Below are 57,671 nucleotides of genomic sequence, written 5' to 3'. Positions count from 1 at the left end.
TGTTTTCTATCCTGATAGTGCTTTTGGTACTACTCCACATCGTGTTACAACTAATAATCCTGATGGAATTCAAAGTCATTGTGCGCAATGTAGAGGTGGTAATGTGGACCTTAATGGAATAGACTGTAATCAAATTCCTTAAGAACTGCGCTATTTCTAATGAAAATCGGTAATATTCATAGGTTTTTTACTTTTTTGTAATTTTTACACTGATTTTAATTGTCCTAACTCTGCATAGTCTCCAAAGATGACTACAGCATGTTTTTGATAATTTAGACTTGAGTCACTTTTAAGCAGTTCGATCAAATAATAAATGAGCTACATGATTTCTAATTCAATTAACCTCTCTTATGAAAGAAAGTGACCAAACATTCTACATATGAGAGGACGAAAAGGATGATTGAAATGTCTCAATTTCATAATATTAAATTTCTAAAATAGGTTGAGGGTTTATCGCAAAGACAAATAGCCACAAAACTTGGAATCTCCCGTAACACAGTAAGTAAATACCTTAAAAACAGTCATTAGAAAAAATGTTTATGGAACAAAGGAAAATTCTCTAGAAACAAAACGGGATATTCCGATCATCGATCAATGGTTAGAAGACGATCAAAAAAACTGGAGGAAACAAAAGCATACAGCTTTAAAATCTTTAGGAGATTACAAGATAAATATGATTTTAAAGGCTCTGTTTCTAACATCCGTATAACTGTAACCAAACGTAGACAACAAATTCAGGAAACCTCCATTCCTCTGGATTTTCAGCTCTGCCACCAATTCCAATTCGACCGGGGAGAGGCGGATATTATTCTTCAGGGTCGAATACAACGCATTATCCTCTTCTGCGTTCAGCTCTCTGCAAGTCGTATGAGATTTGTCAGAGTGTAACTTCATGAAAAACAAGAAGCATTCATGGATAGCTTTGTCCATGCGTTTGAATTCTTAGGGGGCCTCCAAACAGAGGGACTCCTGGATAATTTAAAAACAGCTGTACAAAAAACACTTCAAGGTATAGATTTTTGCTATATGATATATTAATATTTTGTTATTAGTTCATACTGTAAAATTCTTTTATTTATTGGATTTAATACCTAATACCGCAAAACATTCCAATTCATTCAATTCCATTAAAAAAAGTACTGGTGTGGCAGTCAAGTAGAATTATACAGTTTTTCACATATAATTGTGGTTCATACGTCATTTTGGGGATTCCTATCAACCCTGAGTTATAGTGTCATCTTCGATAAAAAAATTTTAAATTAATATTCTTTTAGGTACTGACACGTAATAGGTTTAATAATACTGTTATACCTGCACGCTCATACATCATTCTTTTGATATTTTTTAACCTATTAATAGTTGCTTCCGTAATTCCGTTTGACAAAGTTAATGTTATCTCATTATATACAGCCTTAATATCACTTCTAATGCCTTTAATAAACGTTTGAAAGTGAATAAAAGATGACTTTCGATGCTCGATTAGCCATTTTCTAAGACCAGAGGAATATTTTTCTTCAAATAAGCTCCTGAAAGATTGAATGAATCCGCTAATTTCCATTAACAATGGAAAAGCCTCAAAAAGGTTAGGATTCAAGGATTTGAATGCTTTCTTATGGTTGTGTATGCCCTTATCCCAAAGATTCCGAATTGATGCTTTGAAGATTCAATGTATGAGGATTCTTATTTCGAATATTGTGACGATCGTTTGCAATCATGTAATTTAGTGTGTTGCGGAGTCCATTAAACCCTGCCTTTCTATAGGCAACTTCTATCTCATGACCCTTTGATCCATCTGCTATCATGCTTCGGATGAGGGGGAGATATCGGTCAAACAAAGAATTTCGTTTTAAGGACGGTTTTGATGTCGCAACTAAATTAGTATAGACTTTGTTAAGGGAAATGCCTAGCTGCTTTGCGATCGCCGTGATGTTCTTGCCTTCTTTTCGAAGGCGCTGAACATTTTGAATTCTCTTCCAAACTTTGTCTTCGTGTTTCTCAAGAGACTGGAGTCGCTTAGGTAAAGGACGTGAGGTACTTACCTGTTGGACGGATTGACCAGGAGGTTTCCATTTTGGCGGAATAATAGACTTAATTGTCTTCTTAACTGCATCAAGTGCTGGAAGATATGCCATCGGTCTCCAACTTGTTTGATTTTTAGCGATGTTTCTTCAACCGCACTTTTATAGACTTGCGCACGATCTCTAGTAATTAGTTGAATTTCGGGGTTTCCGATAAGCCAGTTTTTTACAGACTCTTTATTTCGGTTAGGCAGAAAATCAAGGATTTCACCTGTAAAAAGGTCAATAAAAATTGTGCCATACCGCTTTCTTTTCTTGAAAGCAAAATCATCAATACCGACGAAGGGGTCAATAACTTGATGGAGCTGATTCTTCTCTATTAATTCGGTATAAAATAGCATTATGACTAATTGAAATGTGCATTTCCCGGCAGATTTTTTCTGCGACTAGACAATTATTTGAGAATCCAACGTGACGAATCAGTTTTTCCAGTCTGACTGTTTTCTGCCAGAAGGATTTAACCAATTCAAATGTTCTGCAAAAATTTTTATCTTACATTTTGCATCCACACAGAACCATTTGTGCAGAAGAATGGTTAGGTGAACCGAACGGTCTGAAACCGGAAGGTCATCAGCTTTTCTTGCAAATCGGCTGTGGCGCCGAGAGGATTAACACTTACATCCTGGACATTGAGCGTGTGTTGAACAAACTTTTAACACAACATATATTTCCTCGGACTCCATCAAAGTGTGAATGACTTCAACATTTTTATCGAACTTGAAAAGCTGTTCAGTGCTTGTATTATTCATAGTACACACCGCCTTGAGAGTATTATAATGCTATACCCGAAAAGCAGTTATAAACGCTTTCACCATTTTTGCGTAAGAACTATTGCTACTTGTGGAAAACTGTTGATTCTAGTTTAGCGTTTACAAACGGTCATGAGGGAGTTGAAACATCTTTGAAATAAGGTTATACAAGTGTGAAAAATATCTACATCATTTGAAGAAAATACGATATGCGAAAAGGCCTTGATGGGCTTGCCACACTGATTAAAAATTCTTTTGAGCTTGATCCATATTGCGATTCAACGTAGCATCGCAATCCCTTGCATGAGGCAGAAACTGTCAATAGTAACGGTGTGGATTTTTACGAATACATAAAGAAACTTTTGACGGACCTACCAATATTGGCATCCATCAAAACCCAAAAATTTCAAATCAATAAATGCCCTGGATAAAAATGATCCAGTCAGCATGTAACAAAAAATTAAATAAGCCGTATATTCGATTGAATAATCGAGATATACAGCTTATTATCATGCGTACCGGTAGGTACGCTTTTTTTATAAATCGGGATTAATCAATATTCACTAATCATTATCTCACCCTTAAATTTGGTAATTCTTTAATCCATCTCACCCATCCACGAATTGTTGATGCTCTACGATTGAAAGTTTCGTCTGAACCAATATTATATAATCTATTGGCTTTCATTCGACTGACAATATAAGCGTTGCTTAATTGTTCTTCATGAAATGTTCTATCATAAATTTCTTTAAACACTCGATGTTCAAGGATTCTTTCAGCTAAGGTTAAATACTTTTGTCTGAAAGGAAGATTCATTATTCTTCTGCCTTCTGCATTTAAAGTAGCAAATGTTCCATCATCATTTGTGTATTTATTAGCCAATCCTAAGTATAAGCAACAATTATAATAATAATCTGATTGGCGTTTATTAAAGTCTAGTTGCTCAGCAATATCGGCAGCTGTCATATCATCTTCATACAAATACCCTAATAAATCCACTACTTTTGTAAAATCGTCTGCTTGTGGGAATGGAACTTGTGGCTCTGCTACAAACCGCACTGCTCTATTTACAATAGTATCCACATCATGTTGAGTAATTCTTTCATGATTTACTGAATAAGTTTTTTGTCTTATTAATTCCAATGAATTATAAATATTATCATCAGTAAAAGCGTACTCAAAGAAATAAAAAATATCGTTTGATATGGTAAAAAAAATTGGTCTGATATTTTTATGGGTTCTGTTTTTCCAAACACGATAAGGATAATATAATTGCCTAATATTAAAATTACTTGCTTTTGTTTTCTTTGCCTCTACCAGCATAAAATCATTGTATGTTTCATATCCACCATCAATTTCAATCTGTGCGCCTTTTACATTAATTTGTCTGGTTGTTCCTACACTACTTAAAACATTATAATCGAACTCACCAGTACCCATTCTTCCAGATACGGTAAATAAAGCATCTTCCCCAAGAAAATCATTTATCATACCGCTTATGTATGCACAGTGAAGAGCAGATGCCTCACTGTAAAGGTCAGTCGGTTTAACCGTGTCAACAAAGTTAGGAACCGTCATTTGTTGTGGTACTATAGAATTATCATAATTGATGGTTTTAAATAATGAGTAATCACCAATGATATAACCTTTAGTAGATAACGGTAAAACAGATAATTTATTTTGTTTAAAAATATCTGGTAAGTTATTTACATGGTCAAACTTACACATTAATCTTGGTTCTCTGTATTGACGAATATCGTCCGCAGGTATTTCATAAAATCCATTGCTATTAATGGCATTTAAAATATCATACCTATCAAATAGGGATTCCCAAGCCTCATCGTTTAATGTTTTTCCTACCATCTGCAATCACCAACACTTCTGTAATTTTGCCCCGTCCTTCTGCTTTGGAATTAACATTTCTACTTGCCTCAACTTTTTTAATCTGGATACCAGGATAATTGTATAGTTTATTAATAAAAAGTGTATCTGAATTACTTACGATGACAAAGCATCCTTTTTCATAAAGTTTAATCACTAAATTTCTTAACCTTACTTGGTCCCAATCTGGGAATGAATCCTTCGTATAAGATGTAAAGGAGCTGGTTTCATTTAAGGGGTCGTATGGTGGGTCGAAGTAAATTAAATCACCAGCTTTTGCACCCTTTACTGCCAATTCAAAATCTTTGTTAGTGATTTTTATATTATTCTCATTTAAATATCTATGACAACTCCTAAGAACTTCTTCATTGACATAGTTAGGATTTGTGTACTTTCCAAAAGGAACATTATTATAACCAGAACTATTTACTCGGTATAATCCATTAAAGCCTGTCCGATTTAAAAAGATAAAACGAGATGCTTTCTCTACATCGCTTTTCTTTGTATAATCCTCTGCTCTGTCTTGTTCCCTTACGTCGTAATAATACTTTTCATCGTTTTTATGTTTTTTTAGTTTTTTAATTAACTGTTCAAGTTTTCTCTTGCTCTTAATAACTTTATAAAGATTTATTAATTCAGGGTTTGAATCGTTTATTACGGCTTTTGGGTGTGCTAAATGGAATAGCAAAGCTCCACCACCAACAAAAGGCTCACGGTAAGTGCCAAATTCCGACGGGACATACTTACTTATTTCGTGGAGAAGTTGCCTTTTTCCTCCTACCCACTTAATAAAGGGTTGTAATTTATTGTCCATTTCGTGTCCCTCCTCTACATAAAAAAAGCTGGTAAATCTAGTGATTACCAACTGGTAAAACCTTTTTTATTATACAGGAAGATTGTCCAATCCGTAAAGGAAATGGAACGATTGTTCGACAAAATACTACTAAAAGTGACTTATATGGTAAATATCGTGTCATGGATCTTGCATTTTAATAAGTTGCGATTCACCACCATATTAATCAGCGAGTTCTTTTCGCGGTAATTGGGTAGTATTTTGGATAGATTGTAGTAAATAACTAACTGTTGTTTAATACAATTTAATCATTTATATGTGTTTCATAAATCTAAAACATTTTTAAAAAATGTTGAGATAAGATGTATAATTTTCCTTAAAGTCATTAATATTCTTAACTGTGTTATCTAATAAAAATATTTTCTTTCTTCTTCCTCTAAATAAACAATTTTATTTTTGAATTAATATAATCATAATTTATTTTAATAATTTTCCGAGTATTCTAATTGATTCTTTCCTATCTTTTTTTTTCGCAAATCCTAAAATGTTTGGTATATTATTTATTTTTTCTTTCTTGTGCTGACATGGAGTTATACTTAGTTACGTTTTCCTTTGAACATTCCTTGATATACTATAACCAAAGTTATTCTCAAAAAAGTTAGGGTTGAGGCTGGCTTTAAGTGTTGCCTTTCCAGGACTTGCACTTCTACCAGCCTCTTTTTAGTTGTTTACTCTAAGAAATTAAACCTAATAACCTTTAATATAATATGAAATTCTTTTTTTACTTAAGTCAATAAATGCTTGGTTATTTTCAATACCAATAAATTTCCTACCATATTTTAAGGCAGCAATTAAAGTGGTTCCACTTCCACTAAAAGGGTCAAGAATTAGATCATTTTCTCTCGTACTACTTAATATTATCCTCTCCATTAATCTAAAAGGTTTCTGAGTTGGATGATAGCCAAACTTTTTTTCAGCTTGAGATACATGCGGTAGAACCCATACATCAGTCATTGGATTCCCATTATTCATTTTTGCCATTAAATTTTTATTGAAGAACTGTTTGCTAGAGGGGGTTTTCTTTGCCCAGATAATAAATTCCGAGGAGTGTGTAAACATCCTGCCTGATAAGTTTGGAGGTGGATCTGTTTTTACCCATGTAACCATATTCAAGATTTTAAAATTCAGTTCCTTTATGGTACTACCAATATTATAAATATTATGAAAAGTCCCTGTTATCCAAATTGTTCCATTTCCATCCAGAATTCTTTTACATTCACTAATCCACGACATTGTAAAATCTTTTATTTTTTGAATATCTCTCTCCTTGTCCCAATCTCCTTTATCTACACATACCTTTTCACCAGACTTACAAGATATTCCACCATTTGATAGAAAATATGGTGGGTCTGCAAACACCATTTTAACTGATTCCGATTTAATTTTTTTCATTTCTATCAAGCAATCACCAAAAATAAGTTTACCACTAGGAAAATTAATGTTATCTGTTTTTAGAGTCATACATTTACCTACCTTTTCGACTACTTATTTTTATATAACAAAGAAAAACTTTATGATAAAAAATCTTGAGAAACAATTAGGAACAAATCTAATGTTTTTAAAAATATTGTGTGAATCTAAGAATCAATGGTAGGGTTTGATAGAATAGAAGTTATGACATGAAGATGTTTAAGAAGATTAAAATAATAAAGAAGAATTAAATATAAGGTTAAATTTATTATATCATTTATACTTAAATATGGAATTTTAAAATATTTATTTTATTATTTTATATATTAGCTGGTAAATCAAATGTCTTTATAAAGTTCTGCAAAGATCTCGAATACGAAAATGCTTGGTAAGCTTGATGAACCGTTTCCCGTTCCCTTCCACCTAAAAAGGTTTGAACAATACCATCTCCTTCAGCCACTTTTGCTTTCTGCCATTGTTTTAGCTCAATAATGACAGCATTTTTTGTACCCTGTTCATCTTGGCCAGCCACGAGAAAGTCGATTCTTTTTTCAGATGAAGGCAGCTTATATTCTAATAAGACATGCGTATCCTCTTTTAAATCTGCATCCCTAAGAACCTTTGCCATTTGTGGTAGTGAGTTTTCCCAGGATCTCAATTCACTGTTTGAAACGACTTTGTTCATTTTTGCAAGGACGTTTTTCTTGAGAACGTACCCAATTTTATTTTCATAGATATGGTTTAAAAAGTTTGATGAGGTCTCATTACAAATAATCATTTCACTTTTTCCTCACTTTTGTTCACTGGGTATTTAATCGCGTTTTTAACCAGTTTGTTTAAGACTTCCTCTTCAATATTAATCTCCATCTTATCAGCAAGCTGCACAAGATAAATTAAAATATCTGCCATTTCTTCTTTAATATTTTGTTTGGATTCAGCGATTGCTTCTTCACTTGTTCGCCATTGGAAGTTTTCAAGCAATTCATTCGCCTCGAGGGAAATTGAAATGGCTAGATCCTTTTCATTATGATATTTTTTCCAATCTCGTTCATCACGAAATGCTAACACTTTTTGCTGGATTTCCTTCTTAATCATTCTCCTATATTACAAGTAAGGGTATTATACTTTTGTAAAATATTTTAAAATAATACCCTTATTTTAACACTAGAGATAAAAATAAACATTTAATTTAAGTTTAATGGTTTGGAATTGATTTGGAATCAGTACATATTGGATTTATGCCCGCTTGTGATAATGCCCCCATCAGAACCGAGAAGCCTTTCGATAGAAAGTTACAGGCAACTTATAGATAAAACAAAACAAAAGAGGTTCCAAAACTATAAGAACCTCTTCTTCCTAATGACCCTATTTGATTAAAACTATGTTTACCTTCTCCAATTCCCACATCTTCATCACTAGCACATACCCCTGCTCAACTAAGTCGTAACTGGTTATTTTTTTAGCATAACTATCTAACTCATCTTTTACTCCCGAATCGACCTCATATTTCCACTTAAGCCCATCTAGCCCAAATATAGACCCATTTGTCGTTCTTATTACGCTTCGTTCTGAAAGTCTCTTCTTGCAATCTTATATTCTACAAATTGATCTATTACCTATCGCTTCTACAACTGACTCATATATAGGGTTAATGTGTGCAGCCTGTAGATTAACACCAGACAGTCGCTCAATTGCAAAGGAATCTGCACTGAAAATGTAAATGTTTGATACCGCTCCTTGAACACCGTGTCGTACTTAATAAAGTAATATTGCCAATCGGAAGATGTCCATTTATTAGCATTAATAAGCGAGGTAACTTTCTCTTCCATAGTCCGCCCCTTCGCATTTAACACAGCAGATATAAACTTGGTGAACAATGGCTTTAATGAATCATCATTGTTTGTCCATAAAAATTCCCTGTTGCGGATATGTCCACCAAATAAATAACGTGAACCTAAATTACTTGAACCAATTCTTACTCGGTAATTCAAAGTTGATAGCATGGCTCGAGATATAAGCGCAGAGCTTAAGTAGTCAATTTTAATGAGGGTTTCCTTTAGTTGATCCTTATATATTGTTAACGCATCGAGCCACTGATGGACGGCACCTTTAAGTCTCGGCACATCTTCAAGCTCTTGTAACGCTTTCTTCAACTGAGACTGCTCAAGAATAAGCTTTTCCTTTTCCTTTTCCTGAGATATGCTACGATCTGAAAACCCTGACAGATGATTTATTTCAAAGAGTACCTCGTAAATTGGCTTATTCAACTTAACTAGAAAAATGGGGTCAGTCCCCCGGTACGTTATAGATTTAGTTCACCAGGGGACTGACCCCAAAGTTGTGACCAAGTCGCAATCAAAGGTTTGATTTGCTTTCATTAATGTAACTATACAAGTCATTGAGGAGATTTATAAGAAATTCCTCAATGACTTGTCTTTTAAAATTATTTTGCATATATTTCTGGCTTTAGATCCCGAAGGAATGGATTTCTTTTTCGATATTCCTTAACTAAATCCAAATCAATTTCTTGAATTTGCATCTCTTCACAACTCATTTTTCCTTCTACAAGAACATCCGCATTCGGATTTATAAGTTTATTATTACCGAAGAGATGCAATGTATTCTGTTTATCGACACAATTAACAGATGCAACAAAACAGCCATTTTCCAAAGCTCTTGATTTAAAATAAATATCCCACATATGCTTATCTGCAATAGGAAATGCGGAGGGGCAAAGAATGAGTTCCGCACCTTTTAGTGAAAGTGTTCGAGAAACCTCAGGAAACCCGCCATCGTAACAAATCATGATGCCAATTTTCCCAAAATCTAGTTCAAATATAGGAAAGTCAGTCCCCTCTTTAAAATAAGATTTCTCACCAGCCCATAAATGGGTTTTATGATATACTCCATTAATTTCACCATTTCTATTTATAACAATAGCACTGTTAAAAATGACTCCCGTTACTTCACCTTGGAATGCAATTGGGGCTACGATGTTAATATTGTGATGACGTGCATGTTCTTGAAAAACTGTAACAGTTGCCCCATTCAATCCTTCTGCCAATTCAAAATATTGATTCCCTATCAAATCTAAATCATATCCTGTAGAGAACAATTCTGGAAACAGAATCAGGTCAGCCTTTTGTTCGGCAGCTTGATTTATGAAACGAAGAGCCTTAGAAAGGTTATACTCGACATCTAAAATTTTACTCTCAAATTGTACTAACGCTACTTTTACCTTTCTCATCAAAACTTATTCCCCTTTCACTCAAAGTAAAACAGTGAAAATACTATTTTCTTATACCATTAAACTTGGATAACCATAACAATTTAATCTTCTTGATCTTTCTGATTATTTTTTAAAAAGAAGATTCCACCTAGATAATAGATGATACCAGAGACAACCAGTGAATTAAGTGAAGTAATACCCCAAGTAATAAATTGCCCAGCTAAAATACCACCAACCCACGCGACAATACAAACAGGATTCCACCGTTCAGTTACACTTGGCAGCAGTCCCTTCTCACGCGATTCGTCTAGTAGGCTACGTTGACGGCGTAGTATAAAATAGTCAACTATCATAATGCTGGCAATAGGAGGAATGAACACACTTAGTAAACTTAAAAATCCAATAAAGTGATCCAAAATACCTAGCGCTGAAAAAAGAACGCCTAGACCTCCTATGATTAAGGTTATTTGTTTTCTGCTTGGTTTTCGTCCAGTAATGATCTCAACTGAGTTGATGACACCCAATGTACTATTATATAAATTCCAATCATTAATTTTCACAGTAGACGCTATTAATATAATGGTGCCTATGATTCCACTTGTGGATAGGACAATGCTAATCACGTCAGCGGTTTTTATCGCGTGTGCTAAAAGTACCCCAATTAATCCTACTGCGTATTCACCTAAAGTGATGCCAATGACTGTTTGTCTAATAACATCTCCCACAGAACGATTAAATCGAGTCATATCTGGAGTAACGGCCCCACCCACAATAAACGCTCCGGCAACCAGGGTTGCACCAGCCGCAATACTTAAATGAGGACCTGGGGCTGGACTCGCAATTAACTGACCTAATGAATGTCCTGACAAAGCGTGCCCAATAGAATAAAAACAGACAATCAGGAATAAAGGCACCGTGATATACGCAACGAGTCCCATCGAAGAAACACCGTAGTAAACAATTGCTATTACAAGGGCCCCAGAAACAATTGCCCATGCCCAAAACGGCAGAACACCAATCATTTGCTCAAGACCTGAAGCAAATACTGCATTTTGAACCCCAAACCAGCCAACATTCGAAATCCCAATTATTAACCCTAGAAGTCCCGAACCGAAATAACCAAACCCAGTCCATCGAGCCAATAGTGAAGTTTGCAATCCTTCTTTCATTCCTATAATTCCAACCAAAATCATCACTACTTCAAGCACAACTGCACCTAATGTAAGTGCCCAAAATGCATCCCAAAAGGTCATTCCAAACCCTAAAGTAGCACCCAGAAGGAATTGAGATAACGCCGACATCTGTCCAAACCTAATAACAGTAATCGTTAACCAGTGATACCGTTTTTCATTAGGCACCCTTTCTGATGCAAAGTCGTCCCCTTTATCAACCTTTGATCTATCCAAAATTTCCGCCATGTTATTATCCCTCCGTAATTTTTTTATAGATTACGAGCTGACGACTATTTAGAAGTTTTTGATTATCGATTTAAATGTCAGGCTGTTTTAAGACTAAATTAATATGAACATTAGTATCTACAGGATTTGCACTGATTTCAACCAATCTGCTATTTTCTAATCAAACCTCCCTTCGATTTAAGTGATAATTTCGGAAACAATTTTGGCCATAATAGCATTAGAAAGAATAACAGGAGTTTTAGTGATTTCTTGCAATGAATTCCGCATTTCCTCATCATAACCCATACAATCCATCAAGATTATCTCTACTTGCTCTTTTTCCATTTTTTCTGCCGCTTTTCGCAAACGGCTACAATCAAATTGATAGGGAGAAACTGAAGCACAAATCGGTTTGAGAGCAACATTTGTCCATTTGTCAGCCAAGTCTTCTTTCTGCTGTTCCAAAGGAACAATTAATCCAAACTTTCGATCCCTAACTAATGCGCTAACAGCTGGTGGAATCACGTGATCCGGTTCAATTAAAAGTGCCTTTTTCGTATATAGGCCTGGAAAAACACCAGTGCAAAGTAAAAGAATCTGTCTGTACCCTTGGTCTTCTAAATCGTTTATTTTTTGCTGTAAAAGTGAGGCTATTTTCTCCCTCGACAAAACAACTGAGTCATCAGATAATAAACGTGTTGTTAAGACGTAATCATCTTTTTCTGGGTAAAGGGAACTTTCGATGTATTCTTTCGTCATCCCGTCCAACACACCAACTTGCTCAATTTCCACACTATCCCCAATATATTTTTTCAAAATCGGACTGACGTCCTTTCTTGGTGCCTGGCCAATGGTAACTACACCGAGTTTTTTCAAGTGATGCTCACTCCTGACGTTTGGAGATGTTTCAGTGAACCATACAATGATAACAAGTGATTATACTCTATATGATTGAAGAACTGCGTTTTTCCTTTCCCGAATAACTTCGCAACCTCCACGGAAAACCGTGCTGCGGCTTCAACATCATGTAGCCTCGACGAACCGGTAGCACTTCCCGCAACCACGGTTTTAGCTGTTATTGCAACTCCAACAACAGGAGCAGAGGTCGCAATACACGGTTGTAATATACTGTTTAGATGGTAAACATCATTCCCGTAAGGTGTAATGTCTTGTGTTGTAATTGGCAAGACAACAGGTAAATCACCTGTTACATTTTGTAATATATTGAGAAGATCTTCACTGACGCGTAAAATATAGCCTTCTTTTACCGTTGGCGTAATTGCAACACCGGTATGATTAATAATCCGATTTCCTTTAGTAGTATCAATAGAAAGAATGGCATCCATTTCTTCCATAACTTCGTGCTGATTCATCACGTTAATATCAACAACTGAGTCCATAAACGGAACCGGCTCATGCGGAAGCGTCGGGGCATCAGGATCTATATGAGTGCAAACAATTACATCCCCATGGAGCCTATCTCCTTTTTTGTTCATATCCACAATTTTCAATCCGGTAGATAGCGCAGCTAATGCTCCATCACCATCCGAAACAAAACTGATCATCTCAGGTCTCGCTCCAAGTCCTCCTAAACGTCCTATAATACCTAGTGTAGGAGCGGTTCCCCCCTTTCTTTTTCCGTTTAAACCAGGTATAACCAATTTAATGAAATCAGTGCTTCCTCGATCTCCTTTAACAGATTCTATTTCAACTTCAGCGATACCGTAACTTTCAAACAACGCTTTCACATCTTTCCCATTTGCATTTGGACTATCCAATAGTTCAAACAGTTCTAACACTTGTTTATTTAACATAATTAACCTCCAACCTAAATCTATTTTGATAGATAATTATTTTCTTAAGAAACTAAGCGGTCGCCCTATTCCTTCCATACCAATAAGATATTTTTCTATGTTTTGTTGTATTTCCTTACCACTTTTTTGAACTTTCTCAAGAACAGCGACCACTTTACTTTTAGGTAACCTATACTCTGGCGCTCCCAAAGTCAAAGAAGCGGTAATCTGTCCTTTATAATCAAAAATTGGAACTGCAATTCCTACCACATTTTCGCTATACTCTCCTACAGAAAAGGACCATCCCTGCTTTTTTATTTGTTGTAGATCTACCAAGAGAGTTTCAGCATCAGTAATAGTTTTTTTTGTCCATGCCTTTAAACCTCCTTGTATAATAGTTTGTTGCTCCTGTTCAGATAAAAACGCCATTATAACCTTTGCAGATGCGCCTGCATACAGAGGAGTTCTGCTTCCTAAAGCCACCTCACATTTAATATTTTGAGGGCTTTCAAAAATTGACACACAAATCCCCTCAAGGTGGTCCAACCATGTTAAATAAATAGATTCCCCTGTTTCATCTTTTAACTTTTCCATTTCGGGTTTGATAATTTCTGAGATTCGAAATTTGTCTTGAACGATCAAACCATATTCAAGGCATTTAAGTCCTAATTCATACTTATTGGTTTGTTTATCTTTCTTTAAAAAACCATGCTGCTCAAAAGTACATAATATCCGGTAAACAATGGAATGGTTTATTCCCATTTCTTTTGCTAATTCACGAACCCCCCATTCAGGTCTTTCCTTTGTGAAATATATAAGTATTTTTAAAGAATTATCCAACGTTTTTAGAGTCATTTGAATTACCCTTTCCATATTGTTTCTATTATAGAACCACTGATTCTATATATGAATTTACTAATTATTATTCAATGAAAGCACGAAAAATTCGTTGAATTTATAAAAACAGCCACTACCTGCTTTTAACTCATTGATATGAGGGCAATACCCAACGGTACAAAAAAATACAGTATGATTCATCACGCTACATTAATTGCACGCCCTTCTATAATTATTTTTTTATGAAGATGTATGTTTGGAAAACGTTTGTTAAATACAATGCGATAAAAATTAATAAAACATGGGGATATTCGAAGCGGACCCAAAATCTAAGTATCAAAGTAATAAGATTCTCCTCGATGCGCATAATATAGCTACCCACTTCTGGATTGTTTGATGAATATTACCTAGTTGCTTAATAATATCTCTATATGATAACTTTCCTTTTTCATATTCTTTCACTACCCTTTACTTATCTTCAAACGTATATTTAGCCATACAAAAACTGCACCGAATTGTTAGATTTGTGTCTAACAATTCGGTGCAGTTCATAGTGCTTGGCACTTTTTTCTTTTTTATTAGTTTCAGAAGCCTCGCTTCATCGGAGGCATGAGGAGTTTGGTGCTTTATTACATCATAAAGTGTTTTACGATTAAGATAAAAAATTCTTACTCATTTATTCCTATGATCTTTCTTATTATATAGGTAATTGATCTAGTTCCTGAAAAATCTTCGTCCGAATTGACTCAGGAGTTGTGATTTCTATTAGCGGGATATCCCGTGAAACTGCTTTTTGTATTCCCCAATAGCGCTTTTTGGCTTTGTCTAACGGCTCGCTTGTCCAAAGACCGGCTTCTTCATAAATATTAAAAAAGTTATCGTATCTAAATGGTCCGAAGAAAATCCAGTGATCTGATGTTGACGGCAATCTTGTCCAATTTGAATAATCAAATGTGTACTTTATAAGAGAAATAACAGGATATTCATTTGTTAGTAAATCAACCTCTACTCCAAATAATGAACCAGATTTCAAGCCTAGGTCATTTGGAAAAACTGGATCTTTTTCTAATTGATACAGCTTAATAAAATTGCTTGTCAACCATCCACTTGGATCAGTATCTGATTTCCACCGCATAAATTTGGGGGTAAGTGTTAAAAAGCCTTCTTCTTCCCCAATTCGATCCAACTCTACAAATAAGCTGTCTAGGTTTTTATATGTTTCTATTAAAACCTCAACCGCAGTAGAGATATTTTGACCAAGATTACTCTTTACTAAAGACATAAAAATCATCCTCCGTTAATAGTTTAGTAGGCCAATTCAAGGCTTTTGTTGTTTTTTGACCATTTTGAAAAATATAGGCCTCATTCGTTACTGCTTTTTCTAAAATAACTTTTGAAATCCCCTTGTATCTCATGAGTCCCTTTTTCATAAGAAGGGATTGTAAGTCTTGAACAACCATTTTTTGTCCTGACTCAAGTTGGGATAAATCAATTTCGCCGATTGAATCAAGAATATCCTCCCAGCATAAAAAACCTAGTTTTACATCAGGAGTAATAATAGAACGATTTCGAAGCGTTTTCTCAACTTCTTTCATCATTTTATACGGAGTAAGAAAAATTAAATAAGGTGTTTTACCATTAGCAATATCTTTCATCATTCTAGAATAACGAGCTAACTGATTACAGCTTTCCTGGTAATCTATGCTGTTATCAATTGTGTCATCTTCTGAAGAAATACCACTTAAATATTTGACTTCTATGCCAATAACTACATTGGATAATGGAAGCAATAAATCAATTTCCCCTTCAGTATGCCGATACCAAAACTCCATATCTTGCATATAGCCCTTTTCAACCTGAATTTTGCCATTCCATTTTTGGGTGACCTTGTCATTTTCAAATTTAACTGAAGAAAGAACTGATTTCATACCAATTTCAAATGGCAAGTATCGCAAAGTGCCAAAGAAGTCTCCAGTTAATTTATCCTCCAACCGCTCAGTCAAATTACTGCCATTTGCGGCAATTTTATTATGTATTTCTGCTAACAATTGTTGCACCAACTTTCTGTTTAAGTGGATACACTGATATTAAAAATTATTTTATCGTTTATTTTTCGAACACAATATATTCTCCTAATACCACATGTTCAACTCTCCAATTTGCATCCATCCAAGAACTTGCATGACTATGACCGCCATTTGACCAAAATTCTCTATATTTGGATGCTGATGGCGGCAATTTATCCGAAATAATTGTTTCAAGTTGGTTAAATGTTAATTTAATACGATTTCCATCATGACTACTTAAATAATTTAATAATGGAGAATACTTGCCCATGGTTTCAACTCCTAAAAGTATTTTACTAAAGTAAATATTCTCATTCTTGCAGCTGATCTCCTTCCAAGTAAATACATTTTATTTTGGGAAGTCAACATTTCCTATCAACTCCCCAAAACTATTTATTTAATTGGAGTTAATTGTACTGACTCGTGAGTTTCAATGATGTTTCCATCATCGCAGAAGAATGTATAGTCACCAGAACCACTACATCAATCATATACGAAGATAAGTATTCTCCAATTATCCAAAACCTGCTGCTAAAGCGTTATCATTTAATCATTCCTTTTCCTTTTATTTATTTGAATCAATATTGATTAATGAATCAATATTACTGAACTAGTTTTTCGCTTTCATGATCAAGCACAATTATTGCTTCGTCTAGAGAAATCAATGATGAATCCTTTTAAAACACAGGGGATTTCCGTTATACATTTCCTATTTCTTTAATCAACAAAAGCTGTGGTGATATTAAAAGGAGCTTGTAATCACTACTTATATTAAAATAAGGTATAATTATAAAAAATACTTGAGGTGAATATAAAATTGGATTTTAATTCTGAGTCAGAACAACATATTGAAAAAGGCAATGACCAAGAATATAACACAAGCGATTACACTTCTAGATTAGATGCTGATAAGGAACTAGATGATAGCGGATTTCAAAAGTGGTTTAAGTCTAGGAAAAATATAGAGCATGAGAGCAAAGGGAGAGGAAGCTCACCATCAAGGTTCCGATCGTCAAAAAAGAAAAAGAAATTGGAGCTGTCTTGGGTAAAACTTCTTTTTAAAATCATTGTAATAGGAGTTGTCTGTTACAACTTCAAATATATTTTGGACTTTGCGAAAAATCCTATAAGTGATTTTACTCAGATATTATATGTAGCTGGAATTTGTGCAGGAATAAATTTTATTGCCGTTTGTATTCTCTTTTATAAGAATGCGGTCATACGATTTTATCTTTCCTTAGTTGCCATTATAGGGTCCTTTGGCTATTACTTCTATGTCAATTATATGAATCATTCCTTTTTGGGTGATAATCTCATCCCTTCGATTCTAGTTGCTATTTCAGTATTGATGGCCATAAACCCTAAAGGAAATTATTATTTAAAAAGTATCGTATTACTGTTAATCCCTGTAGTAGGAATCTATTTTAGCGGTAATACATTTGCACTCGTGTGGACTCTAATGTTTACTGCAGGATTGATCCTATTCTTTAGAGTGTCAAAATCAAAAAAAGCGAAATCAAACAAAAAAGAAGAACAAACAAGAAGAAATAGAAAGCAATCTGCTTAAAAGGAGCAATTTGTTAGAGAAATTAACGATTTTTTTATTAAAAGTTTGAGGATGATCCCATCTTCCTCAAACTTTATTGTCTAAATGACAAATTGGGAACCGCCTTAAACCCTCGTTGTAATGTGATTTTTGTTAACTTTATCAAACATATCTAAGCCAAAAACGCTTCCTGCACTTGCTCATTGGTCATAATAAAATAAAAAAATAAGGCAGCTGATCCGTTGTGATAGATTCCCCGTTTGTTAGAAGTCTCATTTTAAACCGAGAAGATGTCCCTGCATTTTCTAAATATCCATTTAATCTCCCAAGTATAAAGACTCTTAATCAGCTTCCCTTTCATCCCAAGGTTACCTATTTGGTCGGTGAGAACGGAATGGGAAAATCTACTTTATTAGAGGCCATTGCGGTTTCCTTAGGTTTTAATCCAGAGGGTGGATCTTTTAACTTTAACTTTTCAACCTTTGATACCCACTCTGAATTAACAAACTATATTAAACTGATCAAGGGGATTGATAAGCCGAGGGACGGTTTCTTCTTACGTGCTGAAAGCTTTTATAATGTGGCTTCCAATATTGAGGAATTGGACCAGGGTGGAGGGGGTCCGAAAATTATAAACTCTTTTGGCGGGCAGTCCCTTCATGAACAATCACATGGAGAGGCCTTCTTCTCCACCTTTATTCACCGTTTTGGAGGAAATGGAATTTATATACTTGATGAACCTGAAGCTGCTCTTTCTCCCTTACGGCAAATGTCAATGGTTGCGAGAATACATGACTTAGTGAATCAACACTCCCAACTAATTATTGCTACCCATTCACCCATCATTATGTCGTATCCAAATTCTTTCATATATGAATTAAGTGAAGATGGAATACAAGAGAAAAAGCTTGAAGAAACGAATCATTTTCAGATTATGAAACGGTTCTTAAATGACCCAAAAAGAATGCTTCATCATCTTCTAGAATCATAAGTAGAGGTTTAAGGGCGTATAAACAAAGGGAAGCACACGTTCCATGTGCTTCCCTTTGTACCTTGGTTGAAATTTCTATGTTGCAAGTCCATCCTAACTAAATACAACTCCCGTCTACTACCTGTCCAGATACCGACATAAGTTCATTTATGTTCACCCACCCACCAATATTTTGAGATTGGTCAACACCTTCTATGGTAAAAGTTAGACTAATATTGTTGGGAAGTGACAATGTGGACCTTTTGCCCATGCAATTCTGTGCTTTTTGAAGAGAATCCACCCTTTCACCGTCACAAGAAATTGCATTCTTTTGCATAGAAACGTAAATTAATACTCCCCTTAAAGGATCATAGGTCCTGATAAAACCCTCGGCAGTGGCTCCATCTCGGAAAGATAATCTGATCCACCGCTTTTGCTGATAACAAGCAAGAATTTTTTGAAATAGTCCTTGTCTGTAGTCATAGTAATTTGGATAGAAAGGCTGATAAGAATCATTTGGGTACAATGCCGCCTCCCCCTTTCTGTTATCAATGAATCTTTTCATGTATATGAGGAAAAAAAGGGTTGGTGCTTGTCATCACCTGGTGTGTATAAAAAAAGCGAATAGTGCAGGCTATTCGCTTTTCCTATCTGAAATAATTTATGAAGGAAGGCAATTCGTTATTTATTTAAAGGATTCATATTAGATAATCTTTTTTTTAGAAGGAAGTTTCTAAGCATTAGGCTTATTTTCAGGAAAACCAAACCCGAGTATAGCTAATACGCGCCGGTCGTTAGGGATTAGGTTCTCGGCTATAAAATGTTTATTCCTTTTTCTATTAGGGTAATTATAAATTAATTCATTTAAATGGAGTGATTTAATGAAGAAAGAAGAATTATTAAGTCACATCAACGACAGTAATGGGAACGTAAGGATATCGGATTTATCATCCAAAGAAGAAGCAGAAGACCTAATATATAAGGCACAGCATCTAGAACAAGAAGGAAAAATCGTATTGCTTGAATTTTGTTTGGAAAATGACCCACTTGCTGTCACCTTGAAGACAAGGCAATTAAAGTGATATTCTCTTCCCACTAAAACCTATTTTAGTGGGTTTTTTTCATACAACTGAACTAATGTTGATCCATCTACCTATCTCTCGGTTACAACCGTTAGTTATTTCATCATTTAAACAAAATGGAACCCCCATCACCCTTTACGTGATGAGGGTAGTTTAATTTGAGGGAATCTAATTTAAAGAGAGCATATCAAATTTTTCACGATTTATGTATTTTCTCTTGAATATATATATGCCCGCTTTTGCTTTCTTTAACCTTGGTATTTTTATTCTTGAACGCATTAAAAACTAAATTAATCAGCCATACAATACTAAGAGAACCCAAGATGTATATGCTAAGCAAGCTTAAAATCGCCATTGAGATTTCCTCCATGATTTCTTCCATTCCGTAACTAATTACAGAAAATAGAGCTTAAATATAAATGTTGATCATATACACAAGACTTTTCTTTTTACCTTTTAAAACTAGAAATAATTTTTGTAAATAGTTTTCATCCTTTCCCTTTGTTTGATGTCATTATAGACTAGCAAACCTCAAAAATATGTCGATTTGTCTGGAATTTAACAACTCTTAAATTAATTGTTAACTTTCTATTCAAAACGAAAAAAATGCAATTTATTATTAATGTAATTGTAATAGCGATGGCATGTTTTGCCATCCTCCAGGATCACATCCAATAAAACCCCTATTTGTCACATCGCCCTTCCTGCTCCATATCCTCAATCTGCTCATCTTTGCTAGATTCTCATTTGTCCTAAATAGCTTGAGGTTCTTATATGGTGGATCCATGATATAGGCAACCCGTGCATAGCCTTCTTTTAGCAGCGATTCTTGAACGGACTTTCCATTTACATATACATAAGCAAGTAGTCTTCCGTATGCATCCCTGGTATTCCCCTCCTCCATCTCCAGCGATAGACTTCCACCCGTTACTAACTCCTTGTTCCTTTGGAAAGCATCTTTTGCAAATGGCTGGACACACATGCCAGGCTTTTTAGATTCGGGGGTGTCGATTAATAAATAACGAACTGTTTCAATTTTGTTCTTTACTCTTACCTTAATCGTATCTCCATCAATCGTTTCTACTAATGTGATGGGGATTTGATTTGTTGGCATTCCATATGGTTTTTCCACTCGTGATTCACTTTTTTGAACTTCTTCTTGCTGTATATTATTGTTCACTTGATTTTCCCCATCCAACCGTTCTAGCGGATGAAACATAAATATTGTAGCTGCTGCCATTAAACAAACACCCATGATTCTTTTTCGCATCTACACTCCCTCTTTTCCTTCAATCTTTCCTTATACACTCTCCATGATAAACCACCCAGCTAAAGCTGGAAAACTCATAAATTCTTTCCTCATGTCCCGAAACGAAATTACACCTTTGCCTCTGGAAAACTCGAAATCTAGTGAATATTCGTGACAGTTCAGTGGGGGTTGCTGAAAGGTTTTGAAATAGAATTGGATGGCATCATGCTCGTTGGCAGCAAAGATAAAGGCAAAATTTTTCTGGTCCATCTTCAGTGAATAGATGCAAATCTTATGAAAACCTAACAGATTGGTTTGGATCAATTCCGCCACTTTTTGATGATCGGCTTGATCAAAGTCTATTTTGGAAATGTGGTCATCTAATGAAATTTTCCGTTCAGCTAGTAAATGGTAGAGGTAATGGGCCAATGGGGAATCTTCATAGAATAAACTATCCTGGTAAAGTTCTTTCACCATCATGTGATTGCACCTCGTAATTCTAATTTTTTCATCCGTAGACTTCCTTATTAAAGGCCAGCTTGTCATTTATTCAAGTTCTAAATTCAGATCCTTTAGGTCCTCAATCCTTCCTGTATACTGGTTGTAATCCACCGCGATGGTTCCAACTTGACCATTTCGGTTCTTCGAAACAATAATTTCAAGGGAATTATCCTCCGATTCCTTGTCATAATATGCTTCACGATACAAGAACCAAATGACATCAGCATCCTGTTCCACACTGCCCGATTCTCGAATATCAGACATCATCGGTCGTTTATTGGCCCTTGATTCCACCGATCGATTGAGCTGCGCCAAACAAACGACAGGGCAATCAAAATCCTTCGCCATTGTTTTGAGAGATTTCGATATTTCTGTTACTTGTTGATGGGAATTTCCCCCGTAAAATTGACTGGAATCGATCAGTGTTAAGTAATCGATAAAAAGAATCGGTTTCTTATTTGGATATTGATTCATTAGCTTTCTCGTTTTCGCTCTCATTTCGGCAATCGTTTGTCCAGCCCCATCAAAAATTTGTATATGGGTTTCGAGAGATCACCAATCACATCCGACCATTTATTCTTTTGCTTTTCAGTCAGCATTCTTTTTGGATCCCGCATTTTTGTGCGGTTAAAGCCCCCTGTCGAAGCAATTAACCGGGACGTTATCAGTTTTTCAGGCATTTCTAGGGAAAAAACGAGGGGCAGATACCCGGACCAACCCGTCATTTTTGCAAAATGAAGCATCACGTCGGTTTTTCCCATCGATGGTCTTGCCGCTAGAATCGTCACTTCCCCATCATGAAAACCTCCCGTCACATCATCGAGCTTTTTGATACCTGTTGGCGCACTTTTCAGGAGAATTTGATCCTCCCAAGGCGCCTCATACCTATCTGACAACGCCTGTTGTAAAGGCGTGTGATCCTCCATCTTTATTTGGTTAATTTTATCTAGTTCGGTAATGACTTTCGCAATCGCCCAATCATTTACGGCTGCAACGGTTAAGATGTTTCTCTTTTCCCGTTCCTTCCACTGATCAAGGATAAGCTTCTCCATTCCATTAAATTTCTCAAGATCCGCAAACGATAACAGCTCAGAAAGGTAAGACATTCCGCCAACTAATTCAAGGTCGGATAATGTTGACAAGGTTATCAAGTCAATGTTATTACCAGCTCGTTTTAATTCCACCATTCTTCGCATTACTTCTTGATGCCGTGTACTTTCCAGCTGCTTAGGTTGAATGATTGTATCATTGAGTAAGTATTCCGCCTTCATCAAGCTTCCTAAGAACGTCTTTTCAGCCAAACTCATGACTCTTCACCTGCCGAGAGGTCGAGCACAAATCTGCCGGGAATATCTCTTCCAGCTTGAAACTTTTTGGTAGATTGCCGATGCTTCGATTCAGACTTTTGATTCTCCTGGTACGTATCAATTTCTTCTACGGTCAATAACGATTCATTTTCCCAATTTTTCAGGATCCCAACAATATAGTTCAGCTTTCGCTTGTTATTGGCACATGCAATATTCATGGCTTTTAAAATCATTTCTTTCGATTGTAAAAAGCTAGAATCAACTAACCACGACAACAACTGCTGTTTTGCATTCACGTTCGTAAAGCCAAATCCATTCGCGTCCCAAAACTCCACAATTTCTTTTACATCTTTTGTTTTTTGATTACTCTGTAAGGAATTCTCTATTTCGGGTAGGTTCTCTTTATTCGGAGGAAATACTTTTTGTTGTTTTTCTTTTTTATTTTCTTTTTGTTTTTCTTTTTGTCCACTTATCGTATAACGTGATGTGAACGGATCGTCAAGCTCTTCACATGGAGTAATTGATGGATCTTTTTTATCTTGATCGCTATCTTCCTTGCCGATTATCAACTCTTCTTGCTTACAAAAAGATTCATAGAGACTGCTAATTTCTTGATTATGTATGGATTCCGAAACATATGGAATAAGTGAGAGATCCTCGACCTCTTTTAATTCGGAATAGATACAATCTAGGACCGGTTTCCCGCCTTTTTGCAGATTATCTTTCGCCCAGTTTCTTATCGCGAGTTCTCTCGTTTCAGGATTGTAACGAATCAATTTGTGATGCAGAGTGAACCGTTCCATTAACGAATGAACACTCTCAATCGAATAGCCCAAATCAAAAGCCATTTGTTTTTTCGTAATTTTATAGATCCCAATTTGCGTTGTTTGTGGATTTGTAAGCAGATAAACGTAAAAATACTTATCCTCTGGAGACATCTCCTCCATCACAATCGGATTCTTCCAAAAGTCCGTACGCACCATTCGATATTTTGCCATCTACAACCCTATCCTTTCTTCTACAAAAATTACTTTCATAGATCATATATAGTTTTAGGGAGCAAACGGATAGGGTGCTTTTTATAAAAATGTGAATGTTTTATGGCAAACCTATTATGTGGTACCCATCACTCACCGATAAGATAAGGAAATCTTTGTGTGAAGTGGATTCAAATCCAACCCTTTACAGCTTTTTTTCAAAAAAAAGAACCACAAACATTGATATAACAACATTTAAGAGCTGGGTAAAAGTTTACGAGAAATTCGGAGCTGAAGGGTTAATGAGGAAGATCCATAAGGAAACATATTCTACTCATTTCAAGCTAGATGTATTAAGATACATGGAGAGAACAGGTTCATCAGAAATGGATACAGCCCTTCATTTTGGGATAACCAACCTTTCTACGATAGATCCATGGGAGAGAGCTTATCTGGAAGGTGGTTCTGAAACCCTAGGTAAACCGAAAAGAGGGCCTCCCATGTCTGATGAAGCAAAGACCAAAAAAAGTAAAAAACCTCTAGAAGAAAAGGAAACTGTTTAGATAATTCGCCTATGGAGAACTTTTTCGGGTTACTGAAACAAGAAATGTATTATGGGGAAGCACTGAGCTAATTTGAGGAAAAAAAGAGAATTAAAGATTATATCCATTATTATAATAACAAGCGTATAAAGCAAAAATTGGCAGGCATGAGTCCGGTTCCATACCGGATCCATGCCCACCAATCAGCTGCTTAATATAAAACTTTAATTTTTTAGGGAACACCTCATAATAGGATCGTGCCTGGCACTTTTTTTCCTCTTCCTATAACTGCGACAGACACATTTATTTTATTATTTTTAAAAGGATTCCACTTTAAAATGCCGAATTACATTAATTTAATTACGTTATGGAGTAAAAGCAATATCTTTTATTTTTGACCAGAAAGGAGAATCGTGTATGCAAATTGAACAATTAGAGTTTATTGTTTCAGTTGCTAAAACTCTATCCTTTTCGAAAACGGCTGAAAGACTATTTATCTCACAGTCAGCCATTAGTCAATCTATCAAAAAATTGGAAGAGGAGCTGAATTTTGAAATTTTCAACCGTACCCGGTATGGTGTAATCCCTACAGAAAAAGGGAAGGAAATGATAGCTCATGCAGAAAAAATATTAAAACACTGGGAAGACTTAAAAAAGAAAGTGGTTGACTTAAGTGAATCTGACCGAAATGAATTAAAAATCGGTTTCATTTCAGGTTTACATTTACCGTTCCTCCCTTCTTTAATATCACAGCTTAAAAAGGAATACCCTCATCAAACGATTAAAATAATTGAAAAAGGTTCTATCGAAATTACTCAGTCCATCATCAATAAAGAATTAGATGTTGGAGTAATTGCCGTTTATGAAAATACAATAAAGAAAAAAGATAAAGTTCATTTTGAACATTTAACTGACATAAATATGTTTGCTTATGTTCACAAAGATTCAGCTCTTGCTTCTCAGGATTTTGTAACTTACCACCATTTATTAAATCAAACCTTTATTATGTTTAATGGGGAATTTTTGAACTGGTATTTTAAAAAATTTGTTAATCAAGATGGTATGGTGGAATTGCTGTTTTCATCAAATAATACTGAAACCATACGAGAAGCAGTTCGAGAAGGATTAGCGATTACCATTGATACTCAAGTAGATTTAATCAATAATCCATATATTTCCAATGGAGAAATATTCCCTATTCCATTAGTTGACTCTATAGCGGAGGAGTTTTATTTAGGTTTTGCAAAGTTAAAAGGGAAAAACTACTCTCCCGTTGTTCGAACATTTATGAAACTATTTAAACACCATTTACATTGCCTATTAAAACAGGAGCTGGCCGAGCTTAAGGTACAAAGCAAAAGTCGGTTCTAAACGGAACCGACTTTTACCATCTTTAAACAAATTATTCATTACTTATATTTTCAAATAATAATTTTTCCCTTTCTTCCCTGCTGATCGTACTATGATGAACATTTTTGAAATAGAGTAAAAGTATAGTCATAAAGACAACCCCTAATACTCCTAATTCTGGAATTGTTAAACCACCTAAAGGGTTTAATGGGGTATACAAGAACAGGAAAAAAATAAGTGAAACAATAGCAAGCACTCCTACAAGCCTGCCATATGCTACATGATACGGACGAGCTAAATTTGGTTCCCTTCTTCTCAAAATAATAAATGAGAGGACCACTAACAACCAGGAACAAATCATCATAAATCCAGATAAATTTACAATTTTAGTGAATATCATTTGACTTGTTCCTAATAAGGCTCCGAGACTGCTAATCAAAAATAAAAACAAAATTGCCTTCATAGGTGTTTTATTCTTCGAATGAAGTTCTGAAAAACCTTTAGGAATATATTTTGCTCTTCCAAGAGCAAACAGTACACGACTTCCGGCAAGATATGCAGCATTCCATGAAGTTAACATCCCTATCAAAGATGCGATAGCAACAAAAATTTTAGCAGCTTGAGAACCGTTAAAAAGGTTATCAAGAGACTCTAAAACGACAATGGAGGCTGATTCTCTGGTCCCTGCATCGGCGGAAAATGCTGTTCCGATAATAATGAGGATGTAAAATAAGGCACTTGTCCAGACTGTTATAACAACCAGCCTGCCAATCAGTTTTGGATTAATATTAGTCTCTTCCGCAGCTTGTGCCACGACGTTAAAACCTGACATAAAACCAGGAACTAACAATAAGGTTAAGGAAAGACCTGAAATAGATGTGAAGAATGGCTTGGCATTAGACACTTCACCAAACCTAACGCCAACAAATACGTAAAAAACTGCCGCAAATAACAATACCGCAACTGTTATGGTTTGAAAAACCTTTGAAAATTCAATGCCTTTCATATTAAGGAAAGCGAAGAAAAAATTAATTAGGATGGATATGGCAATATAGGAAACATATACAGTTTCCCCTCCAATACTATAGATCGCACCAATCTTCGGCACCGAGAATCCCAATGCTTCAAGAATAACCGGAAGCATGATGGTTTCAATAATAATCAACGTGAGAAAGCTATAACCAACACATGCACCAGCAATAAAGGCCCAGCGGTCTCCTAATCCCTTAAAGGTATAAACAATATCTCCACCTGCCCTTGGCATGGAAGAGGCAAGCTCTGCATAAGCGAGACCTACAAATGAACAAAGTATCCCACCAATCAAGAAAGCAAGTACTCCTCCTAAACTGCCAGCAGTGGTTGACCATACACCTGCATAAATAACCCAGGACCAGCCAATTACAGCTCCAACCCCAATCGTTAATAGATCCCACTTCGTTAGTGCTTTCTTTAATTGAGTAGTTTGCTTTGAAACGACGGTTACATTAGCATCATTTCTTTCTATTTTCATCCCAACAGCTCCCCAACAATAGAATAGATGGTCATTTTTAACACTTTCAATTGGAACATTAATAGACCCAATTCATCCGTTATTTGAATGTGAGTGGAGATTCTTCACTGATTCCTAATTTAAATAGTTGATTTGCATTCCTCCAGTAAAACTTTTCTCTAACATCATTTTTTAATGGCCAGCTCTCAACCTCCTTAAGAAAATCTTTTATTGGCAGTCCAATTGTCAGCCAATCAGCAGCAAAAACAATCTGGTCCTGTATTAGGCTATTAGCATAATTCATAAACATATCCCAGCCTGTATTTGGTTCAGCAATATATTTTGGTCTGAATGCAGAAGTGTCCACATATAAATTTTTATATTTTAATAGCATGGCCATCATATCCGGAATCCACGGCCAGCCTCCATGACCGGCAATAATTTTTAAATGTTTAAAATCCATTAAAGGTGCCTCTAAGTTTGCGGGATGGTCTATAAATACTGATGTTTCTTTATAATAGTTGATGGATGAATGTATCCATATTGGTACTTCCAATTCATCACAAAGAGCGTATAGAGGATAATATTTTCGGTCGTCTGCCTTGACTCCATGCTCGTATGGGGGTAAAACAACCGCCTTATAACCCTGCTCTGTAATCGCCCTGCGAACGACCTTCAAACTTTCGGTCCCTTTATGTGGATTATAGCCGGCAAAACCAATAAACTGATTCGGATACCTTTTCAGAATTCCAGCAACATAGTCATGATCTACTGGAGGGACTGAACCATCCCGGCCATAGTCCATATTGTGAATTGCATGAAACCTAACGTTAGATTCATTTAACATTTCTAAAAAATTTCCCATGGAGTATTGTTCTTTTAATTGTGCATATAACTCATCGAAGACCTCTGCTTGCTGCTGCTTTTCAAGTTTTTCGTAAAAGTCTTGCTTAGACCACCCGACCAGCTGTGCCCAGCGAGGACTAAATAATTTCAAGTAGTTTTCGTTCTTTGAGTTAGACTCAGAATCATCCATAAATGCAAACTCCGGTAATGTGTTAGAACAATCAATGATCATTTGTTTACTTCCTCCTTTTTTCTGAGAATCGTTATTTTAACTTAGTAATTCTTCTCAAATAGCGGCGTTTTGGTCATTGCCTTTTCTAATGATCCTGGTTCACACCAAATAATCTCAGGTGTTAGTCTTGCTTCAAGATGGAGGGTATTTTTCATTCTTTGTTCAAGATCTTGCAAATATCGGAGGTCAAAGTTATATCCGTATTCAACCTTAACCTTTAATGGGGGAACTACTCTTGGTGGAGCAGTATCCAGAACAATTCGAATTTCACCCGTTACTTCCGGAGTAAATTTTGCAATCACCTTTTTAATGGTTGCCGGATAAACATTAGCTCCTTTAATAATCAACATATCATCGGAACGGCCAATTACTCTTATTCTTTTTCCTTTAAACCCACATCCTGGACACTCCTTTGTAAAAACTTGGATCACATCACCACTTGCATATCGGATTCTCGGTAAAGCCTTTAAACTTATTTCCGTATCGATGACTTCCCCAATTACTCCATCCTTTACTTCGATTGGTTTTTTAGTTTCTGGATCAACTAAATCAATCGGGAATAGACCAAAATCCGGTGCAACACAATGAATGCCATAATATTCATCGGAATCACAGGAAAAGCCTAATTCACCTAAATAATCATAGACTCGGCATCCGTAAGCGTTTTCAATTTTCTTCTTTATTTCGGGAATGCCTATACCAAGCTCCCCTACTGTAAATAAAGCTGACAATTCAAGATCATCAACACTCTTCCCAATTAATTCAGGAGCTTTATCTATTAAGTACTCAGCTAGCGATGGTGTCATCATAGCTGCAGTTGGTTTTGTCATTTCCGCGTACTTTAGAATCATATTACTGCCTGCTCGAACATCCACATCAATTGGCAAAACACCATGGGATCTTATCCCCCACAAAATAGATGAGGTTGCATAGATTCCTAACGAATGGCTGAAGAGCAAGCGATCCCCGGAGTATACTCCCCCATACTCCAGCATATGGGCAATATACCTATTTAAAAAATGTAAATCTTCCTTTGTAAATGTATAAGTAAACGTTGGATTTCCAGATGTGCCGCTCGTTGTACCAGTGAATTCAATTTCATCTGGGGAACAGCACAGGTGGGTCCCAAAAGGATGGCCATAACGCTCTCTTGATTCTTTTTGGTTTTCTCTTTCAATGGCTTTATTCATAAATACTGGCAATTGGCGAAATTCCTCTATCGTATTAATTTCCTCTGGAAGTACTCCTATTTCATTAAACTTGTTTCGATAGAATTCAGAATTGCGATAGACATATCTCAATTGCTTCTTTAACAATTTTTCTTGATAACTATAAATCTCCTCCTCTGCCATGGTGTTAAAAAGTGGATTTGTATAACTAACTCCTTTTGTCAATTTTTTTGTAATCGTCATTAGGCATCCCCCTTCTTCTTTTGTGTAATAAATTCCAGAAAATAAGCAGCGTTAAAAAAGTTAATAATTTATCTAACTTTTTAGACTATTTGTAATATAAAGTTTATTAGGAAAACAGTTTAATGTGAAATTAACAAAAGTAATATAGATATAAGTATTACTTATATCTCATTCAAATTAGCAACCTTATTGAAGGTTTTTAGCAAGCTTTATTTTTTTGGATGAGCTGAATCTTTTCAAGTAAAAAGTATCAACCTCGGTAAATTAAGTAAAAAATGCCAGGCACCCTCCAGTAAGTAAGTGGATAGTACCTGACACTTTTTTAGCCAAATACAATTGCAGTACAATTGATTAACATTTTTAGTAGGGACATTTGCACCAGTGATTGGTACCTACACATAAAAAAAGCATCAACCCGATTATTGGAAGATACAAGTTTAGTTAAACATTTGCGGATCTAATTTTTATTCTGCCGAAATAAATCAAACGATTTATACCCTTGTGATAGGAGAAAGCAACAAACAATACGAAAGGAATCAAAATTAAAAAGATTTTTACCTCGTAGTAAAGTCTTTTTTGATTTGTAAAATCACATAAAATTCGGAATCATCGTTAGATATAGCTTAAAAACCCATTTTCTCGTTTCTATAATATCTAAAAGAGAATTCTCTAATTTCTGTATTTGTTTAGTGAATTCTTCATTATAGATGGAAATTCTTTTTAGGAATGCTTCTTTAGCAATACCTTGTTGCCAAGCCGCGTGCATGATCTCTTGAACAAAGTTTCGAAAATTACTTTGTTCTTTGCGAACATCTTCTATATATATTCTTAATTGATTTTCCATTTCTTCTAATACCCTAATCTCTTCAATCATTTCTGAAATGCTACTCATTTAAATTACTAGTCTCCTTTAATAATCTCTTATCCACTTCATCAAATTTATGTGCTGCTTCTTTAATCATTTTGGTAATCAATATGGTTTCATTTTCATACCAATGATAAAACTTCGTTATAGAAGATAAAACTTCATCCCCTATTCCACTAGCTTCTCTTATATGATGATGAGATAATATTATTGATTTTAATTGAGAGTGTTTATATCTAAAAGAATCCATTCTTCTTTCTATTTGAACTGCAAAGTTAATCAGTTGTTGTGGATTTACTTGTATTGTCGATGGTGGGACATTACTTTGATACCTTGGGGATTGCCATAGTTCTTTCCCCGTTTTTACATTTGTCAGGACGGAGGTAGAAATATTTCCATATTCATCAAACTTATACATGTTTAATCCGTGATATGTAGATACGGAGTCCATTAATCTAATTAAAGGATTGTCTATATTATCAGCATTTTCAATTTTAAATCTAGAACCAATGTAATAAGTAGATCCAATATGTCTTTTGCATTCACTAATATATCCAGCTCCCACAGAGTCTCTAGGATGAACATAATTAATGATCCTAGTGTCATACTGTCCGTTCTCTGCCTTCTCCTTAATATCATTAGGTAAGATATCGATAACACTTGGAGAACTATACGTAACAGCATCCATATTTACCAATGCAGCCGTGTACGAAGCTATCGCACCACCCAGGGAATGACCAGTCAGGCTTATCTTCGCATTAGGATATTTTTTTTTCGATTTCCTTTGCATACTCGACACCATCGCTAAATTGACTCGGGAATTTTTCAAGCCTTTCTTTTTGTTTAAACACTACATACCTAGCATCAGTCACTATATCTGTAAATCCTCTTCCTAATGGATCGTTCCCTTCTGTACCGCGATAAGCAATTACAACGTTATTTCCGTTCTTAAATACAGTTGCATCAAATCCCGTGCCTTTGATTGATTTTCTATGTAGCACTTCCCAATTTTCTTCAATATCTTTATGGAATATTGTTTCTGTTTTTCTTAATTTAGTTTTATAAGAAAGCTCGCTTAGTTTCCAATAGCTCAAATCGTTCACGTTTGATGTCATATTGAAATACCTCCCAATTTTTAATATACTAAATTTACAAGGTGAATTGTAGCAATTTTTTGAAAATGAGGCGATTATTTGAAAAAATTATTTATGAAAATAATGCTGATGATAGGGGTGATCTTTTTGTTAAATGCATGTAATGATACAGATAAAACTGAGATCGGTAAACGAGCTAAAGAAGTAGCTGTAGAATATATGAGGAATGAGAAAAACATTAACTTTGTTCCTAAAGATGTTGAATTAACAAGTGCAATTGGTGAAGGTACAGTTTGGGTGGATGGCTATAATAAGGATGAGCCAGACCAAAAGTACTCAGTTACTATTAATTATGAAAACAATAAATATAGTGTGGGCGGAGTTGGTTCCGGTGATGAAGTAAAAACAGATGAAGAATAGTAAATTGAAAAAGCACCGTTAGTTATCTAACAGTGCCTTCTTTTTTTACTGCTGTACTGGATACGGATCAACTGGTTGCAGTCCAAACAAACTCTTTTAAATGCATTATTTGAATTTGGGCTTACTTAATTTCAAGCAAGATCAATGAAAAACTATATATTTGTTCAAAATTACTCCGGAAGAATAATAATATGAGTTATACTTCTTTCCGTAACTCCCATGCAATTTTCGAGCTTTCCTCTAATTCTTCTAATGCAAAAAACGCCTCCATGACATCTTTTCCTGGTACAACCGGGCCATGATGGCTTAAAAGCCAGCCATCAGTAGCCTTTACACCTTTTTCAAATACATTAAACAGTTCTTTACTTCCTGGTTTTTCATAAGGAATTAAGCCAACCGTTCCCAATTTCATTTTCAGATATGGTGTATGATCCGGCATACAATCCGATTCATTTAGCCCGGGTAAACAACTCCAAAGCACACTATAAGTACTGTGTGTATGAAGAACTGCACCCGTATCCGGTTTTGCTTTATAAACTGACAAATGTAACGGCCATTCTTTACTTGGTTTTAAATCATCATATTGATTTCCATCCATGTCCAGAACAGCAAACTCATCTGGTTTAAGAGTTCCAAAGCAGGTTCCAGTAGCAGTAATATAAATTTTATTTTCATGTACAAAACTTAAATTAGCGACGCTTCCAGTAGCTTTTCCACGGTGAAAGAGACTATGGGCAACCCAAATAGCATGATTAATCTTCTTATCTAATGTATGTTCCATACTTACCACTTCTCTCTATTATGTTAAAGATAAAGCGCGTAGGAAAAAATCAGATTTTCCAAAGTTTCCACTTTTAAACACCATTCGAATTCGATGATCCTCTATAGGTATCATGATGGGTACTCCAGCTGCGATACTCTCTCCAATATGGTATCCGTTGTATCGTAGTCTTTTTGCTACAGCTCCACTCGTTTCTCCGCCAGCCACAATGATTCTGTGGAACCCTTCTTGAACAGCAAGTTCTGCTAAATCTGCAGTTGCTTTTTCTAACTTTTCGGCAACCTCATCTTTACCTTGTTTTTGAATCCGTTTCACATTCTCAGGTGTGTCGCTGCTATATACTAATATCGGTTTTTCTTTGTTTTGAGAAATCACATCCCAAATTTTCTCTACTGATTCTTCACCTGTAATTAATTTCATAGGATCCATAAAATACGTTTTACCACCATGTTTTTGGTATTCTAAAATCTGATTTCGAGTCGCTTCACTGCAACTCCCTGCTAATAACAACGCAGGTGACTCAGATCGCTCAAATCCATTTTTTTCCGCATTTTTCCTAAACATTTTCGCCAATGGGTATGCTAGACCACTACCGCCAGTAATAAGTTTCAGATTTCCAAATAACTGGACTAACTTTTGGGCATCTTCTTTTTTCTCGTAATCTGGTATTATATAAAATTGTGAATGCTTTCTTTTCATTCTCTCAATAAATTCATCTACTTCTTCCTTTTTGAGAGAATCTGACAATTTTACACTAGGGAATTTGCTTTGTGCATTCATCAAACGAACTAAATCGCAATCCCACATTGGTGTAAGCGGATGATCCTTCATGGGGCTCTCATTCAAGGGAACTCCATTTACATATAAGCATCCTTCTTTAACGGTACGCCCATTTACCGGAAGCGCAGGACAAAGAATCGTATAAGGAACATCTAGCTCTTTCATTACTGCATCACATATTGGTCCAATATTCCCCTCAGGTGTAGAATCAAATGTAGAGCAATATTTTATATAAAACTGTTGTGCACCTTGCTCTTTTAACCAGCTTATTGCCTCGAGGGAATCTTTGACAGCGTCTTTTGGATCCTGTGTACGGGTTTTTAACGCAATTACACATACCTCTGCCTGTGGACGCTCTTCAACTTTAGGTACTCCATTGTATAAAACAGTACTAAGTCCACCTTTTACAAAAAATGAAGCGATGTCACTAGCACCGGTAAAATCATCTGCAATACAACCAACGCGCACTAGATTCACCCCTTTTATTAAGGTTTTATCAAACATTCACACAATCAAAAAAACGATTATTATTTAATCGATTGGACTTTCTTCAAAGCCTTTTTTACGAACCTTTACACCTAGCAAATCCTCATAGTAACAAATCATCGCATGCTTGTAGTAATCACCTTGGCCATTATGTAATGCTAGTTGATAGGTTTGCATTGTCCCGTTTAATGTTGGCAGGGGAATCTGGTATTTCACTAATACTTCATACATACTCTGCATATCTTTATATGCTCTTTCAAGTGAAAATCCATGTTCGAAATTCCCTTCCAATACCTTAGGAATCAATGTTTTTGAAGCAAAACTTGCTCCTGTAGCAGTCATTAAAACGTCACCAAGCTTTTCCGGATCTAAACCAAGTTTAACACCAACCGGTAATAGTTCACTAAAGCTTGCACAACAAATATTTAATGCGCAGTTATTAATCATCTTCGTAAGCTGCCCAGCCCCGTTCTCACCCATATAGAGTACCTGTGTCCCCATTCTATCGAGCATAGGTTTTACTGTGTTAAATAATTCCTCATTCCCACCACACATAATACTAAGTGTTCCTTCCATACTTTTTGCATGTTGACCAGAAATAGGACAATCCAGATATTCAATTCCTTTCGCTCTACAGGTTTCTGCAATATCGATTGCACCTAAATAACTAATTGTGCTAAAGTCTACAATCGTCTGACCTTGTTTCATCTGCTTTAATAGACCGTTTTCTCCTACTACAACTTCTTTTACAATCTCTAAGTCTGGCAGACAGAGAAATATATAATCACTATCTACTGTATCTGTCGTATTCCTTGTGGTTCTAATGCCTTTTTCCTTGAATGGTTCTAAGGCAATCGGATTTGCATCACAAACAAGATAATCAAACTCACCTTCGATTTCACCCTTTGCAAGATTTAATGCCATACCCATACCCATTACGCCTAATCCTATATAACTTACTTTCATTGAAAAACTCTCCTTTTTTGTAAATTATTTCATGGACCTTAATCGAAATACGCACAGTCGATGATTATTTCAATCTATTAAATCTCTTTTTGTTTTACCGATTATTTACTTTTTTACATTCTAATTCACTGATTACCGCTTTTACCGCTTCTTTTGGACTAGTCAACACTGGTAGTCCTACGGTATTGGTTTCCTTTTCTGCAGATGCCTGTGTAATCTGTGCAAGAATAATCACTTCGCATCCTCTTTTTTTCAATTCCGCTGCTGCAAGACAATTAAGACGATTATGTTCTTCCTCATTTCCTGCTTTCAATTCAGTCATAGCCTGCGTAATAATTTGTGTATCTACTTCAACTTCTTTCCCCCACCCTTTGGCTATCTTCTCTAACTGGGCTTTTGTTGCTGGTCCGGATGGAGCATTTGTTGCAACAACGCCTACTTTACTATAATGATGAACTGCCTTTTCTAACATAGGGCGATCAATTGCAAAGATCGGTACTGAAATAAATGGCTTCACAGAATCTACAATGGGTGTCAACACGGTGCATGCTACAATGATTGCATCAACTCCAGCTTCCTGTGCTTTACTCGCAATATGGACAAAATCTCGATATAATTTATCATCAATCCCATTAATTTGGTTTGCATAGTACTGAATATTTTCATCAACAAAATTTAAAACCGTTACTTCTGGTGCGAGCTGTTTGAAAGCTGCATTTAAAGGTGGCACAGCATTACACGTTGCATGAATAATTCCAATTTTCATCGCTATTCTCCTCTATTTTTTAGTAGTTAGAGAGTTTCATAAAATCCCAGTTTATAAAGGAACCTTTACCTTACAACTGACCTTTTTTTAGTACATCTATCATTTGATCTATATCTAATATTTTTTCATTAAAATCTAGTGAATGGCTTAATCGACTGATATGAGGCTGTTTTAGCATTGCTTCTTCCAAAATTCCAAAATCCCAGAATATTTCTTGCTTGTGTTTATCCGCAACCACTCTCTTATTTGCCATCACGATGACACGTTCAAAATTATTAACAACAAATTCCATATCATGTGTAATGGTAATAATGGTTTTCCCTTCTTGAATTAATGATTTAATAATGGAACCTAATCTTTTAATTGATTGAGAGTCTTGACCAGCTGTTGGCTCATCTAAGATAATCGTATCTGTTTCCATGGCAATCACCGAGGCAATGGTGACAAATTTCTTCAGGGAATAAGGCAAATTATACGGATGTATATCTAATAATGGCACAATTCCTGTCAATTCTGCTGCCTTCATTACGTTTTCTTCAATCTTCATTTCGGAGAATCCAAGGTTTTTAGGACCAAACCTTATTTCGCTTTTTACATTTTCATGAAAAATTTGATCATCCGGGTTTTGAAAAACATAACCTACCTTTTTAGATATCTGAGCCGTTGTATAATCTTTTGTATTTAAGCCATCAATCATGACATCACCTAGTGTCGGCTTTAACAATCCATTCATCATTTTCACTGTTGTAGTTTTCCCAGCCCCATTTTGTCCAATAATGGCTACCGATTCTCCCTTTTCGAAAGACATGTTGACATTTTCAACTGCTGTAAAACCATTAGGATAACAATAAGTAACGTCATTTAATGTTAAAAAACTCATCATTTCACCCCTTGTAATGCCATCCATTGTTTCATCACTTGAACAGATTCTTCTTCAGTAATTGGAATTCTTTCAGTATTCATATTGTGTTTCCTCATTTGTAAATCTAATAGAGTATACTGGGTTAACCCTATTCCAAAGTCCTGTGTATCTTCTTTAGAAAGCACATCTTCTGTTCTTCCTTGTCTCATAATCTGTCCATCCTGAAGAACGATGACATAATCTGCATATTCCGCAATTAATTCTATTTTATGCTCTACTAATATAATTGTTTTTCCTTTATTCTTCATAATATCGATTGCTTTAAATATTTCCTCCGTACCCTGGGGATCCAATTGTGATGTCGGTTCATCAAAAATAAGAATATCCGGCTCCATCACGATAATCGATGCTAGAGCCACTCTTTGTTTTTGTCCGCCTGAAAGTTCATTGGGATTTTTGTGTTGTATATACTCAATACCAAGCAAGCTAATGATGTCTTGGACTTTCTGTTTAATAACACTGACTTCAACCCCTAAATTCTCGAGGCCAAACGCAATTTCATCAAAAACGGTTTCCTTCACTCCGCTAATCTGGGTAAAAGGATTTTGAAAGACAAAACCCACCTTCTGCGCAAGATCACTTGTATCCCAATCACGAACATCCTTACCGTCTATCAGCACTTCACCACTGATTTCTCCCTTAAAAAAATGTGGGATAAAACCTCGAATAACATTACAAAGTGTTGTTTTTCCCCCGCCATTGACACCGACAAAGGCATATAACTTTCCATTTTCAATCTCAAGATTAATATTATGCAAAACCTCATCTCTACTTGTAGGGTACTTGTATGATAGATTCTTTATCATTATTCCATTCATAAGAAAAACCTCCAGATCATGATGGAAACGAATAAAAGCAATAGTATGGCCCTTACTAATGAATCACTCTTCGTCTTTTCTAATTGATGTAAACTAGTCTTTTTGGTTCGGGCGGTAAAAGCCCTTGATTCTAACGTTATAGCTTTCTCATCTGTGCTTGAAAACGACGATAAAATTAGAGGGGTTAATGCTGGTATAAATGCTTTCATACGAATTCTGAGATTCCCTTCTGTTTCAACACCGCGCGTTCTTTGTGCATCCATAATTCTAAACAAATGCAGCCTCATCTCCGGAATAATAGTAAGTGCGGATGAAAGCACATAGGTAGCTTTGGGCGAAACCCCTAATAATTCTAAAGAACGGGTTAAATCATTTATTTTTGTAATTTGGAAAAATAAAACAATTGCTGATCCTACCGCTAAGATTTTGGAAGTTAATTGTAAACTAAAGTCAATTCCTTCTTGTTTAATTGAGAATATACTCCATGACCATAATATTGTATCTCCAGGATAGAAGAATGATTGCAAAAGAAAAATCATGATAACAATCGAAAGTAATCCCTTAAAGACTATGTCTATAAAAAGCTTTGTTTTTCCAGCTATCATGGCAATGACTAAGCACAACACGGGGAGCAAATATGAATATAAATAACCTGGTAATAGTAATGGAGTTATCATCAAGAATAATGCACACAAAAATTTCGTAGTTGGATATAGATTTAAAATAAAGGTTCTTAGTTTTTTCATTTGTGTATCTCCCATTTCATTTTTTAGGTTCATTTTTTCCCGCTGCACTCGAAGGCGAAAAAATAGGGTGAAAAACTCTCATACCTCTCAATGTTCCTAAAATACATGCGGATAGCAGAAACACTACATACCGGCGTGAGTGGTGCAGTAGTAACATACTGTCCGCAATGTTATCCATATTTTTACATATTACGTATTACTATATTATTCTATTAACCTTCCTTTTTATTATTAATATATAAGTATCCATAATTTTGTTTAGCAAGGTATTGATCTGACATCTTCCGAACAATCATATAGGCAACCAATATAGAAAGGATTTTATCGATACTTTCAACAAATATCTTTTGAGTAATGACCGCTGTCCAAATTTCTTTTCCTGAAGCTAAGATAATTGCAGTTAATGCATCTGATCCAGTTCCTGATGCTCCACCAAATACAATAACAGTTGTCGGAGTCGCGATTAGTATCGCAACAAGTGCCACAATAAAACCAGTAATCGCAACCTTCCAAGCTTTTGTTGTCATCCGCTTCTTTGCTAGGAGACCTACTACAATTCCAGAAGCCATAGCAACCGGCATAAACGCTAACTGAGTAGGGTTAAATATCCCAAAAATTAGTTTTGAGACCGCTCCTGTTACTGCTCCAACCCATGGACCGGCTACCATCGCGACAATCATCGTGCCAATTTGATTTAAGAAGAGAGGTATCTTTAACAATTCGACCAGTTCTCCAGCAACCACATTGACTGCGACACCAATAGGAATGAGCAAAATGGCTGTAAGTGTAAAATCCTTTTTTATCCCTTTCATACTTCTTCCCCCTTTTAGAAATAGTTTTACAGAGATAAAACCCAGTTACTTGCGTCTACCTTTTTCATAGGCCTTCTATCAAATATATGCTCTCAGCAAATCTATTATTATATTTCTTTCTCCACCAAATTGTGATGCATTTTATTATACATTTTGGTAAAGTATGGTTCATACTCCTCGGCCAACTGAAGGCTTAATCGACTTTTTTCAATAAGGGACACATATCTGTCGTTAACGGATTGCAGGACCGCCTCTTCATCGAAAGTTACTATTTTGCGATTATTAAGAACCCATTTTCCTTTGACCATTACCGATTCTATCGAACTACCATTCTCGTAATACACAAGTTGGGATATGGGATCTGCATTTACAGCCAAGGCAGATAATTGTTTGGGTAAAAAGAGATTTATAAAACGCTTTCATTTCTTGGACTGTTATTGGAGTGGCGTCATCAAGTTTCCTCTTTACATTTGCCCTGGATAGTGCCTACTTTATCGTCCATCGTGATAATAGTGGCACTTTTAATTAGTGTTACCATAATGCCACCCCTTTGCAGACTAAAAAATGAATAAAGACGAATAGTATAGTATTTTCCTAATCGCTTCTTTTATTTATCTAGAATCACCTGTATTTATAAAAGAACGACCTATTGTGCTTCTAAGGTAGAAATGCGATTGGCAAACCGTTTAGCTAAACTTTCACCATCAACCCCCATGAGGATTGAGGTATTGGGTTCTGGATTACCCCACTGCCCTGTAAACTCTGCGACGGTCTGACCAGCTGTCAGCACCCCCGCCGTCTCAATCGAAACAAAGGCACGCTGCACCTCAAAGAGTTCTGGCCAAAGCGCATAGGCCACGGCAGGCACATCGTTGTAATAGACACCTGTCTCCGTTTCTGGGGTTTGCAGAGAAGAGATGTATGCCTTCCGCCGAAATTCGGTTGCCTCTAGGAGGAAAGCACCCGGACGAGTACCCGATACCCTGATACGATCAAGATTTTCTTGTGAAATTCTCACCTTTCTACATACATCGAGCCCAACCTGAACGATTGGCGCACCGGACTCGTACATTACCCGTGCAGCTTCCGGATCACTAGCTAGATTAAAGGACGCCACAGGGGAAACGTTTCCAGCACAACGGACTGCACCGCCCATGACGATGATTCTTTTAACGTTCTTAGCGAGACCAGGGTCGATGGTGAGGGCGAGCGCCACGTTGGTTACAGGACCTAACGCTATAATGGTGATTTCATTCGGTGCCTCGTTACAGCGCCTCACGATCTCCAATGCTGCATAATTCTTCTCCTCTGATACGGTGGGTTCGGGGGCGAGGACGCCACCGAAACCGTTATTGCCGTGAATGTGCTTAGCAAAGTATGGTTGACGTATGAGAGGTTTGCCAACTCCTCGATAAACAGGAATATCCTTTCTACCGGCTAATTCAAGTAAAGACAATGCATTCTTTGTCGAGGTTTCAACCTCGATATTTCCATACACTGTCGTCAAAGCTTCGACATGGAGCTCCGGGGACGCGAGCGCAAGATAGATTGCCGCAAGGTCGTCGACACCCGGATCAGTGTCGATAATCACTCGTTCAACCATAATTTCAACTCCTCCTCTAAAAATTAAAATTTTAAATTTACCGCGCCTTTTATAGAAAAAATATCGTGAGATGCATACTCACCAATCCCTCTTTGGAAAAAAGGTTTCGGTATGTAAAGGGGCCAAATCGCCCCCTTAGCATCCGATACTCTGATTCTATTAAAGATGAGAGTTCATTCGTGCTACTTCACCAAGATAGAGGTTCTTTCTCTGTCTACACCCTCGCAAAACCGTCGTGTTTTCTCTTCGTCAACCGGATTTGTCATGATATCGTCAATCTTGGCGCCATAACCAAAGACCGCTCCATCCGCATATTTGAGAAGATTGGCAGTCTCGACTTTCATTCCACTGCCGATAATGATAGGAACATCAGGGACTGCAAGCCTTACCGCCTTTAAATTCTCAACTGAAGGAGGTTGAGCCGATTCCGCACCGGCAAGAATAATTGCGTCCGCCATCCCACGATAGGCCGTATCCCGCGCCAAGACATCGATAGGTCGGGCCGCCAAAGGAGCCGCATGTTTTGTTTGAATGTCAGCAAAGATCTTAACCTTATTCTCCAAACCAAGAAATTTTCGATATCTCGCTACTAAGTGCGCTGTACCGTTGATAAGACCTTGGTCGGTCACGTAGGCATCCGTAAGGACATTGAGTCTAATATAATCAGCCCCGACTGTTCCAGCAACCGCTAGCGCAGACTTCCAAGAGTTTCTTAGTATATTAATCCCCATAGGAAGCTTCACTTCCCGACGAATTTCGTGGGCAATCAATGTCATCGCTGCCACTGTTTCAGGTTCTTCCGTTTCAGGGTAAAACGGATAATCGTTAAAGTTTTCTACCATAACGGAACTGGCTCCACCCTTTTCCAGGCTTTTCGCATCGCGGATGGCGGCTTCTAATACTTGATCTAGCTTTCCATCATAAAGGGGTGACCCAGGGAGAGGTAGTAAATGAACCATACCCAGTACTGGTTTTTCTACACCGAAAATATCTGTAAATGAAGTTTTCATAACAAATTCCTCCTTATTTTTTTATCTTATATTTAACATGGTTGACTTCTGCTCTCTATTTTTTTTGATTACCATTATGCAATCATCTGTTTGATACTCTGCCGTGAAATTCTATGAACCCATTTGAGTTTTATATCAGCATACATTCATCCTAGAATCCCGGTTGAACCATTCCTTATTCGATCTCGTCGATAGGAAGGGCAACATCCGCATCCATACTTGGCGGACGAAGCTGCGCAGTCAGCCCACCATCGACGGCTAGTACATGGCCCGTGATGTATGAAGCTTCCTGCGAAGCTAAGAAACGAACACTCTGCGCAACATCTTGGGGCATTCCGAGTCTTCCCAGTGGGATGAGATCATCCGGCGAGGTCTCTTCTCCAACAGCGCTACGGTTTTCAACCCAGATGGCACCTGGCATCACAGCATTAACCCGGATTTTCCATGGAGCCAGATCGAGTGCCATCGCTCGGGTAGCGGCTTCGATCGCACCTTTCGTGGCATCGTAAGCGACGCGATTTCGATGTGCGCGTGTAGCACCTCCCGAACTCATATTGATGATGACCCCACCTTTACCTTGGTGAACCATAGCTTTTGCCGCCATCTGGCTACAGAGGTAAAGACCATTTAAATGAATTTTTATAAGGTTCTCCCACATAGCGTAGTCAGTTTTTAGAAAATGTTTTTCCGAGAGTGGGCCGTGGGCAATACCGGCATTGTTAACTAGTACATCTATACCGCCTTGGAATTCGCGTGATTTCTCAAATAGCCTATTTACATCGTCGCTTGACGAGACATCCGTGTATACGAAAAGGCCTTCACCTCCTAAATCTACGATCTCCTGCACACATTTCTCACCGGTGCTAGTATCAACATCGGCGATGACTACCGACGCGCCAATCTCAGCGAAAGCTAAGGCGATACCTCGGCCGAGTCCCTTTGATCCACCGGTCACGATAACACGCTGCTTTAATCTACCAGTCAATTTGTATTCACACTCCATCTAATTTCAATAATTAATGTATTTGGGCAAAGTATGGTTGACAAACAATATACTTGATTCACCATAATCTCTACTTCTTTTGACTTTATTAAACGCTAATCTGCTAACTTACAAGAATCAAATTATGTAAGCTTTTTATCCCATTTGCTAGAGGATTTCAGATTAATGCGTCTAATCACCCCCTTTGAATCTTTAAGAAACCAGTTATTCATATTTTCCATTGTTAGTGAACACTGATTCCTCTCCTAAATCTAAAGTGGTATAATCTTCCAACACATCAGCAAACCAATATTGTAAATCGGCTTCTCTTTTATGGAGATACACTGGCTTTCCGTTTACAAGTTTCATAGGTATATCGTGTCCAGGCACCAATATACTCCCTGTCTTTTTTTTCCACAAACTCCATAAGTAATGAATTGAATTTTGGCTTTCTGATAGATTTAACGTCATGTCTACATGGTATGTTATAAGTTCAACCCTGTTTTTAGCTGCATCCCCACTAAATAACAAATCATAATCACCATTGTTGACACTGTACGCCATGTGACCTGGTGTATGACCTTTCGTTTGATGAGCAACAATACCAGGCGCCACTTCATCGAGATGGTCTACTAACCTAATTTGTGGGGAACAATTTAATTCCTTTACATACAGTTCAGGTACATGCCATCCTCCAGGTGGTTCATTTAAAGCCCAATTCATATCTACTCGACCTACTACAATGGTCGCGTTAGGAAACAAAGTCCAATTTACACAATGATCCCAATGCGTATGAGTCAATAAAACCATTGATATGTCATTAGGAGATAAACCTTTATCACGCAGCTTCTTTAATAAAAGTGGCCTGATTCCAAAGCTCCCGACATCTATAATGATGTTCTGGTCATTTTGGGATAACAAGGTGACCGTACTCCATCCTAGCCCTCCGTGAGTTGAGGACTTTCCGGGAAATCCTTGGATAAATATGTTGTAGTCAAACATAACTATCACCTTTCACCTTAGTACTAAAGTTTCGATTCTTGAAAAGCTAGCAAATGAAATTAGAATAAATTATTTTATCAATTGTTTAAATTTTTAGATAAGTGGAAACGTTTCCATATTCTGTTACAATTATATTCAGGAGTTTTACAAAAATTCATAGAAATATTTTTTTATAGAATTCTCAAATTAATTTTATGAAAGTTCTGAAAAAAATTTTGTAGATTCTTTACTTCTATGAGCCACCATAGATGATTCTCTTTCAACTCGCTTTCACTTTATAGATCTCCACAGCAATAAGATGAAGAAAAACGAAAACGTTTCCAATATTTTAAACATTGATAAGATGATTAAAATAAGTGGAAACGTTTCCATAACTTATAACAATTTATATTCAATAGTTGTTCAAAAATTCATAGAAATATTTTTTATAGAATTCCCAAATTAATATTGCAGAGATTCAGAATCATCTATATTCGGATTCTAAACTCGTTTCTTACTATTGACCGCCATAGTTGATTCCCTTTCAATAAGTGTTGGATAAAACACAAGCGTTTCTTTAATTATTTGCTTTTCCTTAATTGATTTAACAATGATTTCAATAGCCCTTTTTCCCATTTCTTTAATAGGTGTATGGATCGTTGTCAGCATAGGAAACAAAATTTCTGCATATTGGGAATTATCAAAACCAACCACTGATAATTGTTCGGGAATTTTTATATTAAGCTCCCTTGCAGCTTTATAAATCCCTACAGCAATACTGTCGTTTCCAGCAAATATTGCTGTAGGTCTTTTGTTTTCTTTTAATAAATTCAATGCATTCTTATATCCACTTTCAATATAAAATCTGTCAAAAATAACAAAATCATCATTAATAGGAACACCACTTTCATTCAATGCAACTTTGTATCCTTTATGCCTTTGAACAGATGAATAAGAATCATCTCCCCCAGAAATAAATGCAATATCTTTATGCCCTAATTCCAGGAGATGACTTGTCGCTTTATACCCGCCATCAAAATTATCAACTAATATTTCATTAACAGTTAAGTTCTGGAATTTACTTCCTATAATAACAATAGGAAGTTCTGGAAATTTTGCCCTTACTTCTTTTATCGTATTGGTCTTAACATCAGGAGATGAAAAAATGATCCCATCGACTCCCTTTGCAATCAATAGGTGTATATACTCTGCTTCTTTTTGTGAATTGTTATCAGTATTGCATAAAAAAATGTTAAACCCATGGCTATTTGCTCCATCTTCTACTGCTCTGGTCAGATCCGAATGAAAAATATTTTTAATATCGGGTATGATTAAACCAAGGGTTAAAGTTTGTTTCTTGATCATTGCAGCAGCAACTAAATTCCCATTATAATCTAGCTTTTTTACTGCATTAAGGACTTTTTCTCTCGTTTTTTCACTTGTATACCCACTCATATTCAGTACTCTCGATACAGTAGAAATTGATACTTTAGCTTCCCTAGCGACATCCTTTATGGTTGCCATCATATTCACATCCTTATAGAAACGTTTCCAGATTTTGTTATTGTTATCATTCTACAAAATTAGTTGATTTCCTCCCGGACAAGGGTGGCTTACTAAATCGGCTATTTGACGCAGCTTTTGACTTCTTATTTCTTTCAGCTACCGTATGATTATAGGGTACTTCCCCATATTTTCATTTTATTTGACCAGGAAAGTAAAACAACATTTTGCAAGGCTTTAATATTATTCGATCCAGTCCCTCCAGCATTGGTTTCGGACAATCAGTAGTAATTATTATGATAAAAAAATAACATTTATTCAGTAGAGGTTCGTTATTATATAGTTATTTCAAAAATCACCATCGAGAAGAAAGAAAGAATTTAATCCTACAGGCAGCCAAAGAATTGTTTTAACAAGGGGTTTAATGCAACAACGATATAAGATATTATCAACCATTCCTGAGTTAGACGTAAAAAGGGTCAGACCCCCAGCGCGCTAAAGTGTTAGCACATCGGGGGTCTGACCCTTGAGTTCTTACTGATCTTTTAATTAGAACTTTTCTGATTCACAACAACTTTTTGAAATTCACTTAGGTGTTTTCTAATTCTCTTCATTGCTGTATCCGAATCATGTTGAGCAATAGCATCAAATATCCTTTGATGCGCTAATATAATTCCTTCTCGATCTCTTTCTGAAATTTCAGAGCGAAAGGTATTTTCATAAATGAATGGTTCTAATACCTTCATTAGCAGCATTAAGACACGATTATGTGTAGCCATTACGATTGCCATGTGAAACTCGAAGTTTTTCTCTTCAATGCTTTCTCTTTTATTCTTATACCTTAAAGCAATTTCTAAATCCTCTTTTATTTCTTCAATATAATCAATATCTTCCTTGGTAGCATGCTGTGCAGCTAATCCTGCACAAATTGTTTCCAAAGCAATCTGTGTTTCCATTAGTTCCGATAAATCAATTGTATTAAAATTCATCATCGAGGAAAAAGTACGTATAATTTGAGATGTGTTAGGTTCACTAACAAAAACACCTCCACCTACACCTTTTTTGGAAACAATTAGTCCTTCAAACTCCAACAATAGTAAAGCTTCTCTCGCTGTTGCACGGCTGCACGACCATTTTTCTACTATTTCACGATCTGAGAGAAAACGTGAGTTTGGTTCTATTTTTTGTTCAAAAATCATCGTCTTTAACTCTTCTGCAATTAAATTAGCCAATTTTGTATTATTTCCTTGTTGAACGATAGAAACCAGCCTCTTTCCTTTGATAAGAGAATATTTTATATTAGAATATAGCTAGATTTATATTAACATATTTCACCAAAAATTAAATTTGTTTTAGATAGGCAATTCATATTTTATTTACCTGTTGAACCTTATCTTCTGCGATTTTTATTGTTTTGTTAATCGCTAATTTATTAATTGTTTCTTGATCGTACCCCAATTCTTCTAAAATTTCTTTCGTATGTTCGCCAACCATATGAAGAATTGGTTGAAGTTGTACCCTTGACCGTGAATATTTAACAGGTGTTTGAATAAGTGGAATACTTCCTAAATGTGGGTGTTCAACTTCAACAATAATGTTATGATCTTGAATTAAATCACTATGAATTAATTCATGAATTCCCCAAATTGGGCCAAATAATATATTTTCTCCTTTAAATATGTCGCACCATTCATCGGTTGTTTTTTCAAAAAAAACATTATTTAATATCTCTGTCAATTCTTTCCGATGCTTTATTCGATTTGCATTCGTGCTGTATTCTTTAAGTTGGAGTAAATCCTTACGACCAATAAGATGACAAAAGCTTTCCCAGGCCACTTCAGTTTGGGCCCCCGCGGTCATCCAGCCATCTTTTGTCGGAAATGCTTGATAGGGAAAAACTTGAGAATGTTGATTTCCTAAAGGCTTAGGATTTTCTCCGGTAGTTAAGTACTGCCCATAACGAGTAGAAAGATTCAATACCATCATGTCAATGAGGTTTAATTCAATTTTTTGTCCTGCCCCACTTTTTTCCCGTTCATAAAGAGCAGCGGAAATAGCTCCAAAGGCCACAAAAGCGGTTGAATTATCGGCTATCGGAATTCCAGGAAGAAGAGGAGGGGAGTTTTCATCTTGTCCGGTCATACTCATGACAGCCCCCATCCCCTGAACAATCGGATCCATTCCAGGTCTATTTACGTAACCAGGAGTATTTCCAAATGCTGAAATACTGCAATAAATGATTCTTGGATTTATTTTAGAAACTTCCTCATAACCTAGTGCAAGTTTATCCATAACTCCTGGGCGGAAATTTTCTATTATTACATCTGCTTCTTTAATCAAATCCAAGGCTATTTTTCTACCTAGATCCATTTTTAAATCTATAGATATTCCTCTCTTCCCATGATTAAAAGCACAATATAGATAGTCCTTATCTTCATTTGTCTGACGAACTTGTTCCCCTTTTAAAGATTCTATTTTAATTACATCAGCCCCAAAGTCAGAAAGTATATTTCCACAATAAGGACCCGCTAGCCAATGGGTAAACTCAATAACTTTTATACCTGAAAGTACGCCATTATTCTGCATATTCTTCTCCTTCAAAAAGTTTTTTAAACCTTGCAATTTACTTGATAAAAATAACAAGTTATTTTATCAAGTCAATTGCAAGTCCTAGGTAATTTGAATGTATTTTTCACCTTTGCTCTTATTCAAATTCCCCAGTCCATTTATTGTTTTCTTTAAACCATTTTATAGCACCTGGATGATATTTCAATTTCAATTGATTAGCTACGTAATCTGCTCCACGAAACGCATTTTCAATCGTGTACTCTGATCCACTCGGGTGAACTTTAGCCACGGTACTTGTATTTTCTTGTAAATTCTTGATCAAATCGTATACTAAATCATCTTCTAAATCTGCTCGGGCAACAAGATATGCTGGGGTACCCATTGTCTGAATTGATTCATCTATACCTTTATACGTCCCTCCTGGTATTTCGATTGGGAATACGTCAGGCTGTATTTTTTTAATACCTTCTATCATTTCATCGGTTACAGGAAGTATATTGATACCTACAGAAGTAGAAACATCTGAGACAGATGCAGTCGGCAATCCTCCAACTAATTCACCTCCGTCAATTGTGTTATCTTTAAGGGCATTTGCCTGTTCACTTGAAGATAATTGAGCTTCATGAATATCCTTAAAAGTTAAATCAAAAACTGAAAGAAGTGTTTCAACATCTTTTCTAATCGCACTTCCTGGAGCACCTGTACCAATTTTTTTCCCTTTAGTAAAAAGTTGTTCCATGGAAGTAATGCCTGAATCTTTTCGAACTACAACGTGTCTGATGTTAACATGACCTGATGTTAATAATTTGATTTTTGACACATCAACCGTACCATCTTCTAATGTAGAAGCAATATCACTTGAAGTGACTAATCCTAAATCCATATCCCCGCTGCTGATTCGGCGTAGATTCTCTATTCCCCCACCTGTAGCTTGGGCAGAAACTTTCACATTCGTTACCTTTTTATTGAATACATCCGCCATTCCATTACCAATGTAAAAATAGGATCCTCCTTCTCCTCCAGTACCAATAAGAAGCGAAGAGATTTTGCTAGAATTGCTGGAAGTTTGATTGCTACACCCAAAAAGAAGCAACGTAAAACCTATTATTAAACAAACTGCTTTTATTCTTTTTCTAAACAATCGTATTACCCCCTTTAATTGATCACACTTTTCGTTTCTTTATTCGTATTTTCATACACGATTTTCCTATTTCTTACAAAGTGGCGGCGGTGAATGATAATAAGAATGAACAATCCTACTAAACTTAATTTATTATCTGGTACAATTAACAAAATACCACATCCAGCCATCAATAAACGTTCCCACCATTGGATAAGAGATTTGTATAAGATTACACCTTGTAGTGAACTTGCCATACAATATGTTCCGATCACTGCTGTAATAAATGCAATTAGTACCTCAAACATGTTCCCATTTAGTAAAAGAACATCGTTATAGACAAATAAGAAAGGTACAATATATAGTACATTTGCAATCCGCATAGCAGACCAGGCTACTCTAAACGGTGGTGCCTGGGCAATCCCGGCAGCTACAAAAGCATCTGGAGCCGAAGGTGGTGATATTCCCGATATCACTCCAAAATAGAAAATGAATAAATGAGCAGCCAAAGGATTAACACCCATACTAATTAACGTTGGAGCTATTATGACGGCTAATACAGAATATGCTACTAATATCGGTACTCCAGTTCCTAGAATAATCGATACTACAGCTGTGATTAACAATAAGATGAACAAGTTTCCATTTGAAAGTTCTATCAAAATATTAGAAAGGTGCAGACCCAATCCACTGACAGATATAATACCTGCTATTAAACTAGCCAAAGCCACGATACCGCCAATAACAAGAGAGTCCCGTGCACCAGATATCATTGCATCTTTCACTTTTATTACTTTTTCCACAAAACTATCAGATCGTTTAAAGATGAACATTACGGCTATACAGGATATGATTCCCCAGAATCCTGCACGAGCGGGAGAAACTCCAGCTACGGCAATCATATAGAGCAAAACGATGATCGGAATTAAATTGTACCAACCATTTTTTATTACCATTTTTAATTTGGGTATATTTTCTTCTTTTACTCCGCTTAAATTCTCTTTTGCTGACTCCAAATCAATCATAAAAAATAAACTAACATAGAAAAGGATCCCAACAAGAAAGCTGGACTTGGCAATATCCCAATAGGACATCCCTAATATTTCCATCATGATAAAAACTGTACTTCCCATAATAGGCGGCATAATTTGAGATCCTAAGCTGCTGCATGCTTCCACCCCTGCAGCGAACACTCTTTTAAATCCCGTCCTAATCATCATTGGTATCGTAATAGAACCGACACTTGCTACATTAGCAATGCTGCTGCCCGTTAACATTCCCATAAGAGAACTTGCTACTACAGCAATCTTCCCTGCACCCCCGCGCCATTTTCCGAAAAATGCTAACGCCAAATCATGAAAAAATTCTGCAATTCCCGTTAAACGAATAAAAGCTGCAAAGATAATGAAGAGAAATATATAGTCAGCAGCAATCCCGGTAATTTGACCAAATGGCCCATTTGTAGATAAAAAGAAGGTAGCAATAAATCTTGGTATATTATAACCAGAATGAGTAAAAGGTTCTGGCAGAGACATACCAAATACTGCATATCCAACAAAAAGTAACACGATGACAACAAATCCCCATCCGGCAACCCTGCGTGCAACCTCAAACATAACAAAAATTGCCAACAAACCGAATACTAAATCTCCCATGGTTGGTTCCAAACCTACACGCACATTGTAGTTTTGGAAAGAGGAGAATACGTATATCCCTGCGATAATTGTGATAATCGCTAACAACAAGTCAATTCCTAAAGCCCATCGGTTATTTTTTAAACGCAACGATACTGGATACAAAAGTAAAGTAAATACTAAAGCTCCGGTTAAATAAATAGCTCGGTGCTCAATACCTGGTAGAGGTTCAACACCAGCAGCATAGATAAAATACAGAGTATAGACAATCATGAAAGCAGATAATAAACGCCCTCCATATTTAGAGAAACTTCGAAAACGGAGTGTGGGTTTTACTAACTCCACCATTCCTTCTTCATTTGGTTTTATTTCCCTTTTTTGCACGAATGATTACTCCTTTCATATAGCATGGAAATCTTTTCCCATACCTATCCGAATGCGATTAGGAAAGCGCTGTCATTTAATAAGAAGGGCAGATTTTTTGATCTGATTACTAAGCGAAAAGAATGTTCGTAGCTAAATAAGAGCTACAAAGAATAAAAGATAAATTATTGTTTTTCATTACTTTATTATTTTAGCGGCAGCTTAACGACGGCGGTAGCAGGAACGCAGATTTCTCCTTTTTGGTTTACCTCTTTTAATTCAAGAGTAAGAAGTCCTTCCCCATTGACAATATCCTTGTTTACAACTTCTCCCTGACAAGTTAACGTATCTCCAGGAATAGCATATCTTCGGACACTTAACTCCATGCTTTTCAGTTCCCCGTATACCCCCATCCAATCAGTGCATAATTGCGTTAAAAATGCTCCATGTAAATGGGATTGCACTAATACATCTGGATATCCCTCTTCATTCGCATATTTTAAATCATAGTGGATCCGATGTGTATTCCATGTTATCGCACTATATCTAAATATTTGTAAAGTTGTTGGTGTTTTTATTAGTGGCGGTAATTTATAACCTATTTCTACATCTTCATAAAATGGTGTCTTATATTTCTCGTATGACTTTACACTCACTTCAAAAACCTCCCTAAATACATGATTTTATCGTGCAATGATCGTACGTGTAGACACGCAGATAACATCATCATGCTCATCCTTATACGTATTAGTTTCTTCTAAAAAGGCGACAAGACCTTTCTTACCTTCCTTTGTATACGTATTGGTTATTTCGTTAATGAGAGTAACTGCCGTTCCTGCAACTAAGGGCTTAAAAAATTTCTTCTTTTCACCTCCTCCCATAATTTTGATTCCCTCAAAATCTTTGGGCAAAAATCCTTGTATTGGCATACCATCGCGGTGGAGATGTTCTTCTTCAAGCCCTCTCCCCCATTCAATGATAGATGCGATTAAATTTTGCGGAGCAATAATATCTTTGTATCCATGTTTCTGGGCATATTCTTTATCATGGTAAAGAGGATTAGGATCGCCAATGGCTAACGCATATCTTTGAATCTCTAATGAACTCACTTCACCAAGTAATTGTACTTTTTTTGAACCTATTAGGGTGCGAAAATATGAAACCAATTCCTCTATTTTTGTTGACATATCAAAATCTCCTTTTTATAAAATAACTCTTTTTTTGAAGTGAATTTTCTATCTTATAACTTTACTTTTCCGCTAAGCAAGTCTCTTGCAACTACCATCCGATGTACCTCTGAAGGACCTTCTCCAATTCGTTTTATCCTTAACTCCCTATACCAACGTTCAAATGGAAATTCCTTCGTTAGTCCCATCCCTCCAAAAATTTGGACAACTCGATCAATTACTCTTCCTGCAGTCTCTGTTGCGTATAACTTTGCACTAGAAACCTCAAAACGGGCATCTTTTCCTTGATCCGCTTTCCAAGCTGCTTCATATACCAGCCATCTAGCTGCACGTAATTCAATTTCTGAATCCGCAATCATCCATTGGATCGCTTGTTTATCAGCTAACGTACTCTTGTGTACTTTTCGAATATTCGCATAATTTATGGCTTCGCGTAACGCTGCATTAGCAATGCCAACACACCCTGCCGAATATGGTATACGATTATAGACAAGCCAATCTTGTGCTAGTATAAACCCAAGACCAACTTCACCAAGAACATTTTCTTCTGGGACTTCTACATCTTCCAAAAATACTTCACAAGGATACCAGGACCGGATAACAGGAATGGCTCGATAGGTGAGTCCCGGCGTATCACTGTCGACAATAAAGGCGGTAATACCATTTCTTCCTTCCCCCGTGCGAGCAAACACAATTCCGTAATCAGCTGTATCGGCTCCAGAAATAAATATTTTTTGCCCATTTAAAATCCATTTATTTCCTTTTTTAACAGCTCTCGTTTGAATCGTTCGTGCTGGGTCGGATCCCCCTCCTGGTTCCGATATACCGATAAACGACTTCTTTTTACCTTCGATAGTTGGTAATACATACCGTATAATTTGATCCTCTGTTCCCTTATACAAAATGTAAGGAGGCTCATTGCCAAAAGCATTTAAAGCAGGATTATAAGCCCCACTGCGGTGAGCAGAAGACTCTTCTGCCACAATTGCCAATTCAAATAGACTAAGACCAGCTCCTCCATACTTTTTAGGAACACTTAACGCCCATAATCCGGCTTTTTTCGCTTTTTCCTGTAAAGCTTCTAACTTATCACTTGGCAAGTTATAATCATCATAATCCATTTCTTTTTCTAATGGGATCACTTCTTTTTGAATAAAATTCCGAACTGTTTGCCGCAACATTTGTAATTCATCAGACAGAATAAAACCGTCATAGTTTAGATTTTTTTCAACCTTGTTTTGCATCTTTACCACCCCAATATTTACTTGATTTACACACACATCTTAGGATTATTCATGGAAAACAACCAATTAGCCAACCTATTGATTCACCTTACCTTGGCTTTACTTGACACATTCTTTATCCACTTCAATTTCAATTTTTAACATGATCGCCCCCATTGTTTTTCCTTGATGGTCTCTACGAAGAGAAGAGGGTCCTCCGCCTCCTAGTGCTTCTTTTAAATGAAATTTTAACGCTAATACGTTAGGAACTTCATACCGAAGAACTTCTCCCTGAACTAATTTTCCGTAAAGGTTCTTCACCCGTTCAGCTGTTATTTCTTTTTTTAGGATTTCATAGATTTTTTCATTTGGTGCAAAAATACTAATATCGGAATCATTTCCTTTGTCGCCGCAACGAACTTGTATCAAGTCTTTCAACATTAGTTTCACTTACAATCCCTCCACACGAACACGATTATCGACCTTTTCTTTCGGAACTAAGATTGGACATATTCCTAGTAATGCTCTAGGCTTTTTCATTCCACTCATTCCTCCAGAGAAGGGAGGCCCATTTAAGCCTAAAGGTGGAACTAATCGACCCAAACGTGCTGCTTCTTTCGCTGTTTTTGTATGAATAGCAATCCGTAAATCTACCTCATTTAAATTTGGATCTTGCTCTGCTAGCGGTCCATGGAAAGAATTGTATCCGATATAAGAAATATGAATGTCATCATATTGAATATTTTCTTGATTCATTTGTTCAACTACTATTTCTGCGGCCTTTTTTGCCTTCTCTAAAGCATCTGGCCACACGTATCCTAGACTAGCTTCGCCAATATACCCATTCGCATAGCCAATCAGTGCTTTGTAAGTATCTGGTGCTGGCTTTCCAGTTGTTCCAGAGATCCGCACCTCATCTTTCCCAATTTCCTCAAATTGAGTATCCGCTAGATTCACAATAACATCTGGAAGAATGTAGTTATAGGGATCATGTACCTCGTATAACAGTTGTTCTTTTAACGTATCTTTACTGACTAAACCACCAGAATTAGGAGTTTTGGTCATGATTGCCTCCCCATTTTCATCTACTGTAGCGATTGGGTATCCAATATTCACCAAATCAAGTGATCGCCAATCTCCACTAAAATTTCCCCCAGTTGATTGGGCAGAGCATTCCATTAAATGACCAATTGTCATCGCACGCGCCAGACGATCCCAATCATCCCATTCCCAATTAAATTCATATATAAGTGGTGCAGCAAACTGTGCGGAATCAGTTGTCCTTCCTGTAATAACAATATCAGCACCCTTTTTAAGCGCTTCTACTATTGGGCGAGCACCTAAATAGGCATTGAAAAAAGATATTTCATGTTCTTCTGGATGAAACGTTTCCCCGTTTTGCATGTTAACTAGTAATCCATCTCTCTTTAAATCTTCCAAACCATTCATTAAGTCGTCGCCAATTACAACAGCAACTTTTAAGTCAAGCCCAAGTTCTTCAATCACTCTGTCCACTACTTTTTTCGCCCCAATTGGATTAATTCCTCCAGCATTCGTTAAAAGCTTTACACCTTTTTCTGCACACAACGGGAGCAATTGGCGCATCATAGGTTCTAAATCTTTTGTGTAACCCATCTCTGGGTTCCTTTGTTTATCTTTTTGCAAAATGGCCATTGTTAATTCAGCTAAAGCATCAAAACATAGGTAATCTAAATTACCTTCTCGCACACTCTGAATCGCAGGTCTAATCGTGTCTCCATAAAATCCTGTACCTGCCCCTATACAAATCGTTTTCATTCACTCACCTCAAATTAATAGTAAATTGCTTTTCGTTTACGGTATGGATCAAAAACTAAATCTAAACTCGTACTTCATAAACTCGGGTAAAATAAAACGGGTACTTATGAGAAAACAAAATATTATAATATTTGTTTTAAATATTATAATATTTAACAATACGAGTCAATATTAAATTTAGAATTTTTTAAAAATTCACATTATATAAACCCTTTTATATTTTTGTACATTTACTTTGCTCTTGATTAACCAACTTATTTAGTTATCAAGTAAATGAAAAAAGCCATTCCCATCTGTTAAGCTAATCCAGCTCTCAACGGGAATGACTTCTATTGTTCCATTTTAGATATCTAGCATTTTTTTGTATATTCTATTAACTCTTTAAATACACTGCTCCCATCTTTCACTTTGTTTAATTGGTACACTAAAGGAAATACGGAAGTTTCCTTAAATAAAATATTGACATATTAAATTAAAAACCTATAAATTTATACTCCGCGCAATATTTTCAATAATCGTTTCTTTCTTTAGCAAATCCAATCTTGCAAGTCTAATTTCTTTATACCATCGTTCAATCGGGAGATCACCAGCAAACCCTGCACCTCCGTGAATTTGTAAACAATCATCAATGATTTTTGCAGCAGTTTCAGTTGCGAACAACTTCGCCATTTGCGCAGCAATGGCTCCATCATTCTCTCCATTATCCATTTTAATAGCAGCATCATGAACCATTAATCTCGCTGCATTCAGAGTCACAAACCCATTTGCAATCATAGTCCGAATACTTGGAAACTCAGATAAGGTTTTCCCTCTTGTTATTCGCATTTTCGCGTATTCCTGTGCGTAATCGAGTGCTTTTATAGAAATGCCTAAACACCGTGCACTTAATAGAATTTGTGATTCTGCTAACCACTTCTTTATCAAGCTTGCTCCTTCTCCAACTTTACCAATTCTTCTGGTATCCTTGATTCTAAAATCCTTAAAGGTGAGGTTATCGTATTTTTGGACATCGATAAGAATCGTGTCCTTCTTCTCAAATGGATCATTTAGCTCAAGAATAAATATCGTAGGCATTTGTGTGCCGTTCACTTCTTGGCAGTTTACAAGGATAATCCCAAAACCTGATTGATCCATTTTTTGAATATAGGACTTATGACCATTTATTATCCAATCGTCCCCACTCTTTACCGCAGAACAAGTAATTTTATCAATTTGGTTATCTTCATGTTCTTCCCAAAGAGCTATAAAACACCCTTTTCCCTGACAAACAGTGGGTTTTACGTAGATCTCAATCTGACTGGGTGAACAATTTTCCAAAAGGCTTGGCAATTCGGCACCAAAGCCATCCATGACAGGGTGATAAAGACCAAGTCGGTGTTGGGCAGCCTCCTCATAGATTATAGTCCTGCTATATAACGATAAGTCTGCGCCTCCCCATTCTTTCTTTGCTCCTAATGCATGTAATCCTGCTTGCTTTGCCTTTTCTTGTATTGAAACCAGCTCTTTTTTTGATAGCTCTTTTACGTATCCCTTTTGCGATTTTTCTAAAGGTATGACATTCTCTTTTACGAATGATTTTACAGTATTTTTTAAAATGGATAATTCTTTTTCCATTAGTACCTCTTTCATGATATCCTCACCCTTTAACTTTCATTTTTAAGCACTTCCATTATTTTTAAAGTAGAATTTCCTTTCGTTGTGCTTTCATTGCCTGTTTCATCAAATTTTCAATACCTTTATTTAATTTGCTAAATCGCTCATCCTTTGCTTCTCCGATTTTCCAACGATAATATATTTGTTGAAGAATAACAGCAATTTTATAAAAAGCGAAGCTCAAATAAAAATCAATATGACTAATATCCCTTCCACTCTTTTTTGCGTATTTCTCTAACATTTCCTTTCTCGATGCAAACCCTGGTGCTGTTGTAACGGAGGTTAACCCGGTGTCAGCTTCTCCCGCTTCTTTCCAGTAGGCTAACATCACTGCTAAATCTGTTAATGGATCCCCAATTGTACTTAATTCCCAGTCAAATAAACCTACTATCTCTCCAGGATTTTGCGAGGAAAACAGCATGTTATTTAACTTAAAATCATTATGGACGATGGTTGGCTCAGGTGATATGGGAATATGATTGATTAACCACTTCTCCAGGGTTTCAACTCCATTAATGTCATCGGTTTTACAGTTTTGGTATCTCTTAATCCAACCATGGACTTGTCGACTCAAATAACCCTCAGGATATCCAATCGTTTCAAGGCCTGCTTCCTTATAATCCACCTCATGTAATTGGTGAAGTGTATCAATTACTGTGTTCGAAACGAGCTGGCCGGTTCTTGGATTCTCAGCAAAGTCCTTAGGCAGCGAAGCATCAATGACAACGCCATCTTTCTTTTCCATCACATAAAAATGTCGGTCCATGATGCCTGGGTCTTCACAGTAAAGGTATG

Annotated in this window: 58 protein-coding genes and 2 pseudogenes (1 of these 60 cut by a window edge); 8 read left to right on the top strand and 52 right to left on the bottom strand. The window is 36.3% G+C overall.

Annotation, left to right across the window (positions count from 1 at the left end; translation table 11 throughout):
- Positions 1–465 precede the first annotated feature (465 nt).
- Positions 466–528, top strand: a complete 63-nt coding sequence (locus AC3ANL_RS13060; protein WP_488329721.1) for a hypothetical protein — start codon at positions 466–468, stop codon at positions 526–528.
- Positions 529–1,270: 742 nt separating this feature from the next.
- Here AC3ANL_RS13060 and AC3ANL_RS13055 read toward each other — a convergent pair.
- The 17 genes from AC3ANL_RS13055 to AC3ANL_RS12975 all read right to left on the bottom strand — a co-directional run bounded on the left by AC3ANL_RS13055 (position 1,271) and on the right by AC3ANL_RS12975 (position 16,564).
- On the bottom strand, positions 1,271–1,594 hold the full coding sequence (locus AC3ANL_RS13055) for a transposase (RefSeq protein ID WP_488329628.1): 324 nt from the start codon (positions 1,592–1,594) through the stop codon (positions 1,271–1,273).
- Positions 1,595–1,628: 34 nt separating this feature from the next.
- Positions 1,629–2,132 carry a hypothetical protein gene (locus AC3ANL_RS13050; protein WP_488329627.1) on the bottom strand — a complete coding sequence of 168 codons (504 nt, stop codon included), beginning with the start codon at positions 2,130–2,132 and terminating at the stop codon, positions 1,629–1,631.
- Positions 2,036–2,419: a transposase gene (locus tag AC3ANL_RS13045; protein WP_488329626.1), complete on the bottom strand. Its 384-nt coding sequence runs from the start codon at positions 2,417–2,419 to the stop codon at positions 2,036–2,038. Before AC3ANL_RS13045 ends, AC3ANL_RS13050 begins: the two co-directional genes overlap by 97 nt.
- A gap of 978 nt (positions 2,420–3,397) precedes the next feature.
- A complete protein-coding gene (locus tag AC3ANL_RS13040) occupies positions 3,398–4,690 on the bottom strand; it encodes a type II restriction enzyme (protein ID WP_488329625.1) in 1,293 nt (430 codons plus the stop codon).
- The gene (locus AC3ANL_RS13035; protein WP_488329624.1) at positions 4,665–5,522 is read right to left on the bottom strand and encodes a DNA adenine methylase; all 858 of its coding nucleotides are present in this window, start codon (positions 5,520–5,522) and stop codon (positions 4,665–4,667) included. The genes AC3ANL_RS13040 and AC3ANL_RS13035 overlap by 26 nt, the downstream gene beginning before the upstream one ends.
- Positions 5,523–6,248: 726 nt before the next feature.
- Positions 6,249–7,022: a DNA-methyltransferase gene (locus AC3ANL_RS13030; protein ID WP_488329623.1), complete on the bottom strand. Its 774-nt coding sequence runs from the start codon at positions 7,020–7,022 to the stop codon at positions 6,249–6,251.
- Positions 7,023–7,290: 268 nt separating this feature from the next.
- Positions 7,291–7,749, bottom strand: a complete 459-nt coding sequence (locus AC3ANL_RS13025; RefSeq protein ID WP_488329622.1) for a hypothetical protein — start codon at positions 7,747–7,749, stop codon at positions 7,291–7,293.
- Entirely contained in the window at positions 7,746–8,066 is a 321-nt protein-coding gene (locus AC3ANL_RS13020) for a nucleotide pyrophosphohydrolase (RefSeq protein WP_488329621.1), read from the bottom strand. The genes AC3ANL_RS13025 and AC3ANL_RS13020 overlap by 4 nt, the downstream gene beginning before the upstream one ends.
- A 530-nt stretch (positions 8,067–8,596) precedes the next feature.
- Positions 8,597–9,094 (bottom strand): hypothetical protein, encoded by a 498-nt coding sequence (locus AC3ANL_RS13015; protein ID WP_488329620.1) that lies wholly within the window; start codon positions 9,092–9,094, stop codon positions 8,597–8,599.
- 320 nt (positions 9,095–9,414) lie between these two features.
- The gene (locus AC3ANL_RS13010; protein ID WP_488329619.1) at positions 9,415–10,218 is read right to left on the bottom strand and encodes a nitrilase-related carbon-nitrogen hydrolase; all 804 of its coding nucleotides are present in this window, start codon (positions 10,216–10,218) and stop codon (positions 9,415–9,417) included.
- A gap of 83 nt (positions 10,219–10,301) precedes the next feature.
- Positions 10,302–11,618, bottom strand: coding sequence for a purine-cytosine permease family protein (locus tag AC3ANL_RS13005; protein ID WP_488329618.1), 1,317 nt, complete (start codon positions 11,616–11,618; stop codon positions 10,302–10,304).
- Between the two features lie 177 nt (positions 11,619–11,795).
- Positions 11,796–12,473 carry an AroM family protein gene (locus AC3ANL_RS13000; RefSeq protein WP_488329617.1) on the bottom strand — a complete coding sequence of 226 codons (678 nt, stop codon included), beginning with the start codon at positions 12,471–12,473 and terminating at the stop codon, positions 11,796–11,798.
- On the bottom strand, positions 12,470–13,411 hold the full coding sequence (locus AC3ANL_RS12995; RefSeq protein WP_488329616.1) for a DUF1177 domain-containing protein: 942 nt from the start codon (positions 13,409–13,411) through the stop codon (positions 12,470–12,472). The genes AC3ANL_RS13000 and AC3ANL_RS12995 overlap by 4 nt, the downstream gene beginning before the upstream one ends.
- A 36-nt stretch (positions 13,412–13,447) precedes the next feature.
- Entirely contained in the window at positions 13,448–14,245 is a 798-nt protein-coding gene (locus AC3ANL_RS12990; protein WP_488329615.1) for an IclR family transcriptional regulator, read from the bottom strand.
- Positions 14,246–14,924: 679 nt separating this feature from the next.
- Positions 14,925–15,509 carry a hypothetical protein gene (locus AC3ANL_RS12985; protein ID WP_488329614.1) on the bottom strand — a complete coding sequence of 195 codons (585 nt, stop codon included), beginning with the start codon at positions 15,507–15,509 and terminating at the stop codon, positions 14,925–14,927.
- Complete coding sequence (locus AC3ANL_RS12980) at positions 15,490–16,275, bottom strand: hypothetical protein (protein WP_488329613.1); 786 nt, start codon at positions 16,273–16,275, stop codon at positions 15,490–15,492. The genes AC3ANL_RS12985 and AC3ANL_RS12980 overlap by 20 nt, the downstream gene beginning before the upstream one ends.
- Before the next feature lie 58 nt (positions 16,276–16,333).
- Positions 16,334–16,564 carry a DUF7662 domain-containing protein gene (locus tag AC3ANL_RS12975; RefSeq protein WP_488329612.1) on the bottom strand — a complete coding sequence of 77 codons (231 nt, stop codon included), beginning with the start codon at positions 16,562–16,564 and terminating at the stop codon, positions 16,334–16,336.
- Between the two features lie 546 nt (positions 16,565–17,110).
- Here AC3ANL_RS12975 and AC3ANL_RS12970 point away from each other — a divergent pair.
- Together AC3ANL_RS12970 and AC3ANL_RS12965 are read left to right on the top strand one after the other, a co-directional pair.
- Positions 17,111–17,860, top strand: coding sequence for a hypothetical protein (locus AC3ANL_RS12970; protein ID WP_488329611.1), 750 nt, complete (start codon positions 17,111–17,113; stop codon positions 17,858–17,860).
- A gap of 223 nt (positions 17,861–18,083) precedes the next feature.
- Positions 18,084–18,830, top strand: a complete 747-nt coding sequence (locus tag AC3ANL_RS12965) for an AAA family ATPase (protein WP_488329610.1) — start codon at positions 18,084–18,086, stop codon at positions 18,828–18,830.
- A gap of 97 nt (positions 18,831–18,927) precedes the next feature.
- Here AC3ANL_RS12965 and AC3ANL_RS12960 read toward each other — a convergent pair whose 3' ends face one another.
- Complete coding sequence (locus tag AC3ANL_RS12960) at positions 18,928–19,335, bottom strand: hypothetical protein (RefSeq protein WP_488329609.1); 408 nt, start codon at positions 19,333–19,335, stop codon at positions 18,928–18,930.
- A 355-nt stretch (positions 19,336–19,690) separates the two neighbouring features.
- On the opposite strand from AC3ANL_RS12960, the gene AC3ANL_RS12955 reads away from it, so the two are divergent.
- Positions 19,691–19,891, top strand: a complete 201-nt coding sequence (locus AC3ANL_RS12955) for a hypothetical protein (RefSeq protein WP_488329608.1) — start codon at positions 19,691–19,693, stop codon at positions 19,889–19,891.
- 619 nt (positions 19,892–20,510) lie between these two features.
- Here the strand turns inward: AC3ANL_RS12955 and AC3ANL_RS12950 are convergent.
- The 4 genes and pseudogenes from AC3ANL_RS12950 to AC3ANL_RS12935 form a co-directional block, all read right to left on the bottom strand.
- Complete coding sequence (locus AC3ANL_RS12950) at positions 20,511–21,161, bottom strand: thermonuclease family protein (RefSeq protein ID WP_488329607.1); 651 nt, start codon at positions 21,159–21,161, stop codon at positions 20,511–20,513.
- A 30-nt stretch (positions 21,162–21,191) separates the two neighbouring features.
- Complete coding sequence (locus tag AC3ANL_RS12945) at positions 21,192–21,620, bottom strand: hypothetical protein (protein WP_488329606.1); 429 nt, start codon at positions 21,618–21,620, stop codon at positions 21,192–21,194.
- Positions 21,621–21,686: 66 nt separating this feature from the next.
- Positions 21,687–22,912, bottom strand: a pseudogene (locus AC3ANL_RS12940) (DnaB-like helicase C-terminal domain-containing protein).
- A 32-nt stretch (positions 22,913–22,944) separates the two neighbouring features.
- Positions 22,945–23,946 carry a DnaD domain-containing protein gene (locus AC3ANL_RS12935; RefSeq protein ID WP_488329605.1) on the bottom strand — a complete coding sequence of 334 codons (1,002 nt, stop codon included), beginning with the start codon at positions 23,944–23,946 and terminating at the stop codon, positions 22,945–22,947.
- Between the two features lie 95 nt (positions 23,947–24,041).
- Between AC3ANL_RS12935 and AC3ANL_RS12930 the strand changes: the two genes are divergently transcribed.
- The 3 genes and pseudogenes from AC3ANL_RS12930 (at position 24,042) to AC3ANL_RS12920 (ending at position 25,838) form a co-directional block, all read left to right on the top strand.
- Positions 24,042–24,488: a helix-turn-helix domain-containing protein gene (locus AC3ANL_RS12930; RefSeq protein WP_488329604.1), complete on the top strand. Its 447-nt coding sequence runs from the start codon at positions 24,042–24,044 to the stop codon at positions 24,486–24,488.
- Positions 24,470–24,682, top strand: a pseudogene (locus tag AC3ANL_RS12925) (IS3 family transposase); the annotation flags it as partial. The gene AC3ANL_RS12930 and the pseudogene AC3ANL_RS12925, both read left to right, overlap by 19 nt.
- A 202-nt stretch (positions 24,683–24,884) precedes the next feature.
- Positions 24,885–25,838 carry a LysR family transcriptional regulator gene (locus AC3ANL_RS12920; RefSeq protein ID WP_488329603.1) on the top strand — a complete coding sequence of 318 codons (954 nt, stop codon included), beginning with the start codon at positions 24,885–24,887 and terminating at the stop codon, positions 25,836–25,838.
- 31 nt (positions 25,839–25,869) lie between these two features.
- Here the strand turns inward: AC3ANL_RS12920 and AC3ANL_RS12915 are convergent, their stop codons facing one another.
- From AC3ANL_RS12915 to AC3ANL_RS12890, 6 genes are all read right to left on the bottom strand, one after another.
- Complete coding sequence (locus tag AC3ANL_RS12915) at positions 25,870–27,327, bottom strand: APC family permease (RefSeq protein ID WP_488329602.1); 1,458 nt, start codon at positions 27,325–27,327, stop codon at positions 25,870–25,872.
- A gap of 79 nt (positions 27,328–27,406) precedes the next feature.
- Positions 27,407–28,384, bottom strand: a complete 978-nt coding sequence (locus AC3ANL_RS12910) for an amidohydrolase family protein (RefSeq protein WP_488329601.1) — start codon at positions 28,382–28,384, stop codon at positions 27,407–27,409.
- Positions 28,385–28,425: 41 nt separating this feature from the next.
- Positions 28,426–29,796 carry a phenylacetate--CoA ligase family protein gene (locus AC3ANL_RS12905; RefSeq protein WP_488329600.1) on the bottom strand — a complete coding sequence of 457 codons (1,371 nt, stop codon included), beginning with the start codon at positions 29,794–29,796 and terminating at the stop codon, positions 28,426–28,428.
- Between the two features lie 589 nt (positions 29,797–30,385).
- A complete protein-coding gene (locus AC3ANL_RS12900; RefSeq protein WP_488329599.1) occupies positions 30,386–30,688 on the bottom strand; it encodes a hypothetical protein in 303 nt (100 codons plus the stop codon).
- The gene (locus AC3ANL_RS12895) at positions 30,681–31,451 is read right to left on the bottom strand and encodes a lipase family protein (RefSeq protein ID WP_488329598.1); all 771 of its coding nucleotides are present in this window, start codon (positions 31,449–31,451) and stop codon (positions 30,681–30,683) included. Before AC3ANL_RS12895 ends, AC3ANL_RS12900 begins: the two co-directional genes overlap by 8 nt.
- Positions 31,420–31,776, bottom strand: a complete 357-nt coding sequence (locus tag AC3ANL_RS12890; RefSeq protein ID WP_488329597.1) for a hypothetical protein — start codon at positions 31,774–31,776, stop codon at positions 31,420–31,422. The genes AC3ANL_RS12895 and AC3ANL_RS12890 overlap by 32 nt, the downstream gene beginning before the upstream one ends.
- A gap of 126 nt (positions 31,777–31,902) precedes the next feature.
- On the opposite strand from AC3ANL_RS12890, the gene AC3ANL_RS12885 reads away from it, so the two are divergent.
- A complete protein-coding gene (locus AC3ANL_RS12885) occupies positions 31,903–32,175 on the top strand; it encodes a hypothetical protein (protein ID WP_488329596.1) in 273 nt (90 codons plus the stop codon).
- Between the two features lie 196 nt (positions 32,176–32,371).
- Here AC3ANL_RS12885 and AC3ANL_RS12880 read toward each other — a convergent pair whose 3' ends face one another.
- From AC3ANL_RS12880 to AC3ANL_RS12765, 24 genes are all read right to left on the bottom strand, one after another.
- Positions 32,372–32,956: a class II aldolase/adducin family protein gene (locus tag AC3ANL_RS12880; RefSeq protein ID WP_488329595.1), complete on the bottom strand. Its 585-nt coding sequence runs from the start codon at positions 32,954–32,956 to the stop codon at positions 32,372–32,374.
- Positions 32,957–32,974: 18 nt separating this feature from the next.
- A complete protein-coding gene (gene otnK / locus AC3ANL_RS12875; RefSeq protein WP_488329594.1) occupies positions 32,975–34,204 on the bottom strand; it encodes a 3-oxo-tetronate kinase in 1,230 nt (409 codons plus the stop codon).
- Between the two features lie 63 nt (positions 34,205–34,267).
- Positions 34,268–35,188 carry an NAD(P)-dependent oxidoreductase gene (locus AC3ANL_RS12870; protein ID WP_488329593.1) on the bottom strand — a complete coding sequence of 307 codons (921 nt, stop codon included), beginning with the start codon at positions 35,186–35,188 and terminating at the stop codon, positions 34,268–34,270.
- A 94-nt stretch (positions 35,189–35,282) separates the two neighbouring features.
- Positions 35,283–35,954, bottom strand: coding sequence for an aspartate/glutamate racemase family protein (locus AC3ANL_RS12865; RefSeq protein ID WP_488329592.1), 672 nt, complete (start codon positions 35,952–35,954; stop codon positions 35,283–35,285).
- Between the two features lie 70 nt (positions 35,955–36,024).
- Positions 36,025–36,834 carry an energy-coupling factor ABC transporter ATP-binding protein gene (locus tag AC3ANL_RS12860; RefSeq protein WP_488329591.1) on the bottom strand — a complete coding sequence of 270 codons (810 nt, stop codon included), beginning with the start codon at positions 36,832–36,834 and terminating at the stop codon, positions 36,025–36,027.
- A complete protein-coding gene (locus AC3ANL_RS12855) occupies positions 36,834–37,694 on the bottom strand; it encodes an energy-coupling factor ABC transporter ATP-binding protein (protein WP_488329590.1) in 861 nt (286 codons plus the stop codon). Before AC3ANL_RS12855 ends, AC3ANL_RS12860 begins: the two co-directional genes overlap by 1 nt.
- Positions 37,691–38,440 carry an energy-coupling factor transporter transmembrane component T family protein gene (locus AC3ANL_RS12850; protein WP_488329589.1) on the bottom strand — a complete coding sequence of 250 codons (750 nt, stop codon included), beginning with the start codon at positions 38,438–38,440 and terminating at the stop codon, positions 37,691–37,693. The genes AC3ANL_RS12855 and AC3ANL_RS12850 overlap by 4 nt, the downstream gene beginning before the upstream one ends.
- A gap of 212 nt (positions 38,441–38,652) precedes the next feature.
- Positions 38,653–39,252 carry an ECF transporter S component gene (locus tag AC3ANL_RS12845; protein ID WP_488329588.1) on the bottom strand — a complete coding sequence of 200 codons (600 nt, stop codon included), beginning with the start codon at positions 39,250–39,252 and terminating at the stop codon, positions 38,653–38,655.
- 646 nt (positions 39,253–39,898) lie between these two features.
- A complete protein-coding gene (locus AC3ANL_RS12840) occupies positions 39,899–40,855 on the bottom strand; it encodes a nucleoside hydrolase (protein ID WP_488329587.1) in 957 nt (318 codons plus the stop codon).
- 182 nt (positions 40,856–41,037) lie between these two features.
- A complete protein-coding gene (locus AC3ANL_RS12835) occupies positions 41,038–41,865 on the bottom strand; it encodes a BtpA/SgcQ family protein (RefSeq protein ID WP_488329586.1) in 828 nt (275 codons plus the stop codon).
- 175 nt (positions 41,866–42,040) lie between these two features.
- Positions 42,041–42,850 carry an SDR family NAD(P)-dependent oxidoreductase gene (locus AC3ANL_RS12830; protein WP_488329585.1) on the bottom strand — a complete coding sequence of 270 codons (810 nt, stop codon included), beginning with the start codon at positions 42,848–42,850 and terminating at the stop codon, positions 42,041–42,043.
- A gap of 222 nt (positions 42,851–43,072) precedes the next feature.
- Positions 43,073–43,849: an MBL fold metallo-hydrolase gene (locus tag AC3ANL_RS12825; RefSeq protein ID WP_488329584.1), complete on the bottom strand. Its 777-nt coding sequence runs from the start codon at positions 43,847–43,849 to the stop codon at positions 43,073–43,075.
- A 480-nt stretch (positions 43,850–44,329) separates the two neighbouring features.
- Complete coding sequence (locus tag AC3ANL_RS12820) at positions 44,330–45,355, bottom strand: LacI family DNA-binding transcriptional regulator (protein ID WP_488329583.1); 1,026 nt, start codon at positions 45,353–45,355, stop codon at positions 44,330–44,332.
- A gap of 521 nt (positions 45,356–45,876) precedes the next feature.
- A complete protein-coding gene (locus AC3ANL_RS12815; protein ID WP_488329582.1) occupies positions 45,877–46,563 on the bottom strand; it encodes a FadR/GntR family transcriptional regulator in 687 nt (228 codons plus the stop codon).
- A gap of 133 nt (positions 46,564–46,696) precedes the next feature.
- Positions 46,697–47,974: a CaiB/BaiF CoA transferase family protein gene (locus AC3ANL_RS12810; protein ID WP_488329581.1), complete on the bottom strand. Its 1,278-nt coding sequence runs from the start codon at positions 47,972–47,974 to the stop codon at positions 46,697–46,699.
- Between the two features lie 61 nt (positions 47,975–48,035).
- Entirely contained in the window at positions 48,036–49,040 is a 1,005-nt protein-coding gene (locus tag AC3ANL_RS12805) for a TAXI family TRAP transporter solute-binding subunit (RefSeq protein ID WP_488329580.1), read from the bottom strand.
- Positions 49,041–49,054: 14 nt separating this feature from the next.
- Positions 49,055–51,037 carry a TRAP transporter permease gene (locus AC3ANL_RS12800; RefSeq protein ID WP_488329579.1) on the bottom strand — a complete coding sequence of 661 codons (1,983 nt, stop codon included), beginning with the start codon at positions 51,035–51,037 and terminating at the stop codon, positions 49,055–49,057.
- A gap of 185 nt (positions 51,038–51,222) precedes the next feature.
- Positions 51,223–51,672, bottom strand: a complete 450-nt coding sequence (locus tag AC3ANL_RS12795; protein WP_488329578.1) for a hotdog family protein — start codon at positions 51,670–51,672, stop codon at positions 51,223–51,225.
- Positions 51,673–51,699: 27 nt separating this feature from the next.
- The gene (locus AC3ANL_RS12790; RefSeq protein ID WP_488329577.1) at positions 51,700–52,203 is read right to left on the bottom strand and encodes a MaoC family dehydratase; all 504 of its coding nucleotides are present in this window, start codon (positions 52,201–52,203) and stop codon (positions 51,700–51,702) included.
- Positions 52,204–52,256: 53 nt separating this feature from the next.
- Positions 52,257–53,447, bottom strand: coding sequence for an acyl-CoA dehydrogenase family protein (locus AC3ANL_RS12785; protein ID WP_488329576.1), 1,191 nt, complete (start codon positions 53,445–53,447; stop codon positions 52,257–52,259).
- 99 nt (positions 53,448–53,546) lie between these two features.
- A complete protein-coding gene (locus tag AC3ANL_RS12780) occupies positions 53,547–53,867 on the bottom strand; it encodes an AtuA-related protein (protein ID WP_488329720.1) in 321 nt (106 codons plus the stop codon).
- Between the two features lie 9 nt (positions 53,868–53,876).
- The gene (locus tag AC3ANL_RS12775) at positions 53,877–55,223 is read right to left on the bottom strand and encodes an acyclic terpene utilization AtuA family protein (protein WP_488329575.1); all 1,347 of its coding nucleotides are present in this window, start codon (positions 55,221–55,223) and stop codon (positions 53,877–53,879) included.
- A gap of 480 nt (positions 55,224–55,703) precedes the next feature.
- Entirely contained in the window at positions 55,704–56,852 is a 1,149-nt protein-coding gene (locus AC3ANL_RS12770; RefSeq protein WP_488329574.1) for an acyl-CoA dehydrogenase family protein, read from the bottom strand.
- Positions 56,853–56,898: 46 nt separating this feature from the next.
- A protein-coding gene (locus tag AC3ANL_RS12765; protein ID WP_488329573.1) for a phosphotransferase family protein crosses the window boundary here: on the bottom strand, positions 56,899–57,671 show its 3' portion. Its footprint extends 286 nt past the window's final position; 773 of the gene's 1,059 nt are visible here — the last part of the coding sequence; its start codon lies beyond the right edge, outside the window; the stop codon is at positions 56,899–56,901.

It is taken from the genome of Neobacillus sp. DHD-1R (genome assembly GCF_057747995.1).
The sequence above is the reverse complement of the archived record's forward strand: the minus strand, read 5'-3'. Positions and strand labels throughout refer to the sequence as shown.

Excerpts from the sequence above, each read along its gene's own strand:
- AC3ANL_RS13050 (WP_488329627.1), bottom strand. The coding sequence starts at position 2,132 with ATGGCATATCTTCCAGCACTTGATGCAGTTAAGAAGACAATTAAGTCT.
- AC3ANL_RS13045 (WP_488329626.1), bottom strand. The coding sequence starts at position 2,419 with ATGCTATTTTATACCGAATTAATAGAGAAGAATCAGCTCCATCAAGTT.
- AC3ANL_RS13040 (WP_488329625.1), bottom strand. The coding sequence starts at position 4,690 with ATGGTAGGAAAAACATTAAACGATGAGGCTTGGGAATCCCTATTTGAT.
- AC3ANL_RS13035 (WP_488329624.1), bottom strand. The coding sequence starts at position 5,522 with ATGGACAATAAATTACAACCCTTTATTAAGTGGGTAGGAGGAAAAAGG.
- AC3ANL_RS13030 (WP_488329623.1), bottom strand. The coding sequence starts at position 7,022 with ATGACTCTAAAAACAGATAACATTAATTTTCCTAGTGGTAAACTTATT.
- AC3ANL_RS13025 (WP_488329622.1), bottom strand. The coding sequence starts at position 7,749 with ATGATTATTTGTAATGAGACCTCATCAAACTTTTTAAACCATATCTAT.
- AC3ANL_RS13020 (WP_488329621.1), bottom strand. The coding sequence starts at position 8,066 with ATGATTAAGAAGGAAATCCAGCAAAAAGTGTTAGCATTTCGTGATGAA.
- AC3ANL_RS13010 (WP_488329619.1), bottom strand. The coding sequence starts at position 10,218 with ATGAGAAAGGTAAAAGTAGCGTTAGTACAATTTGAGAGTAAAATTTTA.
- AC3ANL_RS13005 (WP_488329618.1), bottom strand. The coding sequence starts at position 11,618 with ATGGCGGAAATTTTGGATAGATCAAAGGTTGATAAAGGGGACGACTTT.
- AC3ANL_RS12995 (WP_488329616.1), bottom strand. The coding sequence starts at position 13,411 with ATGTTAAATAAACAAGTGTTAGAACTGTTTGAACTATTGGATAGTCCA.
- AC3ANL_RS12990 (WP_488329615.1), bottom strand. The coding sequence starts at position 14,245 with ATGACTCTAAAAACGTTGGATAATTCTTTAAAAATACTTATATATTTC.
- AC3ANL_RS12985 (WP_488329614.1), bottom strand. The coding sequence starts at position 15,509 with ATGTCTTTAGTAAAGAGTAATCTTGGTCAAAATATCTCTACTGCGGTT.
- AC3ANL_RS12975 (WP_488329612.1), bottom strand. The coding sequence starts at position 16,564 with ATGGGCAAGTATTCTCCATTATTAAATTATTTAAGTAGTCATGATGGA.
- AC3ANL_RS12955 (WP_488329608.1), top strand. The coding sequence starts at position 19,691 with ATGAAGAAAGAAGAATTATTAAGTCACATCAACGACAGTAATGGGAAC.
- AC3ANL_RS12950 (WP_488329607.1), bottom strand. The coding sequence starts at position 21,161 with ATGCGAAAAAGAATCATGGGTGTTTGTTTAATGGCAGCAGCTACAATA.
- AC3ANL_RS12945 (WP_488329606.1), bottom strand. The coding sequence starts at position 21,620 with ATGATGGTGAAAGAACTTTACCAGGATAGTTTATTCTATGAAGATTCC.
- AC3ANL_RS12935 (WP_488329605.1), bottom strand. The coding sequence starts at position 23,946 with ATGGCAAAATATCGAATGGTGCGTACGGACTTTTGGAAGAATCCGATT.
- AC3ANL_RS12930 (WP_488329604.1), top strand. The coding sequence starts at position 24,042 with ATGTTTTATGGCAAACCTATTATGTGGTACCCATCACTCACCGATAAG.
- AC3ANL_RS12920 (WP_488329603.1), top strand. The coding sequence starts at position 24,885 with ATGCAAATTGAACAATTAGAGTTTATTGTTTCAGTTGCTAAAACTCTA.
- AC3ANL_RS12915 (WP_488329602.1), bottom strand. The coding sequence starts at position 27,327 with ATGAAAATAGAAAGAAATGATGCTAATGTAACCGTCGTTTCAAAGCAA.
- AC3ANL_RS12910 (WP_488329601.1), bottom strand. The coding sequence starts at position 28,384 with ATGATCATTGATTGTTCTAACACATTACCGGAGTTTGCATTTATGGAT.
- AC3ANL_RS12905 (WP_488329600.1), bottom strand. The coding sequence starts at position 29,796 with ATGACGATTACAAAAAAATTGACAAAAGGAGTTAGTTATACAAATCCA.
- AC3ANL_RS12900 (WP_488329599.1), bottom strand. The coding sequence starts at position 30,688 with ATGAGTAGCATTTCAGAAATGATTGAAGAGATTAGGGTATTAGAAGAA.
- AC3ANL_RS12895 (WP_488329598.1), bottom strand. The coding sequence starts at position 31,451 with ATGCAAAGGAAATCGAAAAAAAAATATCCTAATGCGAAGATAAGCCTG.
- AC3ANL_RS12890 (WP_488329597.1), bottom strand. The coding sequence starts at position 31,776 with ATGACATCAAACGTGAACGATTTGAGCTATTGGAAACTAAGCGAGCTT.
- AC3ANL_RS12880 (WP_488329595.1), bottom strand. The coding sequence starts at position 32,956 with ATGGAACATACATTAGATAAGAAGATTAATCATGCTATTTGGGTTGCC.
- AC3ANL_RS12870 (WP_488329593.1), bottom strand. The coding sequence starts at position 35,188 with ATGAAAGTAAGTTATATAGGATTAGGCGTAATGGGTATGGGTATGGCA.
- AC3ANL_RS12865 (WP_488329592.1), bottom strand. The coding sequence starts at position 35,954 with ATGAAAATTGGAATTATTCATGCAACGTGTAATGCTGTGCCACCTTTA.
- AC3ANL_RS12860 (WP_488329591.1), bottom strand. The coding sequence starts at position 36,834 with ATGAGTTTTTTAACATTAAATGACGTTACTTATTGTTATCCTAATGGT.
- AC3ANL_RS12855 (WP_488329590.1), bottom strand. The coding sequence starts at position 37,694 with ATGAATGGAATAATGATAAAGAATCTATCATACAAGTACCCTACAAGT.
- AC3ANL_RS12850 (WP_488329589.1), bottom strand. The coding sequence starts at position 38,440 with ATGAAAAAACTAAGAACCTTTATTTTAAATCTATATCCAACTACGAAA.
- AC3ANL_RS12845 (WP_488329588.1), bottom strand. The coding sequence starts at position 39,252 with ATGAAAGGGATAAAAAAGGATTTTACACTTACAGCCATTTTGCTCATT.
- AC3ANL_RS12840 (WP_488329587.1), bottom strand. The coding sequence starts at position 40,855 with ATGGTTGAACGAGTGATTATCGACACTGATCCGGGTGTCGACGACCTT.
- AC3ANL_RS12835 (WP_488329586.1), bottom strand. The coding sequence starts at position 41,865 with ATGAAAACTTCATTTACAGATATTTTCGGTGTAGAAAAACCAGTACTG.
- AC3ANL_RS12825 (WP_488329584.1), bottom strand. The coding sequence starts at position 43,849 with ATGTTTGACTACAACATATTTATCCAAGGATTTCCCGGAAAGTCCTCA.
- AC3ANL_RS12820 (WP_488329583.1), bottom strand. The coding sequence starts at position 45,355 with ATGATGGCAACCATAAAGGATGTCGCTAGGGAAGCTAAAGTATCAATT.
- AC3ANL_RS12790 (WP_488329577.1), bottom strand. The coding sequence starts at position 52,203 with ATGTCAACAAAAATAGAGGAATTGGTTTCATATTTTCGCACCCTAATA.
- AC3ANL_RS12785 (WP_488329576.1), bottom strand. The coding sequence starts at position 53,447 with ATGCAAAACAAGGTTGAAAAAAATCTAAACTATGACGGTTTTATTCTG.
- AC3ANL_RS12780 (WP_488329720.1), bottom strand. The coding sequence starts at position 53,867 with ATGTTGAAAGACTTGATACAAGTTCGTTGCGGCGACAAAGGAAATGAT.
- AC3ANL_RS12775 (WP_488329575.1), bottom strand. The coding sequence starts at position 55,223 with ATGAAAACGATTTGTATAGGGGCAGGTACAGGATTTTATGGAGACACG.
- AC3ANL_RS12770 (WP_488329574.1), bottom strand. The coding sequence starts at position 56,852 with ATGAAAGAGGTACTAATGGAAAAAGAATTATCCATTTTAAAAAATACT.